General features: G+C 42.0%; 57 protein-coding genes and 1 tRNA gene (1 of these 58 running past the window's edge). 24 read left to right on the top strand and 34 right to left on the bottom strand.

The window, feature by feature from the left end; genetic code table 11:
- Positions 1-2: a 2-nt sliver of a hypothetical protein gene (locus EZV76_RS14415; RefSeq protein WP_136567273.1), read on the top strand. Its footprint begins 994 nt before the window's first position; just 2 of its 996 coding nucleotides fall inside the window; its start codon lies beyond the left edge, outside the window; its stop codon straddles the left edge of the window (only 2 of its three bases are visible, at positions 1-2).
- 3 nt (positions 3-5) lie between these two features.
- On the opposite strand, the gene EZV76_RS14410 is transcribed toward EZV76_RS14415, so the two are convergent.
- Entirely contained in the window at positions 6-2,069 is a 2,064-nt protein-coding gene (locus EZV76_RS14410) for a TonB-dependent receptor family protein (protein WP_136567272.1), read from the bottom strand.
- Positions 2,070-2,428: 359 nt separating this feature from the next.
- Between EZV76_RS14410 and EZV76_RS14405 the strand changes: the two genes are divergently transcribed.
- The 8 genes from EZV76_RS14405 to EZV76_RS14370 all read left to right on the top strand — a co-directional run bounded on the left by EZV76_RS14405 (position 2,429) and on the right by EZV76_RS14370 (position 11,930).
- Complete coding sequence (locus EZV76_RS14405; RefSeq protein WP_136567271.1) at positions 2,429-3,505, top strand: efflux RND transporter periplasmic adaptor subunit; 1,077 nt, start codon at positions 2,429-2,431, stop codon at positions 3,503-3,505.
- Positions 3,502-6,585, top strand: coding sequence for an efflux RND transporter permease subunit (locus tag EZV76_RS14400; RefSeq protein WP_136567270.1), 3,084 nt, complete (start codon positions 3,502-3,504; stop codon positions 6,583-6,585). The genes EZV76_RS14405 and EZV76_RS14400 overlap by 4 nt, the downstream gene beginning before the upstream one ends.
- A 1-nt stretch (position 6,586) precedes the next feature.
- Positions 6,587-7,897, top strand: coding sequence for a TolC family protein (locus EZV76_RS14395; RefSeq protein ID WP_136567269.1), 1,311 nt, complete (start codon positions 6,587-6,589; stop codon positions 7,895-7,897).
- Between the two features lie 113 nt (positions 7,898-8,010).
- Positions 8,011-8,094 (top strand) — tRNA-Leu (locus EZV76_RS14390).
- A 161-nt stretch (positions 8,095-8,255) separates the two neighbouring features.
- Positions 8,256-9,155: a MerR family transcriptional regulator gene (locus EZV76_RS14385; protein WP_136567268.1), complete on the top strand. Its 900-nt coding sequence runs from the start codon at positions 8,256-8,258 to the stop codon at positions 9,153-9,155.
- Between the two features lie 13 nt (positions 9,156-9,168).
- Positions 9,169-10,623 (top strand): bifunctional phytoene desaturase/3,4-desaturase, encoded by a 1,455-nt coding sequence (gene crtID, locus EZV76_RS14380; protein WP_136567267.1) that lies wholly within the window; start codon positions 9,169-9,171, stop codon positions 10,621-10,623.
- A 2-nt stretch (positions 10,624-10,625) separates the two neighbouring features.
- Positions 10,626-11,465 (top strand): phytoene/squalene synthase family protein, encoded by an 840-nt coding sequence (locus EZV76_RS14375; RefSeq protein WP_136567266.1) that lies wholly within the window; start codon positions 10,626-10,628, stop codon positions 11,463-11,465.
- Positions 11,466-11,930 carry a sterol desaturase family protein gene (locus EZV76_RS14370; RefSeq protein WP_136567265.1) on the top strand — a complete coding sequence of 155 codons (465 nt, stop codon included), beginning with the start codon at positions 11,466-11,468 and terminating at the stop codon, positions 11,928-11,930.
- Here the strand turns inward: EZV76_RS14370 and EZV76_RS14365 are convergent.
- The 6 genes from EZV76_RS14365 to EZV76_RS14340 all read right to left on the bottom strand — a co-directional run bounded on the left by EZV76_RS14365 (position 11,917) and on the right by EZV76_RS14340 (position 18,776).
- Positions 11,917-12,477, bottom strand: coding sequence for a TlpA family protein disulfide reductase (locus EZV76_RS14365; RefSeq protein WP_136567264.1), 561 nt, complete (start codon positions 12,475-12,477; stop codon positions 11,917-11,919). The two genes, EZV76_RS14370 and EZV76_RS14365, sit on opposite strands and share 14 nt — an antisense overlap.
- Positions 12,478-12,483: 6 nt before the next feature.
- The gene (locus EZV76_RS14360) at positions 12,484-13,044 is read right to left on the bottom strand and encodes a TlpA family protein disulfide reductase (protein ID WP_136567263.1); all 561 of its coding nucleotides are present in this window, start codon (positions 13,042-13,044) and stop codon (positions 12,484-12,486) included.
- 80 nt (positions 13,045-13,124) lie between these two features.
- Positions 13,125-15,392, bottom strand: coding sequence for an aconitate hydratase (locus EZV76_RS14355; RefSeq protein WP_136567262.1), 2,268 nt, complete (start codon positions 15,390-15,392; stop codon positions 13,125-13,127).
- 103 nt (positions 15,393-15,495) lie between these two features.
- Complete coding sequence (locus EZV76_RS14350; RefSeq protein ID WP_136567261.1) at positions 15,496-16,449, bottom strand: AAA family ATPase; 954 nt, start codon at positions 16,447-16,449, stop codon at positions 15,496-15,498.
- A 4-nt stretch (positions 16,450-16,453) separates the two neighbouring features.
- Positions 16,454-17,860, bottom strand: coding sequence for a peptidylprolyl isomerase (locus EZV76_RS14345; protein WP_136567260.1), 1,407 nt, complete (start codon positions 17,858-17,860; stop codon positions 16,454-16,456).
- Positions 17,853-18,776: a peptidyl-prolyl cis-trans isomerase gene (locus tag EZV76_RS14340; RefSeq protein WP_136567259.1), complete on the bottom strand. Its 924-nt coding sequence runs from the start codon at positions 18,774-18,776 to the stop codon at positions 17,853-17,855. The genes EZV76_RS14345 and EZV76_RS14340 overlap by 8 nt, the downstream gene beginning before the upstream one ends.
- A 63-nt stretch (positions 18,777-18,839) precedes the next feature.
- Between EZV76_RS14340 and EZV76_RS14335 the strand changes: the two genes are divergently transcribed.
- The 4 genes from EZV76_RS14335 to EZV76_RS14320 are packed head-to-tail and all read left to right on the top strand — an operon-like array spanning position 18,840 to position 21,224.
- On the top strand, positions 18,840-19,292 hold the full coding sequence (locus EZV76_RS14335) for an SRPBCC family protein (RefSeq protein WP_136567258.1): 453 nt from the start codon (positions 18,840-18,842) through the stop codon (positions 19,290-19,292).
- A 1-nt stretch (position 19,293) separates the two neighbouring features.
- Positions 19,294-19,548: a hypothetical protein gene (locus tag EZV76_RS14330; protein ID WP_136567257.1), complete on the top strand. Its 255-nt coding sequence runs from the start codon at positions 19,294-19,296 to the stop codon at positions 19,546-19,548.
- A 12-nt stretch (positions 19,549-19,560) separates the two neighbouring features.
- Positions 19,561-20,718: a serine hydrolase gene (locus tag EZV76_RS14325; RefSeq protein WP_136567256.1), complete on the top strand. Its 1,158-nt coding sequence runs from the start codon at positions 19,561-19,563 to the stop codon at positions 20,716-20,718.
- Positions 20,715-21,224, top strand: a complete 510-nt coding sequence (locus EZV76_RS14320) for an SRPBCC family protein (RefSeq protein WP_136567255.1) — start codon at positions 20,715-20,717, stop codon at positions 21,222-21,224. The genes EZV76_RS14325 and EZV76_RS14320 overlap by 4 nt, the downstream gene beginning before the upstream one ends.
- Here EZV76_RS14320 and rimO read toward each other — a convergent pair whose 3' ends face one another.
- The 3 genes from rimO to ftsY form a co-directional block, all read right to left on the bottom strand.
- Complete coding sequence (gene rimO / locus EZV76_RS14315; RefSeq protein WP_136567254.1) at positions 21,225-22,535, bottom strand: 30S ribosomal protein S12 methylthiotransferase RimO; 1,311 nt, start codon at positions 22,533-22,535, stop codon at positions 21,225-21,227.
- Positions 22,536-22,612: 77 nt separating this feature from the next.
- A complete protein-coding gene (locus EZV76_RS14310) occupies positions 22,613-23,491 on the bottom strand; it encodes a DUF2911 domain-containing protein (RefSeq protein ID WP_236640931.1) in 879 nt (292 codons plus the stop codon).
- 1 nt (position 23,492) lies between these two features.
- Positions 23,493-24,449, bottom strand: coding sequence for a signal recognition particle-docking protein FtsY (ftsY, locus tag EZV76_RS14305; protein ID WP_136567253.1), 957 nt, complete (start codon positions 24,447-24,449; stop codon positions 23,493-23,495).
- Positions 24,450-24,677: 228 nt separating this feature from the next.
- On the opposite strand from ftsY, the gene EZV76_RS14300 reads away from it, so the two are divergent.
- Positions 24,678-26,561 carry an immunoglobulin domain-containing protein gene (locus tag EZV76_RS14300; protein WP_136567252.1) on the top strand — a complete coding sequence of 628 codons (1,884 nt, stop codon included), beginning with the start codon at positions 24,678-24,680 and terminating at the stop codon, positions 26,559-26,561.
- 79 nt (positions 26,562-26,640) lie between these two features.
- Here EZV76_RS14300 and EZV76_RS14295 read toward each other — a convergent pair whose 3' ends face one another.
- The 10 genes from EZV76_RS14295 to recR form a co-directional block, all read right to left on the bottom strand.
- Complete coding sequence (locus EZV76_RS14295; protein ID WP_116219404.1) at positions 26,641-26,793, bottom strand: DUF4295 domain-containing protein; 153 nt, start codon at positions 26,791-26,793, stop codon at positions 26,641-26,643.
- 40 nt (positions 26,794-26,833) lie between these two features.
- Positions 26,834-27,016 carry a 50S ribosomal protein L33 gene (gene rpmG / locus EZV76_RS14290; RefSeq protein WP_031444791.1) on the bottom strand — a complete coding sequence of 61 codons (183 nt, stop codon included), beginning with the start codon at positions 27,014-27,016 and terminating at the stop codon, positions 26,834-26,836.
- A 27-nt stretch (positions 27,017-27,043) separates the two neighbouring features.
- Positions 27,044-27,271 carry a 50S ribosomal protein L28 gene (rpmB, locus tag EZV76_RS14285; RefSeq protein WP_116219403.1) on the bottom strand — a complete coding sequence of 76 codons (228 nt, stop codon included), beginning with the start codon at positions 27,269-27,271 and terminating at the stop codon, positions 27,044-27,046.
- 73 nt (positions 27,272-27,344) lie between these two features.
- Positions 27,345-28,592: a competence/damage-inducible protein A gene (locus EZV76_RS14280; RefSeq protein ID WP_136567251.1), complete on the bottom strand. Its 1,248-nt coding sequence runs from the start codon at positions 28,590-28,592 to the stop codon at positions 27,345-27,347.
- Positions 28,593-28,931: an Hpt domain-containing protein gene (locus tag EZV76_RS14275; RefSeq protein ID WP_136567250.1), complete on the bottom strand. Its 339-nt coding sequence runs from the start codon at positions 28,929-28,931 to the stop codon at positions 28,593-28,595. It lies immediately after the preceding gene.
- On the bottom strand, positions 28,931-29,542 hold the full coding sequence (locus EZV76_RS14270; RefSeq protein WP_136567249.1) for a fumarylacetoacetate hydrolase family protein: 612 nt from the start codon (positions 29,540-29,542) through the stop codon (positions 28,931-28,933). Before EZV76_RS14270 ends, EZV76_RS14275 begins: the two co-directional genes overlap by 1 nt.
- A 25-nt stretch (positions 29,543-29,567) precedes the next feature.
- Entirely contained in the window at positions 29,568-30,344 is a 777-nt protein-coding gene (locus EZV76_RS14265) for a 3'-5' exonuclease (RefSeq protein WP_136567248.1), read from the bottom strand.
- 9 nt (positions 30,345-30,353) lie between these two features.
- Positions 30,354-31,139 carry a carboxylesterase family protein gene (locus EZV76_RS14260; RefSeq protein WP_236640930.1) on the bottom strand — a complete coding sequence of 262 codons (786 nt, stop codon included), beginning with the start codon at positions 31,137-31,139 and terminating at the stop codon, positions 30,354-30,356.
- A 61-nt stretch (positions 31,140-31,200) separates the two neighbouring features.
- A complete protein-coding gene (locus tag EZV76_RS14255) occupies positions 31,201-32,562 on the bottom strand; it encodes a dihydrolipoamide acetyltransferase family protein (protein WP_136567247.1) in 1,362 nt (453 codons plus the stop codon).
- 93 nt (positions 32,563-32,655) lie between these two features.
- The gene (recR, locus tag EZV76_RS14250; RefSeq protein ID WP_136567246.1) at positions 32,656-33,276 is read right to left on the bottom strand and encodes a recombination mediator RecR; all 621 of its coding nucleotides are present in this window, start codon (positions 33,274-33,276) and stop codon (positions 32,656-32,658) included.
- A 76-nt stretch (positions 33,277-33,352) separates the two neighbouring features.
- Here recR and EZV76_RS14245 point away from each other — a divergent pair, with 76 nt between their 5' ends.
- Positions 33,353-34,834: a sodium:solute symporter gene (locus EZV76_RS14245; RefSeq protein ID WP_136567245.1), complete on the top strand. Its 1,482-nt coding sequence runs from the start codon at positions 33,353-33,355 to the stop codon at positions 34,832-34,834.
- Here EZV76_RS14245 and EZV76_RS14240 read toward each other — a convergent pair.
- Complete coding sequence (locus tag EZV76_RS14240; protein ID WP_136567244.1) at positions 34,818-35,177, bottom strand: CoA-binding protein; 360 nt, start codon at positions 35,175-35,177, stop codon at positions 34,818-34,820. The genes EZV76_RS14245 and EZV76_RS14240 overlap by 17 nt on opposite strands.
- A gap of 344 nt (positions 35,178-35,521) precedes the next feature.
- On the opposite strand from EZV76_RS14240, the gene EZV76_RS14235 reads away from it, so the two are divergent.
- On the top strand, positions 35,522-37,972 hold the full coding sequence (locus tag EZV76_RS14235) for a TonB-dependent receptor (protein WP_136567243.1): 2,451 nt from the start codon (positions 35,522-35,524) through the stop codon (positions 37,970-37,972).
- Between the two features lie 96 nt (positions 37,973-38,068).
- Here EZV76_RS14235 and EZV76_RS14230 read toward each other — a convergent pair whose 3' ends face one another.
- A complete protein-coding gene (locus EZV76_RS14230) occupies positions 38,069-38,608 on the bottom strand; it encodes a pyridoxamine 5'-phosphate oxidase family protein (RefSeq protein ID WP_136567242.1) in 540 nt (179 codons plus the stop codon).
- Position 38,609: 1 nt separating this feature from the next.
- Positions 38,610-39,623 carry a 3-oxoacyl-ACP synthase III family protein gene (locus tag EZV76_RS14225; RefSeq protein ID WP_136567241.1) on the bottom strand — a complete coding sequence of 338 codons (1,014 nt, stop codon included), beginning with the start codon at positions 39,621-39,623 and terminating at the stop codon, positions 38,610-38,612.
- 391 nt (positions 39,624-40,014) lie between these two features.
- Here EZV76_RS14225 and htpG point away from each other — a divergent pair, with 391 nt between their 5' ends.
- Entirely contained in the window at positions 40,015-41,904 is a 1,890-nt protein-coding gene (gene htpG / locus EZV76_RS14220; RefSeq protein WP_136567240.1) for a molecular chaperone HtpG, read from the top strand.
- A 132-nt stretch (positions 41,905-42,036) separates the two neighbouring features.
- Positions 42,037-42,396 carry a DoxX family protein gene (locus tag EZV76_RS14215; protein ID WP_136567239.1) on the top strand — a complete coding sequence of 120 codons (360 nt, stop codon included), beginning with the start codon at positions 42,037-42,039 and terminating at the stop codon, positions 42,394-42,396.
- On the opposite strand, the gene EZV76_RS14210 is transcribed toward EZV76_RS14215, so the two are convergent.
- Together EZV76_RS14210 and EZV76_RS14205 are read right to left on the bottom strand one after the other, a co-directional pair.
- Positions 42,388-42,804, bottom strand: a complete 417-nt coding sequence (locus EZV76_RS14210; RefSeq protein ID WP_136567238.1) for a hypothetical protein — start codon at positions 42,802-42,804, stop codon at positions 42,388-42,390. The two genes, EZV76_RS14215 and EZV76_RS14210, sit on opposite strands and share 9 nt — an antisense overlap.
- Complete coding sequence (locus EZV76_RS14205) at positions 42,797-43,372, bottom strand: RNA polymerase sigma factor (RefSeq protein ID WP_136567237.1); 576 nt, start codon at positions 43,370-43,372, stop codon at positions 42,797-42,799. The genes EZV76_RS14210 and EZV76_RS14205 overlap by 8 nt, the downstream gene beginning before the upstream one ends.
- Before the next feature lie 133 nt (positions 43,373-43,505).
- On the opposite strand from EZV76_RS14205, the gene EZV76_RS14200 reads away from it, so the two are divergent.
- Positions 43,506-43,853, top strand: coding sequence for a DUF6249 domain-containing protein (locus EZV76_RS14200; RefSeq protein ID WP_136567236.1), 348 nt, complete (start codon positions 43,506-43,508; stop codon positions 43,851-43,853).
- A gap of 68 nt (positions 43,854-43,921) precedes the next feature.
- The gene (locus EZV76_RS14195) at positions 43,922-44,554 is read left to right on the top strand and encodes an MOSC domain-containing protein (RefSeq protein WP_136567235.1); all 633 of its coding nucleotides are present in this window, start codon (positions 43,922-43,924) and stop codon (positions 44,552-44,554) included.
- A 48-nt stretch (positions 44,555-44,602) separates the two neighbouring features.
- On the opposite strand, the gene EZV76_RS14190 is transcribed toward EZV76_RS14195, so the two are convergent.
- Positions 44,603-44,956, bottom strand: coding sequence for a hypothetical protein (locus EZV76_RS14190; RefSeq protein ID WP_136567234.1), 354 nt, complete (start codon positions 44,954-44,956; stop codon positions 44,603-44,605).
- Between the two features lie 208 nt (positions 44,957-45,164).
- Between EZV76_RS14190 and EZV76_RS14185 the strand changes: the two genes are divergently transcribed.
- On the top strand, positions 45,165-46,034 hold the full coding sequence (locus EZV76_RS14185; RefSeq protein ID WP_136567233.1) for an AraC family transcriptional regulator: 870 nt from the start codon (positions 45,165-45,167) through the stop codon (positions 46,032-46,034).
- 9 nt (positions 46,035-46,043) lie between these two features.
- Here EZV76_RS14185 and EZV76_RS14180 read toward each other — a convergent pair whose 3' ends face one another.
- Complete coding sequence (locus tag EZV76_RS14180; protein WP_136567232.1) at positions 46,044-46,814, bottom strand: S1/P1 nuclease; 771 nt, start codon at positions 46,812-46,814, stop codon at positions 46,044-46,046.
- Positions 46,815-46,976: 162 nt separating this feature from the next.
- On the opposite strand from EZV76_RS14180, the gene EZV76_RS14175 reads away from it, so the two are divergent.
- The 3 genes from EZV76_RS14175 (at position 46,977) to EZV76_RS14165 (ending at position 51,257) form a co-directional block, all read left to right on the top strand.
- The gene (locus EZV76_RS14175; RefSeq protein ID WP_136567231.1) at positions 46,977-49,175 is read left to right on the top strand and encodes a DUF5916 domain-containing protein; all 2,199 of its coding nucleotides are present in this window, start codon (positions 46,977-46,979) and stop codon (positions 49,173-49,175) included.
- 74 nt (positions 49,176-49,249) lie between these two features.
- Positions 49,250-50,512: a DUF819 family protein gene (locus tag EZV76_RS14170; RefSeq protein ID WP_136567230.1), complete on the top strand. Its 1,263-nt coding sequence runs from the start codon at positions 49,250-49,252 to the stop codon at positions 50,510-50,512.
- A 46-nt stretch (positions 50,513-50,558) separates the two neighbouring features.
- A complete protein-coding gene (locus EZV76_RS14165; RefSeq protein WP_136567229.1) occupies positions 50,559-51,257 on the top strand; it encodes a DUF4369 domain-containing protein in 699 nt (232 codons plus the stop codon).
- Here the strand turns inward: EZV76_RS14165 and EZV76_RS14160 are convergent, their stop codons facing one another.
- From EZV76_RS14160 to EZV76_RS17090, 7 genes are all read right to left on the bottom strand, one after another.
- The gene (locus EZV76_RS14160) at positions 51,258-51,530 is read right to left on the bottom strand and encodes a hypothetical protein (RefSeq protein WP_136567228.1); all 273 of its coding nucleotides are present in this window, start codon (positions 51,528-51,530) and stop codon (positions 51,258-51,260) included. It lies immediately after the preceding gene.
- 25 nt (positions 51,531-51,555) lie between these two features.
- Positions 51,556-52,524 (bottom strand): type I phosphomannose isomerase catalytic subunit, encoded by a 969-nt coding sequence (locus EZV76_RS14155; protein ID WP_136567227.1) that lies wholly within the window; start codon positions 52,522-52,524, stop codon positions 51,556-51,558.
- Position 52,525: 1 nt separating this feature from the next.
- Positions 52,526-52,933, bottom strand: a complete 408-nt coding sequence (locus EZV76_RS14150) for a 6-pyruvoyl trahydropterin synthase family protein (protein WP_136567226.1) — start codon at positions 52,931-52,933, stop codon at positions 52,526-52,528.
- Positions 52,930-53,463, bottom strand: a complete 534-nt coding sequence (idi, locus tag EZV76_RS14145; protein ID WP_136567225.1) for an isopentenyl-diphosphate Delta-isomerase — start codon at positions 53,461-53,463, stop codon at positions 52,930-52,932. Before idi ends, EZV76_RS14150 begins: the two co-directional genes overlap by 4 nt.
- 56 nt (positions 53,464-53,519) lie before the next feature.
- On the bottom strand, positions 53,520-54,476 hold the full coding sequence (locus tag EZV76_RS14140) for a PorP/SprF family type IX secretion system membrane protein (protein ID WP_136567224.1): 957 nt from the start codon (positions 54,474-54,476) through the stop codon (positions 53,520-53,522).
- A gap of 2 nt (positions 54,477-54,478) precedes the next feature.
- A complete protein-coding gene (locus EZV76_RS14135; protein WP_136567303.1) occupies positions 54,479-56,440 on the bottom strand; it encodes a T9SS type B sorting domain-containing protein in 1,962 nt (653 codons plus the stop codon).
- Positions 56,441-56,523: 83 nt separating this feature from the next.
- On the bottom strand, positions 56,524-57,671 hold a 1,148-nt coding region (locus tag EZV76_RS17090; RefSeq protein ID WP_161594426.1), incomplete at its 5' end, for a hypothetical protein.

The raw sequence follows: 57,671 nt of genomic DNA, 5'->3' as shown, positions 1-57,671 counted from the left end.
AAAGTTTAAAAGGTGTAGGTAACTCCAATTTTTCCGTAATAATTTATACCGTTGGCAGGATAATAGTATCGCGGCAGATTGCCACCAAACCCAACTGCATTGATCAATACAGATCCGGCATAATTGGTATCGAATACGTTATTGACCCCGGCATTGAATCCCAGCTTTAGGTTCTTGTTCATGGCAAGGCTATATCTGGATGAAACATTGATCACATTATAGGACTCACTGGAAATTGTATTGGCATCTGTCAGAGGTATATCATCTACATACTGATGGGAAAGATTAAAAACAAATCCGCTATCATGTACTAGATCTAAACCAGAACTGATTCTGTTTTTTGGCACACCTGTAAGTGGGTTTCCACTGAAATTGGAATCATCGTCAACAAAATCCACAAAACTATGGTCGCTCAAGGTATAGCTCAAGTAAGGGGTCAATAAAAGTGCATTGGAAACCGAAATGGCATATCTGGCATCCATTTCCAAACCTTGATGACGAGTTTTCCCTGCGTTGGTTCCAATATATTGGTCTTCTCCGACCCGTTGGGCCACCAAAAGATCATTGATACGCATTCTATAAGCTGTGGCTGAAAGCTGCAGCGCTTCATTGAGCAACCTAAATTGTCCACCAAACTCGTAGTTTATACCCTTTTCCTGTGAAATGTCCGGGTTGATAACACCTTCCGGAGTTAATGTCTCCTCCAAACCGGGATTGGAGAATCCCCTGCTCACATTGGCATATAGGATACCATTTTTCAATCGGTATTGAAGTTCCAAGCTAGGTAATAGGATTGCATCAAAATCACGATGGGCAGAAGTATTCGCCTCGCCAGCGTTGAACAAATCCCTAAAATCATACTTCGTCTTATTAAGACTTAACCCTATTTGGGCTGTTAGGTTCTTTTCCAAAAGAAATTCAAAAGTGCCAAAAAGATTCAATTGTCTTCTAAACTCCATATTATTGCTCAATCTATCCCCCTGTACACTACCATTGCCCTCATTGTCCCTGAACAAATTTTGAAAAGTGCCCCAATGGTATTCATCCTTGTAAATTTCAGTTCCGAGGGTAAAATTGCCCATAAGAAACTTTCCATCGAAAACAGACCTAAGACCAAATCCGTTGGTAAATTCATCCAAAATGTTGAATGGACGAGGCTCATAATGGTCCAAGTAGGTATAAAAAATACTCGTCTTGTTTCTTAAAACCGAATTGAACTCATACGTATGGGTCACCCCGGCCAAAGTGTATTTGTTGGCCTCAAATCCTTCTGCTGCCAACCAATTTCCGTCCGCATTGGTAGGATTCTGTTCAAAATCAGTTTGATTGAGTGAGCTTGGGATTCCGGCGGTATAATCAATATAATTAAGTAAGAAATCCAACTTGCTCCTATTCCCCAAAACCACAGAAGACGAAAGCAAAAGACCATCCCTTTCAAATTGATTGTTCTGCCTGTAACCCTCCGTTTTCAAATGATTATAGCTAAGACTCAGGTTAAAATTCTTTTCGGAATGCCTAAAGGCCAAATTGTTCTTGAACATTTCATATGAACCTACGGTAAGGGAGTTCACTAAAAACGTTTTCCCTACTTCAGGGGCCTTTGTATTGAGTATGATGGCTCCTCCCAGATTCGACCCAAAGGAAGATCCCTTGGGCCCCTTTATGATTTCGACCGCTCCCACATTCTCAAGATCGTATGCTTCTATGGTAGAAAAACCGGTTCCGTTGGTCACAGGGATGTTGTTAAAATACAATCGAAGCTTATCGGTTCCATAGGGTGTACGCGCCCCAACGCCCCTAATGGTAATTCTGTTCGTGTTCAGTGCCCCGGAAAGTAAATACACCCCAGAAATTTGGTTCATTGAAGTGGCGATATCCAACGGACCAAACTTTTCAATATCCTTCAATCCAATGGAGCTGGATGGTGTTATACCCACCGCCCTTTTTTCTATGCCTTGTTCTATGAGCACAACTTCTTCCAAGGCGTTCAAGGAATCTTGTTGGGCATTCTGACCAAAGACCAAGGATAGGGAAACAACGTAAAAAGTTAAAAAAAGAGAGGTTTTCATTTTGGGTTCACCGTTACATTATCTGCTAAAACAAGTAAAATTATAAACTTTTTAGGGCAATCATTTTTTTTCGGGCAAAATAACAATTTGTGCATTTTTTGATACAATCCGAAGGAGCATAGATTCTACAGGGGTTTGTAAAGAAATGGAGAGATTATCGACCTACACCAAGCCATCCTTATAAATTCTTAAATTCGGTATTTAAGGGGAGGGTTATTGTCGTTGGCCCACGGTATTGGGACGTTTACAGAAAAGTATGACATTTCATCTTTTCACCAACCTATAGATTAGGGCATAAGGGCTATCTTTGAGCACGCCCAATTATGGGCTTTTGTGGTATTTGCTATTCATTAATACTCATGAAAACAAAACATATTTTTTACACCTTGTTGGTTATCGGATTGGGCGCTCTTATTGCCTACAGAATCAAGTCCAACAACGAAGTTAAAATTTCTGGTCCAACAGGCCCTGGAATCACTACCGTAAAAGGAATGATTTTAAAACCCAAGGCTTTCAAGGACAATATTTCCATTTCCGGTACTTTGGAAGCCAATGAACAGATCGATTTACGCAGCGAAATCTCCGGAGTGGTCGAAAGCATCAATTTTAGAGAAGGAAGCCGGGTCTCCCAAGGTCAGATTTTGTTCAAAGTGAACGATATTGAATTGCAAGCGCAGTTGTCCAAGGCCCTTACCGCAAAAAAATTGGCATCCGAAAATGAACGGAGAGCCAAGTTACTTCTGGAAAAGCAAGCCATAAGCCAAGAAGAATACGATATTGCCAGCGCCGATTTTCAATCTGCCAATGCAGAGTCTGAATTAATCGCCGCACAATTGTCCAAGACTACTGTCCGCGCACCTTTTTCAGGAACCATAGGTCTTCGTGCCATTTCCAAGGGAACTTATGTGACGCCTTCCACGGCCATTGCCAAATTGGTGAATACCGATGAGTTGAAAATAACTTTTTCAGTTCCGGAAAAATATGCCTCCCAAGTACGGGTGGGCACTGTACTTTCCTTTACCACATCGGACTCCAAAGAAGAATACAACGCCACCATTTACGCCATTGACCCTGAAGTGGATATCGCCACCAGAACGTTAAGGATGCGGGCTAAAATGGACAATAGGGACAAAAAACTCTATCCAGGGGCCTATGCCAACGTAAGTCTCCCTTTACAGACTTTGGATGATGCCCTGTTAGTCCCTTCAGAATCTTTGATTCCTGTTCAAAATGGGAAAAAAATCTTTGTACTTAAAGATGGAAAAGCTAGGGAAATAGATGTGGAAACTGGTTCCCGAACCGGAAAAGCTGTTCAGGTCCTATCCAATTTACATCCTGGCGACACTGTGTTGACCTATGGGGTAATGGCACTCAAAGACGGAGCCCCTGTTGAAGTTGTTTTGGAAGATTTTGAACCCTTGACTGCTGCACAATGAACCTTTCAACCATAAGCATAAAACGGCCCATTCTGACCATTGTGATGAACATTTCCATCATTCTGTTCGGGATAATCGGCTACACATTTTTGGGGGTTCGGGAATTCCCATCCATAGATCCCGCTATGGTTTCGGTACGGACCAGTTATTCAGGTGCCAATGCGGATATCATTGAATCGCAGATTACCGAACCCTTGGAAAAGGCAATCAATTCCATTGATGGCATTCGTAATATTACCTCCTCCAGTGTACAAGGTTCCAGCTCCATCAGTATTGAATTTGATTTGGACAAAAATCTGGAAGATGCCGCCAATGATGTGCGGGACAAAGTTTCGCAGGCGGTCCGTAGCCTTCCTGATGATTTGGACGCTCCCCCTGTAGTATCAAAGGCCGATGCCGATGCACAGCGTATCATTTCGATGACCGTGCAAAGCGATAACAAAAATATTCTGGAACTTTCCGATTTTGCCGAAAACGTTCTTGCCCAGCGCATAGAGACCATCCCAGGAGTAAGTAGTGTACAGATTTGGGGACAACGGAGGTATGCCATGCGGCTTTGGATAGATCCCTTAAAGCTTGCTTCATACGGACTTACCGTAGCCGATGTAAGAAGTGCGCTATTGGCCCAAAATCTGGAGCTTCCGTCCGGAAAACTGACCGGAAAAAACACAGAGTTGACCGTAAAGACTTTGGGGAACCTCAATACCGAAGAGGAATTCAACAATATCATCATCTTGGCCGATAGTGAAAAATTGGTACAACTCAAGGATATTGGAAAAGCAAGTCTCGAAGGAGAGAACATGGAGACCAAAATGAGCGATTCGGGACAACCGATGGTGGCCATCGCCGTGGTTCCACAACCCGGCACCAACTATCTTGAAATCGCAGATGCTTTTTATGAAGAATACGAAAGACTGAAAAAAGACCTTCCTGCAGATTTTAAGCTAAATGTGGTCATTGATGATACCGTATTCGTAAAAAAAGCGGTTACCGAAGTGGCCGAGACCATTTTGATATCCATTGTGTTGGTCATTCTGGTCATCTATCTATTTTTTAGGAACTGGTCCATGGCACTCCGACCCTTGTTGGATATTCCCGTTTCCTTGATCGCCACTTTCTTTTTTATGTGGTTGTTCGGTTTTTCCATTAATGTTTTGACCCTATTGGCCATTGTTCTGGCCACAGGACTTGTGGTGGACGATGGTATTGTAGTCACTGAAAACATCTACAAAAAAGTGGAAGAAGGGATGAATCCCATTGAAGCAGCAATAAAGGGATCCAAAGAAATCTTTTTTGCGGTGATTTCCATATCCATAACCTTGGCCGCAGTGTTTTTGCCTGTAATCTTTTTGGAAGGATTCGTAGGGCGCCTCTTCCGGGAATTTGGTGTAGTCCTTGGTGCAGCGGTAATGGTATCGGCCTTTGTGTCCTTGACCCTTACCCCTATGCTGAACGCCTATTTGACCAAACCCGGAAAACAAAGTAGATCCCGTTTCTATCAAGTCACAGAAAAATATTTTGTGGCCATGAACAAATCCTACGCCGATCTATTGGGTAAATTCATGAAACGAAAGTGGCTCAGTTTTCCCATCTTGTTTGGCTGTATTGGACTCATTGTCCTGTTCTATTCACTATTGCAGAAAGAAACCGCACCATATGATGACCGGAGCTTTGTTAGGCTTAGCGTAACAGCACCCGAGGGGTCTTCCTATGAATATATGGATCAATTAATGACCGGAATCACAGAACTCATAAACGATTCCATTCCGGAAAAGAAAGTGAGTTTGGTTCTCACCTCTCCCGGGTTTGGGACATCCTCGGTAAATAGTGGTCGTGCAAACGTGGCCCTTGTAGACCCCAGTGAGCGGGAACGTTCCCAAAAAGAAATTGCAGATGATCTAGGCAGATGGGCCAAGGCCTTTGTAGGTGGAAAAACCAACGCATCAGAACGACCAACCATTTCAGTAAACCGTCGCGGGGGACCTCCCATCCAGTTCATCATTCAAGCAAAGAACTTTGAAAAATTGGAAGAGAAGATACCCGAGTTCATGGCTGAAGTGGAAAAGGACCCTACATTTTCTTTTTCCGATGTCAACCTAAAATTCGACAAACCCGAGCTCTACGTATCCATAGATCGTGAAAAAGCAGAAAGCTTGGGGGTATCGGTCCGTGATGTGGCCCAAACGCTGCAATTATCGCTCAGTGGCCAACGATTTGGGTATTTTTTGATGAACGGGAAACAGTATCAAGTTATAGGGCAATTTGACAAATTGGATCGTGATGAACCCATGGACCTCACCTCAATTTTTGTGAAAAACAAGGATGGTCTTTTGATCCAGCTTGACAATTTGGTCACCACCGAAGAACACAGTAGCCCACCCCAATTATTTCACAACAATAGATACATGTCTGCCACCGTCTCCGCCAGTTTGGCCCCGGGCAAAAGTATTGGGGATGGGATAGACGCTATGAATGCCATTAAGGATCGTGTTTTGGATGAAACGTTCACCACCGACCTTGGTGGAGAGTCCCGGGACTTTGTGGAAAGTAGTTCCAACACCATTTTTGCCTTTGGTCTGGCATTTTTGTTGATTTTCCTGATTTTGGCAGCACAGTTTGAAAGTTTTATCGACCCATTCATCATTATCCTTACCGTTCCCATGGCCGTAGCGGGAGCCATGTTCTCACTTTGGCTTTTTGGGGAAACCTGGAATATTTTCAGTCAAATTGGAACCATCATGCTTATTGGATTGGTGACAAAGAATGGTATTCTCATTGTAGAATTCGCCAATCAACTACAAGAAGATGAGGAACTTACTAAAATGCAAGCGATTATGAGGGCTTCGGAATCACGTTTGCGCCCCATTCTAATGACCAGCTTGACCATTGCACTAGGAGCCTTGCCTATTGCACTTTCACTTGGTGCTGCATCGGCCAGTAGAACAGGTATGGGAGTTGTGATCATTGGCGGAACCATGTTCTCTTTGGTACTTACCCTATTTGTAATCCCTGCCCTGTATTTAATGTGGTCCAAGAAAAAAGTAATCCGACCAGAATTCAAAATCCTTGAAGCATCGTAGTATGGGGATTCATTTAAGATTTTATATCCTTTTATGTGGGTTGGGTGTTGGCTTCTTCGGAACGGCCCAAGAGCTTCTGACGGTTGATGAAGCAGTAAAGATTGCCTTGGAAAACAACTATCAGGTAAAAATGGCCCGAAACGATCTTAAGATGGACGAACTTTCGGTGAGTCCGGGACAAGCAGGAATGCTTCCAAAGGTCGATGCCAACGTTGCAGACAACAATAGTCGACAAAATTTGTCCCAGGTTCGTTCCGATGGTACCGAGGTGGAACTTGATAATGCCAAGAACAGAAACCTAAATTATGGGGTGGCATTGGAATGGACCATCTTTGATGGGTTTCGCATGTTTGCCAATCACGAACAGCTCAAAGAAAATCAAAAGTTAGGCGAAGCGGAATTAAAACAAGTTGTTCTTAACAAGGTTGGCGAGGTATTGGTCACTTACTACGATCTAGTACAGCAGCAACAACAATTGTCTGCGTTGGACAGTACCTTGATCATATCCGAACAACGAGTGGAACTGGCTCAAAACCGTTTTACCATTGGGAAAGCCTCAAAATTGGAAGTGCTCAATGCGCAAGTGGACCTGAACACCGACCAGACCCAAATGCAACGCCAGCAAGAACTATATAAAAACACCAAGATTCTATTGAACGAGCAATTGGCTCGGGACCTAAAAATGGATTTTGTGGTAGCGCCTGAAATTTTTGTAGATCAAGCCTTGATTCTTGAAGAGCTCGAAAACAAGGTGGCAGTAGAGAATCCCCAATTGCAGGCAGAGATTATCAATAAAAGGATTAGCGAACTACAACTGAAACAGATAAAAGCATCACGGTACCCTTCCGTTTTTGTATCTACAGGGTACAATTTTGGCCATACCGAATCTAGTTTGGGCTTTACCACGAGTTCAGATTCCAGAGGATTTAACTATGGCTTTGGGGCCACCTTGAACCTTTTTGATGGGTTTAACCAAAATCGCAATGAAAAGTTGGGGAAAATGGCTGTGGAAAATGCGGAAATTGCCATTGCACAGCAAAAGCAATCCCTTATTGCCATGGTGGGCACCACCTATCAAACTTACCTGACCAACATAAGCCTCATTGAACTGGAGGAAAAAAATGAAACCATTGCCAAGGAAAACCTGGACATCACGGTTGAGAAATACCGAATCGGTATTATTCCTACAATTGAATTTAGAACGGCTCAATTAAACTACATCAATGCCAGAGTAAGGCACAGTAATGCAAAATTTCAAGCCAAAGTATCCGAAATCATCTTAAAACAACTCGCCGGAAATCTGGACCTATAGCATTAAGGTATATTTTCCAAACGATAATGCAATTTGGTGCGGTGAGGTTTTTACAAAAGAATTATATTTGTGCCCCTCAACGATTACCCAATACAATCGTTGTTGAAAAGCCGGCCCACGTGGTGGAATTGGTAGACACGCTACCTTGAGGGGGTAGTGTTCGTAAGGACGTGCTGGTTCGACTCCAGTCGTGGGCACAAAGCCGCAACCATGTTGCGGTTTTTTTTATCCCATCTTTTCTCATTTATTTTTTACCCAAAACTATATCAACATTCAAACTTCTTCCTTAAATTTTATGGGTAAAAAATAGGTCAATTCGGTTAAAATTGTAAATTTGTTTAATGTTTTTACTTAAAAGATGAACAACGTAAAGAAATCTTTCAGTATTCGGGATATGGAAAACCTTTCAGGAATTAAAGCCCATACCATCCGTATTTGGGAGAAAAGATATAAGCTCTTCACGCCTGAACGTACTGATACCAACATTAGAACCTATAACATTGTAAGTCTTCAGAAACTGTTGAATGTAACGCTGTTATACAATCACGGATACAAAATTTCAAAGATTGCAAAACTGGAAGAATCCCAAATTCCGGATTTGGTCAAGGAGATTACGGTCAGGGATAGGGAAAATGACCATGTAATGAACCACCTGAAAATGGCCATGCTCAATTTTGATCAAACCCTTTTTCTGAAAACATATGACAGTTTGCTGTCTGAAAAATCGTTTAGTGACACATTCAATGAAGTCTTTATCCCATTCCTGAATGAATTGGGGCTACTTTGGCAAACAGACACCATTAGTCCGGCACACGAACATTTCATCAGCAATCTCATCAAACTAAAAATTTATAGCAACACGGAGGCCCTTCAAATGGAGAAAGTTTCAAGGGATGATCATGTTTATGCACTTTATCTCCCAGAAAATGAAATCCATGAACTTGGGTTGCTGTACGTCAATTACGAAATCATCAACAAAGGTTACAAATCCATTTACTTGGGCCAGAGTATGCCTTTGGAGAGCTTGATGGACTTGGTAAAGTATTATCACAAGATAGATTTTATCTCCTACTTTACGGTGGCTCCCACCAAAGACGAAATCTCCGATTATTTCAATCGGTTCAAAGAAATTATGAAACTTCCCTCAGACTCCAAGCTACATGTTCTGGGGCATCAGATACAGGAGCTATCGGAAGACGATCTTCCCAAAAACGTAAAAACGTATGGTTCCATTGCCCAATTAATGGAATCCATATAACGCTGCTTTACCCATGAAAAAGGCCATTGTCATAGGATCCGGTTTTTCCTCACTCTCAGCAGCATGCCATTTGGCCAAAGCAGGGCTGGATGTAAGCGTCTTTGAGAAAAACAGCACTATTGGCGGTAGGGCTAGACAACTGATAAAAGATGGGTTCACTTTTGATATTGGTCCTAGTTGGTACTGGATGCCGGATATATTTGAAAGGTTCTTTGCCGATTTCGGAAAGCAAACCTCCGATTACTACCAATTGGACCGCTTAGATCCAGCCTACAAAGTTTTTTTTGAGGAAGATACCCTATCCATTGGCGATAGTATGGAAAAGATATGTGAAGAATTTGAACGCATAGAATCCGGAAGCAGCCAACATTTAAGAAATTTTATTTCAGAGGCGCAAGAGAATTACAACATAGCCATAAACAAGGTGGTGCTTCGGCCTGGACTTTCACCAATGGAATTGGTTACCAAAGAGACGGTGCTCAGGGTAGATCAGTTTTTTAAGACCATCAGTCAAGAGGTTCGTAGACAATTTAAAAATCCAAAATTGGTTGCAACCCTAGAATTTCCTGTACTTTTTTTGGGTGCGAAGCCCAGCAAGACACCATCATTCTACAATTTCATGAATTTTGCTGATTTTGGTCTTGGTACATGGCATCCCAAAGGAGGTATGTATGAAATTATCAAGGCCATGAAAAGTTTGGCCGAAGAACTAGGAGTGAAAATACATACCGATAGTCCTGTGTCCAAAATTTTGGTATCGGATAAAGAAGTCATTGGAATACGTAGCAATGGCAAAAACCATATTTCGGACTATGTTGTTAGTGGAGCGGATTATCACCATTCCGAAACTTTGCTAGATCAGAGATACCGTCAATATTCAGAGGCCTATTGGGAAAAGAAAACCTATGCACCCTCTTCCCTACTCTTTTATATCGGTTTTCGAAAAAAATTGGACAATGTTGAACATCACAACCTTTTCTTTGATACCGACTTTGAAAAGCATGCCCAAGAGATTTACGATACCCCCCAATGGCCAAGTGAACCCTTGTTCTATGCCAATTTTCCATCCATTACCGATACCACAATGGCTCCCAAAAACTGTGAGACCGGTTTCTTTTTGGTTCCAATAGCCCCAGGGTTGGAAGATACCTCTGAGCTTCGCGAGCAATATTTTGATATTGTGATGGATAGATTTGAAAAACGCACCCAACAAGAAGTAAAAAATTCTATTATATTTAAGGAGAGTTTCTGTGTAAACGATTTTGTGGAGCAGTACAATTCCTATAAAGGAAATGCTTATGGTTTAGCCAACACCCTGCGGCAAACTGCATTTCTGCGACCCAACCTCAAAAGTAGCAAGGTGAAAAATTTATTTTTTACCGGTCAGCTTACTGTTCCGGGACCGGGAGTGCCCCCTTCCCTAATCTCTGGAAAATTGGTAGCTGATCTAATCACTAAAAAACTTTGATCATGAAGACTATTTTTGATGATGTATCGTACAACTGTAGCAAAATTGTTACACAATCTTACAGCACTTCTTTCTCTTTGGCTACCAAGATGTTGGCTCCATCCATTCGCTCAGACATCTATAACATTTATGGTTTTGTGCGTTTTGCCGATGAAATTGTGGATACCTTCCACGAGTACGATAAAGAAGCACTTTTTAACCGGTTTGAAAATGATATGAAGCATGCTATTACGGATAGAATCAGCCTAAATCCTATCCTGAATGCTTTTCAGTATACCTATCATAAGTACGATATTCCTTTTCATTTGGTGGAATCGTTCATGAACAGTATGCGGATGGACCTAACCAAAAAAACTTACGAAACTTTTGATGAATATCGGGAGTATATCTATGGATCGGCAGATGTAGTAGGTCTCATGTGTCTATGTGTTTTTGTACATGGCGACAAGGAAAAGTATGAAGAGTTAAAAGAATCTGCCATGGCCTTGGGCTCTGCTTTTCAGAAAATAAACTTTCTCAGGGACCTCAAAGCAGATTACGAACACTTGGATCGCACCTATTTCCCCAATACCAATTTGACAGAACTCGATGAAATCTCCAAAAAGAGAATCGTGAATGAGATTAAAGCAGATTTGGCAGTAGGATATTCAGGTATCATAAAATTACCGGAACAAGCCAAGTTTGGGGTTTATACAGCTTATCGGTACTACAAGAAATTGCTCCAAAAGTTACAAGGAACACCCTCGTTGGAAATCAAAAATACCCGGATTAGGGTTCCCAACTATCAAAAATTTGGACTTTTGGCACATTCGTACCTCAACTATAAATTACAATTGGTATAAATGAAACTAGCGCTTTGGATACTTGTATTCTTGTCCACATTCTGCTTTATGGAGTTTATGGCTTGGTTTACGCACAAATATGTGATGCATGGCTTTTTGTGGAGCCTTCATAAAGATCACCACAAAAAGGACCACGACTCTTGGTTTGAGCGTAACGATGCTTTCTTTATTTTCTATGCCGTGGTGAGCATGATACTCTTTTATCTGGGCAACTATACCTCGTTTTGGTATGGCTGGCCATTGGGTTTTGGAATTCTGGCCTACGGAATTGCTTACTTTTTGGTACACGATATTTTTATACACCAACGCTTCAAGTTATTCCGAAATGCCAATAATTGGTATGCCAAAGGGGTTCGAAGAGCTCATAAAATACATCACAAACACTTAGGCAAAGAAGAAGGGGAATGTTTTGGAATGCTTCTTGTGCCCTTCAAGTACTTCAAACGGCAAACTACTCCAAAATAAGCTGGTCCACCAAAGTCCTTGTTTTATCCGAATTCCAGTTGGCAGCTCCTTTCTCATCGACCACTATTTTTCCAGACTTACTAATGATGTATGTAGCAGGTATACTTTTGGACATCAATTCCTTGGGAATGGACGAAACCTGAAAATAGATTGGTAGTCGATATCCTTTCTTTTCGATGAATTGCTCCACCTTATCCTTGTCATCGTTGGCCACAAAAGCAAATACAACTTCATCTTTATAATCCTCGTAAAGCTCTGCAAAGCTGGGAAGCTCGGCAACACAAGGAGGACACCAAGTGGCCCAAATATTTACCACGACCACCTTACCTTCAAAAGATTTGAAATCAGTATGTTTTCCTTCAACATCAACCAATCGCCAATGGTAATCCGCCAATGTTTCTTGTTCTTCTACCGATACCACATCGGCACTAGCTGATATAAATTTGGTTACCCACACACGAAGGTGAAACCCAACCGGGGTAAAAAGTATCAAAGCAATGGCCAATAGCCATATGCCATTACTAATTTGCTCTTTGGAAACTTTCATTGGGTGTTATTCTGCTATCAATTCATCCAATAAGGTGTACACCTTTTTGTTGCTCCAATCTGCTATTCCTTTCTTATGGATTACAATATTTCCTGATTTATCGATCAAATAAGAAGAAGGAACCTCCTTGGAATCCACGGGCATTTTTTCCCCAATGATCAAGTACGTCAATGGAAACGTAAACTCGTGCTCTTCCATAAAAGCCTTTACTGGAGGTCTGTTTTCATTGGTGATGATGTAGAAGTCCATTTTACCCTTGTACTTGTTATAAAGTTCTTGTATGCTGGACAGTTCAGCTTCGGAAGGTAATCGCCATGAAGCCCAAAAGTTAATGAAAACCACATTCCCTTTGGATTTTTCAAAATTGAAAATGTTCCAATCTGCATCCTTAAGCTTCCAATCGTAATCGGTTATTTTTTCCCGCTCGGATTGTTCTATCACGGGAGGTGACATGGCCAGTAATTTGTTAAGCAAGATTTTGCCATAATACCCCAAAGGGGTAACAAAAAAGGAAAGCACAAACAGAATCAGTACAACATTAAGGACAGTCTTTTTACTGATTTTCATTCCGAGGGATTTGGTTAAAATTAAAAACTCCTGATATTTCAGCAATATCAGGAGTTTTCTTGAATTATCTTAAAAATAGTTTAAGCATTCTCCTTTTTGATCAGGTTCAGGGCAGACCCCTCATTGAACCATGCTATCTGTGCATTGTTGTAGGAGTGATTTACCTTGATGGTATCCTTGCTGCCATCTGCATGTACGATTTCCAAGGTCAAGGGTTTGTCTGGAGCAAACTGATCTATATCCAAGAAGTTGAAAGTATCATCTTCCTGAATAAGGTCATAATCGTTCTCATTGGCAAAAGTAAGTGCCAACATCCCTTGCTTTTTCAAGTTGGTCTCATGTATCCTGGCAAAGGATTTCACCAAAACTGCCGCAACACCCAAGTGACGTGGCTGCATGGCCGCATGCTCCCTTGAAGAACCTTCCCCATAGTTATGGTCTCCCACTACAATGGTCTTTATCCCTGCTTTCTTATACTCACGTTGGGTATCAGGTACGCCTCCGTACTCCCCAGTCAACTGGTTCTTGACAAAATTGGTTTTTTGGTTGTAAGCGTTTACCGCTCCAATCAAGGTGTTATTGGCAATATTGTCCAAATGTCCCCTATACCTTAGCCAAGGTCCGGCCATGGAGATATGATCGGTAGTACATTTCCCAAAGGCTTTGATCAACAGTTTCATGCCTTTCAAGCTTGCTGGAGTAATGGGCTCAAACGGCTCCAAAATTTGCAAACGTTCCGAGCCGGGTGCTACAATGACATTGACTCCGCTTCCATCTTCAAGTGGGTCTATATAACCGTTGTCCTTTACTTCAAAACCTTTTGGTGGCAATTCCCATCCTGTTGGCTCGTCCAACATAACTTCTTCTCCATCTTCATTGATCAATTTATCTGTCAATGGATTAAAATCCAAACGACCGGCAATGGCAATGGCTGCAGTCATTTCCGGTGATGCTACAAAAGCATGCGTATTGGGGTTTCCATCGGCACGCTTGGCAAAGTTACGGTTGAAGGAATGCACGATACTGTTCTTTGGAGCATTTTTGGGATCTTCATATCGTGCCCATTGACCGATACATGGTCCGCAGGCATTGGTGAAGATTTTAGCATCCAATTTTTCAAAAATCTCAAGAATCCCGTCTCGTTCTGTGGTATATCTAACCTGCTCCGAGCCTGGGTTGATACCAAACTCTGCCTTGGTTTTCAACTTTTTGTCCAATGCTTGTTGCGCAATGGATGATGCTCTTGACAAATCTTCATATGAAGAGTTGGTACAAGAACCTATCAATCCCCACTCCACTGCCAAAGGCCATCCGTTTTTCTCGGCCTTTTCGCGCATGGTTCCTACCTCAGTAGCCAAATCCGGGGTAAAAGGTCCGTTCAATAATGGCATCAATTCAGATAAATTGATTTCAATGACTTGGTCAAAGTACTGTTCGGGGTTGGCATATACCTCAGGATCTGCCGTTAAATGTTCTTTTACTTTATTGGCTTCATCAGCAACATCTTCCCTATCAGTTGCTCTTAGGTAACGCTCCATGGACTCATCATAACCAAATGTAGATGTAGTCGCTCCAATTTCTGCACCCATGTTACAGATGGTTCCCTTACCGGTACATGACATAGAAATTGCCCCTGGGCCAAAATATTCAACAATGGCTCCTGTTCCTCCTTTTACGGTAAGGATTTCAGCCACTTTAAGGATAACGTCTTTTGGTGCTGTCCAACCAGATAGCTTTCCGGTCAATTTTACACCAATCAACTTAGGAAACTTCAATTCCCAAGCCATTCCTGCCATAACATCCACGGCATCTGCACCACCTACACCAATGGCTACCATTCCCAAACCACCCGCGTTTACTGTATGGGAGTCTGTTCCAATCATCATACCCCCTGGGAATGCATAGTTTTCCAATACCACTTGGTGAATGATACCCGCACCAGGCTTCCAGAACCCAATACCGTATTTGTTGGATACCGAACCCAAAAAGTCGAATACCTCGCTACTGGTCTCGTTGGCGTGCTTCAAATCTGCCGCAGCACCTTGTTTAGCTTGAATCAAGTGATCACAGTGAACGGTAGTGGGCACTGCCACTTTATCTTTGCCTGCTTGCATAAACTGAAGCAAGGCCATTTGCGCCGTTGCATCTTGACAGGCTATTCTATCTGGAGCAAAATCAACATAATCTTTTCCTCTGGTAAACTTCTTGGTCGGGGTTCCTTCCCATAAATGCGAATACAATATCTTTTCAGCAAGGGTCAAAGGCCTTCCTACCAATTCCCGGGCCTTATCCACACGTTCCCCCATGGAAGCATAGACGCCCTTAATCATGTCAATATCAAATGCCATTCTACAATCGAGTTTTTAAGATTTTAGTAATTTGGTAAATTTACTAAAATACCTACGATTAAAGAATTAGAATTACCCTAAATAAATAGGGAAGATTTGATATTTATAACAATTTGGAGATAATTTTTTCCTCTGAAATGCCTTCTGCTTCGGCTTTGTAGTTTTTTAGAATTCTGTGACGAAGAATTCCCAAGGAAACAGCTTTTACATCCTCGATATCGGGTGAAAACTTGCCGTGTATGGCAGCATGGGCCTTGGCGGCCAACACCAAATTTTGTGACGCTCTTGGCCCGGCTCCCCAATCCACATAATTATTCACGAAATCCGAAGCTCCTTCGAGCCCCGGCCTTGTTCGGTTGACCAATCGTACCGTATAATCGATTACGTTGTCTGGAACAGGTATCCTCCTCACCAAATGCTGTACCTCAATAATTTCATCCGCACTGAAGAGGGTCTTTAGTTTTACTTCGTTGTCCGTTGTAGTGGTCTTGACCACTTGAATCTCTTCTTCTATGGATGGATATGTGAGTTCAATGGCAAACATAAAACGATCCAACTGTGCCTCTGGCAAAGGATAGGTCCCCTCTTGCTCTATCGGGTTTTGAGTAGCCAATACAAAATAAGGCCTGTTGAGTTTGTATTGTTTTCCTGCTATGGTCACAGCTCTTTCCTGCATAGCTTCCAAAAGTGCCGCTTGGGTTTTGGGAGGTGTTCTGTTGATCTCATCGGCCAGGATAATATTGCCAAAAATGGGGCCCATGATGAACCTAAAGTTCCGATTTTGGTCCAATACTTCGCTTCCCAAAATATCACTGGGCATTAGATCAGGGGTAAACTGGATTCGCTTAAAATCCAATCCCAAGGTTTGGGCAATGGTATTTACCATTAAGGTTTTTGCCAATCCTGGAACGCCTATCAACAACGAATGCCCCCCAGTATAAATGGAGAGCAATATCTGTTCGATTACCTTTTCTTGGCCCACAATGACCTTGGCAATCTCATTTTTTAAAGCCTGATGTTTTTTTACAAGATTTTCAACAGCTGTAACGTCCGACATGCATCTATTCCTTTACCCAGTTGTTTGCAAAATCGCAATCCTTATTCTCGGTGTTTACATGGATATAGGTGTCCTCGATATGCTCGTCCATCCATTCTTTTATGGCCTTGAACTGTTTTTCCCTGAGGGCCAACTCTTGTATTTTTAGATAGTCTTTTGCAAAATCCGCTTTGTGTTCATCATACCTATTGGATATTTTCATGATCTTGAACTTGGGCGCTCCCCCTCTTGGATCATCTTCCCTAATGGGTCTTGAAATTTCTCCATCTTTAATATCCCTAACCTGATTGTAAAGGGTGGGGTCCATTTTGGTCAACTCAAAACGGGAATCAAAATTGATGGGGTTTCTCAAAAGACCACCATCAAACTTGGTCTCCTTTTCATCTGAAAAATTCAAGGCAGCATCGGCAAAGGTATACTTGCCATCCAAAATTTGTTGTCGAATGGTATCGAGTTCCTTTACAGCAGCATCAATTGCACTTTGGGGTATTTCGGGAATCAATAGAATATGTCTCAAATCCAGTTCCTGCCCTCTGATTTTTTCTATATAAATGATGTGATATCCAAAATCAGTCTCAAATGGTTCAGAAATCTCTCCTTCTTGAAGACTAAAGGCTACATCCTTGAATTCTTTCACAAAAGGAGTTTCTCTGGTCATACTATAAAATCCACCTTTGGATTTGGAACCTGGGTCTTGGGAGTAAAGGATGGCCTTTACATTAAAACTGGCATCGTTTTCCTCAACATCTTGTTTTATTTGCTTTAGCCTATCTATCACCTTCTGCTTTTCTTCCTCGGATGCCGTGGGCTGCTTAACAATCTGTGCAATCTCAAGTTCGGCACCAAACACAGGTCTTTCATCCTCAGGGATTTTATAGAAAAACTGGCGGACTTCCTCCGGAGTCACCTCAATTTCCTCAACTATCTTGCCCTGCATTTTCTCGGACAACATATTAAGCTTGTTGATTTCGAATAGTTCCTGTCTAAAGCTTTCGATATCCGTTTTCTTATAAAACTTCAACACCTTCTCCATAGAACCTACCTGGGCCACCAATTGCTGAATCTGTCTGTCACTTTGCGCATTGACCTGATCATCGGAAACCAACAAACTGTCCTGAACGGCCTGATGGGCATACAATCTGTCCTCCATAAGTTTTCCCAAAAGACTGCAACGGGTAATATCTTGCGTTGAAGCTCCTTGGCTCTTCAGATCTATCAATGTTTTGTCGATATCAGATTCAAGAATTACATAATCCCCAATTACAGCGGCAATTCCATCTAACTTTACTTTGTTGGAAGTGCTTGTGGTATCTCGTTTAGTGCCGAGGGCCTCATCCGTATCCTGCGCATTTGCAATCCCGAATGCGGCAAAAAATGCCAAGGTGCAAATAACATTAATCTTTTTATTCATAAACCTCAAATTCTTTCTTCTTAATGGCTTCATCTATGATTTCGGTTTCCAGTTTTTTTATGTAATTCAATCGCCGTCTGTTCAAAATCAATTGGCGTATATCAGGCTCAATATAATCAAATGGAGCTGTATCATTGACTTCCAGAACGTTGGTCACCATTCCCAAATATACTTCTAAGGAGTCTTGTAGCTCAAAAAATTGTGATTTTTTTAAGTATGATCCTTCATTTGATGGGGTCATCGGGGGGATTTCCTCCACCACCCGGGATGCACTTACCCAAATGGAATCGTTAAAGTGTATTTTCTTGAACTGAACGGCAATAGAGTCCAAATATCTTTTATCGGATTCTTTCCAGTTCCGAATCTTGGTCCTAACCCCATCAATATCCAAAAATTGACTGGGCATACCCACGAACCTAAGCTGTACAAGCTTTTCATTGAGCTTAAAATTTTCCTTTTCCTGTTCGTAATAGTTCATTAACTGTGTACGGGTGATAGCGGTATCCTTGGATTGCAGCACCAATGCCTCAATATAGGCTCTAGTGTATAAATCCGTACGATAGTCGGAAACCAAACGATTAAACTCGGCCAATTTCTCTTCAGGAAGATTTATTTTTGATTTGGTCAGCAATAATTGTTTGGACGCCCAATTGTTAATGTAATTGGTCACGAACAAGGTACTGTCCTCTGGAGACATATCATCTTGGATCAGAGTGGCTATATCTTCTTTGTACAAGAAAGTGTCACCTACTCGAGCCAAAGGTTCTTTTTCTTCCTGTTCCTTAAAAAAAGAGCTGCAAGCAGAAAATGAAACCACAGCCAAACAGCAAAGCAGGATCAGAATATTTTTTTGGAGCGAATGCATTTCGCAAAAATAACAATTACTAAATCCCTCACAAGCAGGTTGCTTTCCCATTAACAGATTTTTAGTAAGAGGCAAAGAAAGGATAATTTAGTATATTGGCGCAAACCAGATGGAATGAAGTATACAACAGAAGTTACTGTGGACCTCCCCCGTGATGAATTCATTAAAAAGCTGGATGATCCAGAAAATATGAAGCATTGGCAAAAAGGTCTTGTGAACTATGAACATCTTTCGGGAAACCCGGGTTTGGAAGGGGCCCAAATGAGCCTCAGCTACAAAATGGGAAAACGCGAGCTGGAAATGGTGGAAACCATTATAAAACGCAACTTGCCCGAAGAACTTCATACCATTTATGACGCAAAAGGGGTTCACAATATTCAAAAGAACTACTTTCAAGAAATGGATGGCAAAACCAAATGGATTTCGCAAAGCGAATTTCAATTCTCTGGGCTGGGCATGAAAATTATGGGTTTTTTAATGCCTGGTGCCTTTAAAAAACAGTCTTTAAAATATATGGAAGATTTTAAGGCCTTCGCCGAAAAAGGAATCTCTGTTCTTGACTCATAAGATGGAAAAAGCATTGAATACAAAAATAAAGGCCATCTGGGATTTTAGAGGTCCCAACGCCGCCCATACCGCCGAACATTTCAGAAAACACTTGGAAGAATTTGCCCTTGCTGAACAAGTGACCTTCCATAAAATGGGAGTTGAACATTATAGCCCATCGCACAGTATTGTCTTTATGGTGGTCTCTGAAGACCATGTAAAAAAAGTACGCAGCCTTCTTAGGCCCAATCGCGGAGAGAGATACTCGGAAACTTAGTAAAATTAAGGCATGAAGAATTTACCTTTTTTCCCATATAAAGCGCATCTAGGGATTTGTCTATTGGTATTTGCACTTACTGCCTGTAACCATTCCGATTCCACCAACCCGCTAAATCAAATACTGGGTTCCGAAAATCCACTCATAAAAAGGGTGATGGATGAGTTGGACACCCATGAGGTACAGATACGATATACCCAAATAAATCGGCGTAACGACAGCATTCTTTTTACCGATTACGATTTTCAAGTTGACAAGGGCAATTATTTTTATCCTGCCAGCACCGTTAAGTTTCCTGCGGCGGTAGCTGCACTTGAAAAACTTAATGAGACTGATACACTTTCCTTATATACCCGTTTCTATATTGAGGGTGATTCGGTTGAAACCACTTTTGCAAAAGCAGTTTCGGAGATTTTTGCAGTTTCCGATAATGCGGCCAACAACCGATTGCTGGAATTTTTAGGGCAAGATGACCTTAATGGACGGATGAAAAAGAGAGGGGTTGACCCGATTCGGATTTCACATAGACTATCCACTTCAAATGCTGACGATGTGACCACCAAACCCTTGGTAATTTATCTCAATGATTCCACAACCTCGATAAGCAAATCCATTATAAACAGAACGGCAAAACCACTACAATTAAACCATATCAAAAAAGGAAAAGGATACTATGCTGATGATTCCCTGCAAACCGAGCCTTTTGATTTTTCCCTAAAAAACTACTTCCCCATACAATCTCAAAGCGATTTGTTAAAGCGGATAATCTTTCCTGACACCTTTCCAGAAGAAGAACGGTTCAACTTAAGTTTGGAACAGCGTGAATTTCTTTTGGAGACCATGCATACGCTCCCAGGCAAATTGGGCTACGATCCTCAAGAATATTACGACAGTTATGTGAAATTCTTCATGTTTGGTGATAATCCGGACCCCATGCCAGAACATATCAAAATCTATAACAAAGTTGGATATGCTTATGGCACACTAACCGATTGCTCCTATATAAAAGACACAAAAAACAATATCGACTTTATGATCACTGCTACTATTCTGGTAAATAGTGATGGCATTTTTAATGATGATGCCTATGAGTATGATGAAGTGGGAATACCTTTCTTGGCGGAGTTGGGAAGAGAACTGTATCAATATGAACTAAACCGAAAGCGATGAACAAGCTCACTTTTGACAGTTTCAACAAAAAGATATTTATCAAAGCCCCCATGGAAAAACTGTATTGGTGCTGGGGAACTTCCAAAGGAATAACTTCATGGTTTTTGAGGGAAGCCACGTATGCTTCAGATGGAAAACAGCGCTTGTCTGAAGATTTTATACAACCGGGCGATGATTATGTTTGGAAATGGCACAATTGGGATGAACAGGAAACCGGAAAAGTACTTCAAGCCAACGGAAAAGATTTTTTGGAGTATACATTTACGGGCTGTAAGGTTTCGGTAAGCTTGGAAGACCACAAAAATGCAGTCCTTTTGACCTTACGGCAGTTTGAAATCCCGACCGATGAGGAAAATAAACTCAACATACATCATGGTTGCAGCAATGGTTGGACCTTCTGGTTGGCCAATTTAAAGGCCTATTTGGAACATGGCATCCTGCTCAATGAAACTGAGTTTGACTTAAGGGACATCCCTTTGTCCGGTTTCGAATTTGTAAATATGTAGTTATTTGGAGGTTACAGGAGCCCCGTATAGATCAAAATCGGAGGCATCTGTAATTTCAACATCAACAAACTCGCCTACTTTCACATAATATTTAGTGGCATCGATAAGGACTTCATTATCTACGTCTGGGGAATCATGTTCCGTTCGTCCCACAAAATAATTGCCTTCCTTTCGATCAATAATGCAACGGAATGTTTCCTCAATCTTTTCTTGATTAAGTTCCCACGAAATTTGTGATTGGATTTCCATAATCTCATTGGCCCGTTGTTGTTTTATTTCTTCGGGAACATCATCCTCCAAAGTATAGGCATGGGTATTTTCCTCATGGCTGTAGGTAAAACATCCCAAACGTTCAAATCGCATCTCCTTGACCCAATTCTTCAAGGTTTCAAAATCTGCTTCGGTCTCTCCAGGATATCCAACAATCAAAGTGGTACGTATGGTCATTCCTGGTACGGCCTCCCTAAAGTCCTGCAGTAATTTTGTGGTCTTGGCCTGGGTGGTTCCCCTTCGCATACTTTTTAAGACGCTGTCAGATATATGCTGAAGTGGAATATCTATATAATTGCAAATCTTGGGTTCATTGCGCATTACCTCCAACACATCCATGGGAAATCCAGTGGGAAAGGCATAGTGCAGACGTATCCATTCAATTCCCTCTACTTCTACCAGCGCCCGTAACAGCTCCGCTAAATTGCGTTTTTTATATAGATCCAATCCATAATAGGTAAGGTCTTGAGCTATCAAGATAAGCTCCTTGACCCCGTTGGCCGCCAGCTTTTCTGCTTCGGTCACCAACGCTTCAATAGGTGTGCTTTTGTGCTTTCCACGCATCAAGGGAATGGCACAAAAAGAGCAAGGGCGATCACAACCTTCGGCAATTTTTAGATAGGCATAGTTCTTGGGTGTAGTGGTCAAGCGTTCTCCCAACAACTCATGCTTATAATCTGCCCCCAAAGCCTTTAATAAATTGGGCAAATCGCTGGTCCCAAAATATTCATCCACATTGGGTATTTCCTTCTCCAAATCGGGTTTATAGCGCTCACTTAAACATCCTGTAACAAAAACCTTGTCCACAGCACCTGCCTCCTTCTTTTGCACATATTCCAAAATGGTGTTCACGCTCTCCTCCTTGGCATTGGCAATAAATCCGCAGGTATTGATTACCACAACATTGCCTTCCTCTTCGTGTACAACCTCCTTGTTATTGGCTCGTAGCTGCCCCATCAACACTTCGGAATCGTAGACATTTTTGCTACATCCGAGCGTTACTACATTGATTTTGTTCTTTTTGAGCGATTTAGTGCGCATAGGTATTTAAAATAAAATGCAAAAATAAGGGAAAGTTTATTCCCAGAGGGTTTTATAAGAAGATTACAAAATTAGGGCTAAGGCTCTCGCACCAAAGTGCTCCATTCTTTTATATTGGCTTCATTCATCCGAACAAATTCATCCTTTTCCAATTCACTGGAGATTTTCAACGATTTTTCAGCAGATTGAATAGCAGAAGCATAATCTCCCATTTTAGCCAGTACCAACGATTTCACCCTATGAAAATAATAGGTGTCCCCGCCCAATTCCAAGGCCTTGTTAAGATAATCCAATGCTCGCGGATAATCCTTCCCTTGTTCCTGCAAATACCGAGCTGCTTCGTAGTACGTTTGTGCAGTTGGGTTTTTAGCCAATTGCTCTCGAATTTCAGTTTCCATTTGTGCATGGGTATCCACCTTAAAAGGAATTACCAATTGCGTATTGGCCCAACGGAGTCGCATATTGGCTTTATTGTGCGTAATAGAATCGAAATCAATTAAAAAATTTTCTTGATGATACCGTACTTCTTTGGCTCTTATTGCTATCCGAAATAAATCTTCTTGAGGGTCGTATTCCTTTCGGCCATCTCCCCAGTGACCTGTATTCGTGTGAAATGCAATTTCCCAAGCATCCAATTCGGGAAAAGCATAAACTGCATAAGTTCCTTTGGGCAATAGATTCCCCATGACTTCCATGTCTGTACTGACCGTAATTTTGGTGGATTCATTGGCCCCAACCCTCCAAATACGTCCATAAGGCACCAAATGACCAAAAATTTGTCTACCCCGAACTGCTGGACGGGAATATTCAACCGTAATTTTAGATAACCCTACCTCCTGCACCACTAAAGAAAAAGGACTGGCCTTGGGGTAAGTAATCTGCGCATGGGAAGCAATCACAACACACCAAATTGACAATTTGATCACCAATTTCAATTTGCTTGCCATTGTCGCCATGCTACATATTAAAAAACGAATCCACAAACTCGTACTTGTTAAAGACTTGAAGATCTTCAATACCTTCACCCACTCCGATGTATTTTACAGGAATCTGGAACTGGTCTGAAATTCCAATGACCACCCCACCCTTTGCTGTACCGTCCAACTTGGTCACGGCCAAACTGGTCACTTCTGTGGCTTTGGTAAACTGTTTGGCCTGCTCAAAGGCGTTTTGCCCGGTAGAACCATCCAACACCAATAAAACTTCATGCGGAGCATCGGGGACCACCTTTTGCATTACCCGTTTCACCTTGGAAAGCTCGTTCATGAGGTTGACCTTGTTATGAAGTCGGCCCGCTGTGTCCACCAAGACCACATCGGCATTCTCTGCCACAGCAGAATTCAAGGTGTCAAATGCCACAGATGCGGGGTCACTTCCCATCTTTTGTTTAATAATGGGGACATCCACACGCTTGGCCCATACTTCCAGCTGGTCAATGGCAGCAGCCCTAAAGGTATCTGCAGCACCCAAAACCACTTTTAATCCTCGGTTTTTAAACTGATGGGCCAGTTTACCAATGGTAGTGGTCTTTCCTACCCCATTTACGCCTACCACCATGATCACGTACGGTTTTTTATCCGAAGGAATGGAGAATTCAGTCTCCTCCCCCACATGGGTTTCCGATAGAAGACCGGCTATTTCTTCTCTCAAAATGGTATTGAGCTCGTCTGTACCCATATATTTATCACGGGAAACACGCTCCTCAATACGGTCAATGATCTTTAGGGTAGTGTTCACTCCTACATCCGAAGTAACCAAGACTTCCTCAAGACTGTCCAACACCTCATCATCTACTTTGGATTTTCCGGCCACAGCCTTACCCAACTTGCCAAAGAAGCTGGTTTTGGACTTTTCAAGGCCTTTGTCAAGGGTTTCTTTCTTTTCTTTTGAAAATATTTTTTTGAATAAACTCATTAGATATACATCATTCCAAGCCCCAAAGATAGGAAAGTACGGCCATTTTTGTTAAAAGAAAATGGCTTTTGCCCCATCACCGAATTCCAGAAAACAACCTCCTACACATGCTGGTAAACCTCATGCACCCTAGGTTTTACCGATGAAATGCACGGCTACACAACAAATTTTAGAACACCTCCATCAACTCTACTACTTTTATAGTGGTTTAGTTTCTCAACTTTTACCATGAAAAAACCTCACAACAAACTATATTTGGTAGTAGTGGCGCTGTTTTCTCTAACAGTTTCCGCCCAAGATACTTTTTCCGACACTTTTAGTTCGGTGTCTTATTCCAATAATAATGGCTCTCAAAACTGGGCTACAAATTGGATTGAGTCTGGTGATGACAACTCCGCTTCGAGTGGTTACATACGGATAACCGGAGATGAACTAAGGTTTAGCTATATATGGAGCGAAAACATTAGAAGAAGGGCCGACTTGAGCGGATATACTGCGGCAACCCTCACTTTTGATTGGCAAACTTCCAGTCTTGAATCAGGAGAGACCTTGGCGGTTCAAATTTCCAGTGATGGTTCTTCATACACCACTTTAGATACATTTGCAGGCTCCACAAGCGGTTCTTTTAGTCAAGACATAACGAGCTACATATCCAGCAATACCACTATACGATTTTTAAAAGGAGGGGCTGATTGGAGTCAAAGCAACGACCGTGCTTATATTGACAATGTTGAAATTTCAGCTACCTCAATCCCGGTCATTGATACGGACAACGATGGTATCAGTGACGCTGTGGACTTGGATGATGACAACGATGGCATTACGGATGAGGAGGAATACTGCACTTCGATCAGTGCTTCATTTTTAACGTCGGCCGATGTGGGTGAACGGTCGGTAGTCATCAATCATACCGATACAGGATATCTACGGCTCGATTTTTCTTCCATGGACAACTCTTTTCAGTTGGACATCAATGGAACCACCGTACACCCTTCCGTACTTGAATTTGAAAATGGTGCCCTTGGTGGCGGTGAGGAATACTTTGTATTCCAATCTGACGGCAGCTTTATCAGCTCTCCATGGGTAGCCAATTCCAACGGTTTGCCAAGGCTTCGATTGATCATAGACGAGTTTGGTCAAGCCAACTTATATGGGACTAGAAGTACATCATCCACTTCATTGGAATTGATGCAGGCCCAAGGTGGCACCCCCTTTAATACCATAACATGGGTTCCTGGCAATAACAACACCTTTACCGTAACCAACCAAGCCGGACCTGGACCTGAAGGGTTTACCGGTGAACTTTTTGCCAGTGCCATTTGTGATACCGACGGTGATGGTATCAGCAATGAGTTGGATTTGGATTCTGATAATGATGGAATATTGGATATTGTCGAGTCTGGAATATTGAACTTGGGAGGGGTTTCCGATAGTAATAATGATGGAATCATCGACGGGGCCAGCTCTGGCTCTGGAAGCAATGGATTATACAATGGCATTGAAGATAATGATACGGTATATGCCATTCCAATCTATTCTGTATTGGATTCGGATGCTGACGGCACCTATGACCCATACTCTACTGATTCTGATGGTGATGGCTGTAATGATGTGGTAGAATCTGGCTTTACGGATGATAATGATGACGGCTATTTAGGCCCCTTACCTGTTACTGTAGATGCCAATGGTGTGGTCACTAGTGGCTCGGACGGCTATACCACTCCAGCAGACAACGATTCCAACACCACATTCGATTATAGAGAGGCAGGTACTGCTCCCAGTATTTCCTCACAACCTGCCAATGTAACTACCTGTCCTGGCTGTTCAACCAGCTTATCGGTAACCTCGGCGGGAGATCAGTTTCAATGGCAAGTTTTCAGTGGTGGGTCTTGGAACGATCTTTCGGACAGCGGGATTTATTCTGGAGCAACCACCAGCACATTATCCATTACCAACCCAACACCCACCGAGCACAACAACCAATACCGGGTTGTAGTGACCAATGATGGTTACATCTGCGGAAACACATTATCCAATACAGCTACACTAACGCTTCAGGTGGACACTATGATTACCAACAGAAGAATTACCTATCGAGCAAACAAAGATTAATTACCGATAATAAAAACGCACAAAAAAACCGCCTTAAAGGCGGTTTTTAATTTTGTTCAAGAAACGTGAAAAACGATTCTTATTGCTTGTTCAACCAATCGTTGACCATTTCTGGAGCCATAACTGATTCTACAAAAGTATATGCTCCTGATTTTGGAGATTTAACCATTTTAATGGCCTTGGTCAATCTTTTTGATGATGATTGAAGGGTTGCTACTGTTTTCTTTGCCATGGCTTATATTATTTATTAGGTCTTACTTTTAAAGAACCTATTATTTAATTTCTTTATGAACGGTCATGCGCTTAAGGATAGGATTGAATTTTTTGATTTCCATCCTGTCCGGCGTATTCTTTTTGTTCTTGGTGGTAATGTACCTTGAAGTACCTGGCATACCAGACTCTTTGTGTTCTGTACACTCCAAAATTACCTGAATCCTATTTCCTTTCTTTGCCATTGTATCGTACTTAAGATCTTAGACTACTTATTTTTTGGAATTGATTTCCTTCAACACGGCAGAGATTCCTCTCTTGTTGATGATTTTCAATCCTCTGGACGAAACGTTCAAGGTTACCCAGCGGTCTTCTTCCGGAATGTAAAATTTCTTTTTGGAAATATTTACATCGAATCTTCTCTTGGTTTTATTGATGGAGAAGGAAACGTTGTTCCCGAACATCACTTTCTTCCCTGTAACTTCACAAACTTTAGACATCTCCCGAACTTTTGAGTGATTTTATTGAGGCTGCAAATTTATACCATTTTAATGGGACGTACAAAATTCTTTTTCAGAAATTTAAAATTTCTTTCAATAATAGTTCAAAAGCCTTGTTCACAGACTTCTCCACCACACGTTCCCTATGGTTTCCCATACTGAATTTCTCCGCAAAAGTACGCTCTGGTGTGCTAATGGCAATAAAAACAGTTCCCACCTCCGCATCTGAATCTCCCTTGGTAGGGCCTGCATTCCCGGTGGTGGCAATGGCAAAATCCGTATTTAAAATAGTTTTGGCGTTCTTGGCCATGGCCACTGCAACCTCCTCGCTTACTACAGAATACTGTTGGATCAGTTCTTCTGGAACGCCCAACAACTTAATTTTTGTTTCCGTGGCATAACTTACCACACTTCCCTTAAAGTATTGGGATGCACCAGGAATTGAGGTGATTCCTTCAGCTATCCTACCTCCTGTAAAACTTTCTGCCGTAGCCAAGGTCAACTGCTTTTCGGTCAACAGGGATGCTATTTGAGCTTCCACGGAAGCATCTTCCTCTTCTCCATAGATGATATCACCAATTAGGGGATAAAGTTTTTTAATTTCTGCATCCATGGTAGATTTAAGGACATCGTTGTCACTTCCTTTTGCAGAAAGTCGAAGTCTTACCTTACCTAAATTGGGCAGATACGCCAATTTGATGAATTCAGGAAGATTGTCCTCCCAATCCTCTATCTTTTCAGCAAGGGCGCTTTCGCCAAGACCATACGTTAAAATGGTCCTGTGCAAGATAAAAGGACGGTCAAACTCCTCAATGATCATAGGCAGAACCGAGCTTGTCATCAAATTTTTCATTTCCATGGGAACGCCCGGAAGGGATACATAGACCACCTTATCCTTTTTCATCCATAGCCCCGGAGCTGTTCCATAGGCATTGTGCAATACAGTGGCCTGCGATGGTACCAAAGCTTGCTTTCTATTTAAATCGGATATTGGTGTGGAAATATACTTTTTGAACAATACTTCAATATGGTGCAAGACTTTTTCGTCTTGAACCAACTCATCCCCAAAAAAATCGCAAAGGGTATGCTTGGTAATATCATCCTTGGTTGGTCCCAATCCACCCGTGATGATAATAACTGAAGACCGCTCACCCGCTTCTTTCAAGGCGGTTAAGATATGGTCCCTATCATCTTGTATAGAGGTAATCTGATAAACGGAAACACCTATCTTGTTAAGCTCCTTGGCTATGAAAGCGGAGTTGGAATCAATAACTTGCCCAATAAGGATTTCATCCCCAATGGTGATGATCTCTGCTTGCATTTATAGGTTAAAATCGTTCTTGAGTTCGGATACTACTTGAAGTACATCTTTTTTCAGCAAGGGAAATTTTTCCTCTATTTCGTCAAAATTTCCAGTATTCTTACCCAAGGTCTCAATTTCCAATGCTCTAGCCCTTGTCTGCTCCATACCCAAAATGTCCACGTTGGGCTTTATCTTGTGCGCCAATTTGTATACATTTTCATAATCCCTGTCTTTTATGGCTTTTTCCAAACCATCTAAATCTTCAGGAACTTCTTCCAAAAAAACAGAAATAACAGAGGTGATGAAATCTTGGTCTCCTTCTGCCATTTCATTTATTTTATCGAGGCTGTAAATCATTATCTTACATTAATTTCAAATAGTTGTTCACCTTCAAGCATCCCTGAAAGGTAGTCATTTGGACTTACTTTACCAACACCTGCCGGTGTGCCTGTAAACAAAATATCACCTTTCTTCAGCATAAAATATGTAGAAACGTGGGCAATCAATTCATCTATCTTCCACAGCATCAACGAGGTGTTTCCCTGCTGTACTTTTTCACCATTCTTGGATAAGGAGAATGTTAAATTATCTACATTCTGGAACTTGGACTTTGGCAACCAACTTCCAACTACTGCAGAGCCATCAAACCCCTTTGCTTTTTCCCATGGTAGTCCCTTCTCCTTTAATTTGGATTGAAGGTCCCTAGCCGTAAAATCTATTCCCAGGCCAATCTCATCATAATATTTATGGGCGAACTGAGGTGCAATGTGCTTTCCCACCTTTTTAATCTTTACCAATACTTCCACCTCATGGTGCACATCATTGGAAAACTCTGGAATGTAAAAATCCTGTTCTTTGGGCAGTATGGCCGAATCTGGCTTAATGAAGACCACGGGTTCAGTGGGCCGTTCATTCTTGAGTTCATCAATATGGGCAGCGTAGTTCCTGCCTATACATATCAGTTTCATAGGGTGTATTTTTTGAGGTCTACTTTTAGGAAAGCTTGTTATTGAGCTTGCTCAATTTAATCTGTGTAAGCACTTTTTTGGTGTATAGGGGAAAATCCGCGTTCAACAACCAACCAAAATAACCAGGTTCTTTTTCCATGATTTCATCCACCGTTTTTCCCTTGTGTTTTCCGAAGGCAAAAATAGGCTGATCATCTTCATTGACACCAATAAATCCTGCAAAATCCAACGACTGTTTTCTGGTGGTGAACTCTGACAGTTTCTTTACGTTATTTTCCAATTCCGGATATCTATCCAACTGCGCCAACAATACTTCATAGGTTGCCATGGTATCTGCTTCGGCACTATGCGCATCATCCAGATTTTTGTCACAGTAAAACTTATAGGCTGCTTCCAAGGTACGTTTCTCCATTTTATGGAAAATAGTCTGCACATCCACCGAAACCATACTTTTCATATCAAAATCCACCTCGGCACGCAACATTTCTTCGGCCAGTAATGGAATATCGAACCGATCAGAGTTATATCCCGCCAGGTCGCTATCCTTTATCATCTTGTAAATTTCTTTGGATAGCTGCTTGAAGGTAGGTTCATTGGCCACTTTTTCATTGGATATGCCATGAATTGCCGTAGCTTCCGCCGGAATGGGCATTTCTGGGTTCACCAACCAGGTCTTACTCTCTTTATTGCCATTGGGAAAAACTTTAAAGATGGCTATTTCAACAATTCTATCCTTGGCCACATTGGTTCCTGTAGTTTCTAGGTCGAAGAAACAAATGGGCTTGGTCAATTTTAAATCCATGTACTTTTTTTATCTTGATTTAGAAAATAGCCACGATAATAACTCGGGCTCTGCAAAGGCATTGTCCCAACTGTTATGCCCTACTCCGGGATAAACGGAATATTTTACATTAATACCTTTTTGTTTCATGGCCTCCACCATTTGAGCTGAATATTTTTCAGGAACGCTTTTGTCATCTGAACCGTGGAACACCCACCAATCGAGCTTTTTAAGGCGCTTGCTGATTTCTGGGTTGGCTCCACCGCAAATGGGAAAAGCAGCCGCGAACATTCTAGGATTGCGCCGTACCAGTTCAAAGGTTCCCATGCCACCCATGGATAAGCCTCCCACATAGAGTTGGTCCCGTTTTAATCTGTAGTCTTTTTTGAGATGCTTTATGAGCCCTTCCAATAAGAGCATGTCTTTGGTAGGCTCAGACTTTTTGTAAAACACAAATTCCCGGTTCGGAAATTCTCCTTCTACCCCGATTCTGGCCCAAGAACTATTGGCCCTGCATTGTGGAAACACAACTATTGACTGATATGCATCCCTATTCTGATTTTCCAAGAATAGACTTGCGCCATGCATAAGCTGCGCTTTATTATCATTGCCACGCTCTCCCGAACCATGTAAAAAAATGAGTAGGGGGTAGCTTTTTGATGCATCGTAATCTTTTGGCAATAGTATTCGATAAGGCAGACTATCACCTTTTTTTATGAAATAATCCTGTTGATATGCGGCGTATTCTTGCGCAAGAATTGTATTGCAAAATAGCGCAATGGCCATAGCACAGATAATGGGGGTGTAAATTTTCATGCTAGTTGAAATGATTGAACCCCTAAAGTAAGAATCTTAGAGGAAAATGCTTCCTTTTGGATTAGATTTCCCGATTTATATCCCAAGCTTCCAAATAATCGGCCACCGTTTTCACGAACATTCCTCCTAGAGCTCCATTGACCACTCGGTGATCATAACTGTGGGACAGGTACATTTTACTTCGGATGCCGATGTATTCTCCTTGGTCAGTCTCAATTACGGATGGAATCTTACGAATAGCCCCCAGAGCCAATATCCCAACTTGTGGCTGATTGATGATAGGCGTTCCAAAAACGCTTCCAAATGACCCCACATTGGTTACTGTATAGGTTCCATCTTTGATTTCATCCGGTTTTAACTGATTGTTGCGCGCTCTATTGGCTAAATCGTTCACGGTCTTGGCCATGCCCACTAAATTAAGTTGGTCGGCATTTTTTATTACGGGTACGATCAAGTTTCCATCAGGAAGGGCTGCTGCCATTCCAAGGTTGATGTTTTTCTTTTTAATGACCTTGTCCCCATCCAATGAAATGTTCATTAAAGGATATTTTTTCAAGGCAACTGCCACAGCTTCCATAAAAATTGGGGTAAAGGTGAGTTTTTCGCCTTCGCGTTCCTCAAAACTCTTTTTTACCTTGTTTCTCCAATTCACCACATTGGTAACATCCACTTCAACAAAACTTTGCACATGGGCAGATGTGGCTACACTATCCACCATATGTTGTGCTATAAGTTTACCCATTCGGGTCAAGGGAATAATCTCATCACCGGCACCAGCTTGCACTGGAGTTGGCTTTGGTTTTTCTGCAACACTTTTATCCACTTTGGGAGGTGCTTCCACTGTTTTGGTTGGTTCGGCTGCAGGTGCTTGTTCAGTTTTGGGGCCACCATTGTTGGAACGGTTCTCTAAAAAGGCCTTGATGTCATTCTTGGTCACCCGTCCTTCTTTCCCGGTTCCTATAATGGACTCCAATTCTTCCATGGAAACTCCTTCTTCTTTGGCTATGTTTTTTACCAAGGGCGAATAAAATCGGTCTGAACTTGAAAAAACGGGAGCTGGGGAAGACACGGCCTCTTTTACTTGGGCCATTTGACTTTCCAAGGCAATCGCAGGTTCTGCTGTTTCAACCTTTTCAGTTTTTTCTTCCGGGTTTGCAGTATCCAAACTATCTTCTGCTTCTCCTTCTATTTGAATTACGGCAACAACTTCGCCTACTTTTATAACGTCATCTACTTCAAATCTTTTTTCCAACAACACACCTTCCACCTCACTCGGCACTTCTGAATCTACCTTATCAGTGGCAATTTCAAATACGGCTTCGTCCATTTCTATGGTATCGCCCACCTCCTTGAGCCAAGTGGTCAATGTTGCTTCTGCAACACTTTCTCCCATCTGCGGTAATTTCAATTCAAATTTTGACATATTCTTATTTAACGAAGTGATATTGACTTATATTTTGCAAAAATACTAAAGAAATCGACTCTTTATTGATTTAACCATATAAATTAATCGAATCTAAGTGGTCTTCATGGAACTTTCAAATGGAACCCGGTTTAAAATACTTCTTCCCAAAGTTACCTCATCTGCATATTCCAATTCATCCCCAACCGAAATTCCCCGAGCTATAGTGGAGGTAGTCACTTCCAAACCTTCCAACTGTCGGTAGATATAAAAATTGGTAGTATCACCTTCCATGGTGGAACTCAATGCAAAAATGAGCTCTTTCACGGTGCCTTCTTTTACCCGATTCACCAACGATACAATGTTCAGGTCTTGGGGGCCAATACCTTCCATAGGCGAAATTTTACCTCCCAAAACATGGTACAGTCCGTTGTATTGCGATGTATTTTCAATGGCCATTACGTCCCTAATGTCCTCCACCACACATACCAAGGACTCATCCCTCTTGGGATTGGCGCATATCTCGCAAAGTTCTGTGTCCGAAATATTATGGCATTGCTTGCAAAAATTCACCTCACCCTTGAGTTTTAAAAGGGCATTGGACAAGTGTTCCGTTCTTTCCAGAGGTTGTTTCAACAGGTGCAAAACCAAACGCAATGCCGTTCGTTTGCCAATACCAGGCAATTGCGACACTTCGTAAACTGCATTTTCCAATAGCTTTGATGAAAATTCCATAGCCTTAAATGTCCAACAAAATTACGATTTTAGCGTTACCAATTAACTTTTGTACTTTGCAAATCAAAATACCTTTATGACAGCCACACAAATTCTCCTTCTTATTGGTGCCTATTTCTTGGTGCTGATTCTAATCTCTTATTTTACCGGTAAAAATGACTCCAACGCAGATTTCTTCAAGGCAGGGAAACAATCCCCTTGGTATGTGGTTGCTTTTGGCATGGTTGGGGCTTCGTTGTCTGGAGTAACTTTTATTTCGGTTCCCGGTTGGGTGGCGGATACCCAGTTTAGCTATTTACAGGTAGTTATTGGGTACATTTTCGGGTATTTGGTGGTGGCTTTTCTTTTGTTACCCCTCTATTACAAGCTTAATCTAACTTCCATTTATGAGTATTTATTGGAGCGTTTTGGTACCGTAAGCCATAAAACGGGAGCTTTTTTCTTTTTTATCTCCAGGGTTTTGGGAGCTTCTTTCCGATTGTACCTAGTGGCCATAGTATTGCAACAATTTGTTTTTGATGACCTTGGGGTGCGGTTTGAGTTTACCGTTGCCATTTCAATTCTATTGATTTGGCTATACACCAACCGTGGCGGTATTAAAACCATTGTTTGGACCGATACATTACAAACACTTTTTATGATCACGGCCGTTGTCCTCTCCATAGTGCTGATCAATGATGCCCTTGGCTGGAGCTTTGGTGAATTTTTGGCATCCAATGAGCTTAAAGATTATAGCAACATTCTAATAATGGATGATTTTCTGGACCGCAACCATTTCATCAAATCGTTTTTAGGCGGCATGTTCGTGACCATTTGCATGACCGGATTGGATCAAGATATGATGCAGAAGAACCTTACCTGTAAATCCTTGAAAGATGCCCAGAAGAATATGGTATCCTTCACCTTTGTTTTGGTTGGTGCCAAGATTCTGTTCTTGCTTCTTGGGGCCCTTCTTTTTATTTATGCCCAACGGGAGTCCATTTCCATACCGCTTATGGACGGTACACCAAAAACGGATTTGTTGTTTCCTGAAATCGCACTGAACGGCGGGTTGGGCCTTGCCCTTGCGGTTACCTTTATGCTGGGACTTATTGCCGCCGCCTACAGTAGTGCCGATAGTGCGCTTACCTCGCTGACCACTTCCTTTTGTGTTGATTTTTTAAATGTTGAGAAAAAAACCGAGGCCGAACAAAAGAAAGTCAGGAAACAAACCCATATTGCCATGAGCATTTTGTTGGTACTGGTGATCATTGCCTTTAAGTACATCTTGAGCAGCAATGTCATTGATAGCCTTTTGACTGTTGCGGGATATACCTACGGGCCTCTATTGGGCCTCTTTGCCTTTGGCATTTTCACCAAACACAAGGTAAAAGATGCCTATGTGTGGATTGTCGCCTTACTTTCAGTGACCATTATTGTACTTGTGGCCAACATCCCTGCCGACTATTTGGGCGGATACATCGTTGGTTATGAGTTGTTGCCTCTGAACGGACTTTTGACATTTATTGGGCTATGGTTGATCAGAACAAGAGAAACCATACCTAATACTGCCCAGTAGCAAGAAGTACCAAAGTACAAGCTACCTCAACTTCAATGCCGGCCTGGGTCAAGATTTCTTGAAATTCAGGATTTTCTGTACCTGGATTAAATATGACCCGCTTAGGTTTGATGTCCAAAATTTTTTGGTAGTACTCTTTTTGCCTTTTAGGGTTTAAATACAAGGTTATGGTGTCAACATTTTGAAAATCACTCAAGTTATCCTTAATTTGTACTCCTGATACAGTTCCCCCATTGATTCCAAATGCGGTTGTTTCCACCTTGTTCTCAACCAATCTACGAATTGCTATATTGCTGTATCTTCCTGGGTTTGTAGAAGCCCCCATGACAAGTGTTTGGCCCATTTGTTAATTTATGTGTTAAACTGCGTTAAATATTGAAACTTTTTACAAAAAAACACGTCTATTGTATAGATAAAATCTTTCATTGGTAAGACTGTATTTTTTATAGTTAATGGTTAGTGTTTAGTATAGCTTATCAATGTTAAAACCCTGGCAGTCAACTTCGGTTGAAATTGTCAGGGTTTCTTTTTTTCAGCATCATGTTAGTCTAACTCAAAGACCTTCACTTACATTGAGCCCATTTACATTTTGTTAAATAATGTTAAAATTATTTCTACATGTAACATTCCCATCTACAATACGTCTTGTAGGTATCATCGTCAATCTAATCAAAAAACGAACAGCTCATGAAAAAAGTAGTCTTACTTTTTGCATTGCTTATATGCAGTGCACACTCAACCAAACTATTTGCAAACCCTTTAGAAGACGCATTAGGTTCCATATCGGGAACTGTCATTGACAATGCACTTCAACAACCTGTGGCCTATGCCGCAGTAGTTATAAAATCCGAGGATGGTTCTGAAACAATCACCGGGGGTATCACCAACGATGATGGTACCTTTGAAATAAAAAAACTGCCTGATGGCTCTTTTTTACTGGAAGTACAGTTTATAGGATACAAGACCCACTCCGAAACCTTGGTCATCAACAAAAACAACCGAAACCTGAACTTGGGCACCATTACCCTAATGGAGAACACCCAAGAATTGGATGAAGTAGAGTTGGTTGGAGAACGAACCACCATTGAACAACGTGTGGACAGAAAGGTCATTAATGTGGGAAAAGACTTGACTACGGCCGGTGCCACAGCTTCAGACATTATGAACAACATTCCATCTGTAAACGTAGATGCACAGACTGGAGATATTACCCTTCGTGGCAACTCCAATGTTCGGGTAATGGTAGATGGAAAACTATCCAACGTCCCTGTTGCGCAATTGCTGCGTCAAATCCCATCAACCTCCATTAAGTCCATTGAATTGATCACCAATCCATCGGCCAAGTACAATCCCGAGGGCATGAGTGGCATCATCAATATTGTGCTTCACGGAAACGCCAATATTGGGTTCAATGGAAATGTTAACTTGGGGCTTACCAAAGGAATTGAAGCCAAATTCAACAGTTCTGTTGATTTGAACTACAGAAACGGGAAGTTTAACTTTTATGGAAATTATGGCAACAACATAGGCAAGTATGTGAACAATGGAAATATCTTCAGATTGGAAGAAAACTCATTGCAAGATTTCGATTTCTTCAACAACAACAAGTCCCACTTGTATAAATTGGGGGTCGATTTCTACCTTAATGAAAAAAATACCATTTCCGTTTTCACCAACCAAAACATTTTTGAAGGTGATGGAAGGGGCATCACCGAGGTAACCTATAACACGGATGCATCCCGCAATGTAACCCAATTTTTCAACGATGTTTCGGACAACCGAAGCGAACAGTACAACTTTAATTACAAATTGGATTTTGCCAAAGAAGGACATAATATTGAACTGGAAGTGGACCATAACCGCTTTGAAAATAACCAAGACGCCAATTTTAGATCAGTGGGCGCCTCACTATATCCAAACTACATGGATTTTGTGGATACCAAAAGGGACCAGACCATAGCCAACTTGGACTATGTAAATCCGCTGGACAGTATCTCAAAATTGGAAATTGGCTTAGAGGCCAGAAACTTTGAAACTGATGTGGACTATGCTTCAACAGGTTCTTCCTTTAACTCAAACGGTGTTTTGGTACCAACCCCCAATACCAACTTTGTGTATGGAATGGATATCTACTCGGCCTATGCCACTTTCGGTCAGAATTACAAGAAGTGGTCGTATCAAATGGGCGTACGTATAGAAGATGTGGAGGTTCAGGCAGATACCAATAGTGTAAGAGCCTTTACCGATAAGTATACCGAAATATACCCCTCTGCCTTTTTAACATTTACTCCCAATGAAAAGGACCAGTTACAGGTAAGCTATAGCAGACGTGTAGATCGTCCTGGGTTGCAGCAAGTAAATCCCATCAGAGAGTTTGCCACTCCGTTGATCTCTTCTTTTGGTAACCCGAATTTGGTGCCTCAGTTCACCAGTTCCTATGAAGCAAATTATACCCGGCGTATCAAAAATGGTAGCATAACAGGGGGTGTATTTTACCGTAGCATCAAGGATGAAATCAACAGAGCAGTTTTTGTGGACCGACTGGACTTCAACAAAATCATACTCACTTTCGATAATTTTGATGAAACTTCCGCATATGGATTTGAGTTTTCAACCAACTATAGGCCTACAAAATGGTGGAACATCAATGGTAGTTTCGATATTTTCTCCCAAACCAATCGAGGTATCACGGAGAGCATTCCAGGTAACATTGCCGATCCATCCGAAGACGATATCGTAGTTGAAGATGTGGAAGTGGACAACACCGCCTGGAACCTACGAATGAACAACAGCTTTACCGTGACCAAAAAACTTACCCTACAAGCCTTTGGATTTTATCGCGGTAAAAACAGAAACATCCAATTTAAGGTAGAACCCATGTACTTTGTAAATCTTGGAGCACGATATAGCTTTGATGAGGGCAAGGGTACCATAAGTGTAAACTACAACGACATTTTCAACACCATGCGTTTTGCTTTTGATGGGGAACGCCCATATTTACAAGAAGGAGGATTCAATTGGGAAAGCAACAACGTATATGTAGGCTTGTCCTATCGTTTTGGAAGTGGAAAAAACCGCGCCAAACAGCGTAAAAGAAGAGACGACCGAACCAAAGAAACTGGTGGAGGCATTCTATAATTGAAAATTGATATACTCGGCAAAAAAGTGTTGGTTGGTTAATATTGCCAGAGGTATCAATAAAAAACCCCGGTCTGGAAAGATCGGGGTTTTTATTTAGTCAAACTTATGCGGGAGACCATCCAAACTGACGGTGTTTTTCTTCTCCCAATATTTTTTCAGACCACTTTCTCCCTGCTTTTGTGCCCAATCCACCAGTTCTTTCCGTTGGTGTTGGTATTCCATAATGGGAATTCCCATACCGCATGAGGTCTGCACTTTTTCAATATGTACATCAACCAACTGCCTACCCCCAGCCATCTCAGGGAATAATCCAATATGCTCTTCCCACTCAGTACTTTTATAGGAATAGACCTTTGCTGTTCCATACAATCGTAAAATCAAAGGGTCACCCTCGAAGGCACAGAACATTAGGGTAATTCGGTTTTTGTGCTCCAAATGGATGGCTGTTTCATTGCCACTTCCGGTAAGGTTGAGCCAAATGACCCGTTGGGAATTGATCACTCTCAATGAATCCAATCCTTTTGGGGACAGGTTCACGGAACCCTCATCCATGGCCGTGGCCACAAAGAACATTTTTTGATTATTGATGAATTCTATCAGCGGCGGGGTCAGCTCCGGGATCTGTCTTCCCATTTTACCATCTAATAATTACGCTTCCCCAGGTAAAGCCACTCCCAAATGCGGCCAAGACCACCAAATCACCTTCTTTGACCTTCCCTTGTTCCCAAGCTTCAGTCAATGCAATGGGAATAGAAGCTGCCGTTGTGTTCCCATAGCTCATAATATTGTTGAATACCTGATCATCAGATAGTCCAAATTTCTTTTGAATGAATTGTGAAATGCGCAAATTGGCTTGGTGGGGAATCAGCATATCAATATCCTGAGGCCCCAAATTGTTCGCTCCCAACCCTTCCATAATCACTTCACTAAAACGAACCACAGCATTTTTGAAGACAAATTGTCCGTTCATGTACGGAAAATAAGAGGTATCCTCTTCCCCTGAGTCAACATCTTCCAGAATATCGGTTACCCAACGTTTTCCCATCCCCGGGGCAATCAGTGAAAGCTCCTCAGCATGCTGTCCTTCAGAATGTAGGTGCGATGATAAAATTCCTTTGGTTGTTTCTTCCTCCCGGGTGAGCACCGCTGCTCCGGCACCATCCCCAAATATTACGGAGACTCCCCTCCCCCTTGTGGTCATGTCCAGCCCATGGGAATGCAGTTCGGAACCAATGACCAACACATTCTTGTACATGCCGCTTTTAATATATTGGTCCGCCACAGAAATGCCATACACGAATCCAGAGCATTGGTTTCTAATATCCAAAGCTCCCACGGTTTTGATATCCAAATCACGTTGTACCAAAACCCCTGGACCTGGAAAATAGTAATCAGGGCTCAAGGTGGCGAAAATGATAAAATCAATATCATTCTTATCTATTCCTGCCCTTTCAATGGCTTTTTGCGCCGCCTTTACTCCCATGGATGTGGTGGTATCCGTGCCCTTTACCACATGTCTGCGTTCTCTTATACCGGTACGTTCTTGAATCCATTCATCATTGGTGTCCATTACTTTGGACAAATCATCATTGGTGACCACATTTTCAGGTACATAGAATCCCAGTCCTGATATTCTTGAATTATACATTGTCCTACGTTTATAAATAAATTATCAAAAAAACGGGGCTATTAAACCGAAAAGTAAAAAATATATCCATAGAACCGCATAAATATTGATAAAATAAAAGTTTAGACGGTTTTGGAGCTTTATCACAAAACGAAAATGCACCTCCGAGCGAAGATGCATTTCCAACAACCTAACCAATAAATAAAAGTACGTTATGGATAAACCTATTTCATAGCAATCTTTCCAATAACAATCTAAAGATACATATTTTGTTTAATTTTTTTAAAAAAAAGATAAACAAAATTATGTTAAATTTTTATCTGGGTCCTATGTCAAGGGTCAATGTCAGTTTGTCACCTTTATCAGTCTGGTATTTTTTTTGTCCTAATGGCGTAAAGAAAATGTAAAAACAATGGCAACAGGTAAAATCAATGTTTCAGTAGAGAACATCTTTCCCTTGATCAAGAAGTTTCTGTACAGTGATCATGAAATCTTCTTAAGGGAACTTATTTCAAATGCAACGGATGCAACCCTAAAGCTAAAGCACTTGACCTCCATTGGCGAGGCCAAGGTGGAATATGGAAATCCCATCATCGAGGTCAAAGTGGACAAGGACAAAAAACGCATCCACATTTTGGACCAAGGGGTCGGTATGACCGAGGATGAAGTGAAAAAGTACATCAACGAGGTGGCTTTTTCAGGAGCGGAGGAGTTTTTGGACAAATATAAAGATGCCGGTAAGGATACGGGAATCATAGGTCATTTTGGACTTGGTTTCTATTCGGCCTTTATGGTGGCGGAAAAGGTAGAGATCATCACCAAGAGCTTCAAGGATGAGCCCGCAGTACATTGGGTCTGTGATGGCTCCCCTGAATTTACCCTGGAAGAAGCTAAGAAAAAAGACAGGGGTACGGAAATCATCCTTCATATTGCGGAGGATTCCACCGAATTTTTGGAAGATGCCAAAATCCGTGAACTGCTGACCAAGTACAACAAGTTCATGCCCATTCCGATTAAATTTGGAACCCGTACGGAAACACTTCCCAAGCCAGAAGGGGCCAAAGAGGACGAGCCAGCTCCAACAGAAGAGGTGGACGATATCATCAACAACCCTGCTCCGGCATGGACCAAGCAGCCCACCGACCTTAAGGACGAGGATTACAAGAATTTTTACAGGGGGCTTTATCCCATGCAGTTCGAGGAGCCTTTGTTCCACATCCATCTGAATGTGGACTATCCCTTTAACCTGACCGGGATTCTGTATTTTCCCAAATTGACGAATGACCTCAATATCCAGAAAGACAGGATTCAATTGTACCAGAACCAAGTGTTCGTTACGGATAATGTGGAAGGTATTGTTCCTGAATTCCTGACCATGTTGCGTGGGGTCATTGATTCCCCTGACATTCCCTTGAACGTATCACGATCTTATCTGCAGGCCGATGGTGCCGTGAAGAAAATCTCTTCTTACATCACTAGAAAGGTGGCCGATAAGTTGAGTTCCCTATTCAAGAACAACCGGGAGGATTTTGAACAAAAGTGGAACGACATCAAAATCGTGATTGAATACGGCATGCTTTCCGAAGAAAAATTCTTTGAAAAAGCCGATAAGTTTGCCCTTTACCCTACCGTGGATGGCACGTTTTACACTTTTGAGGAACTGGAGGCCAAAATCAAGGACAACCAGACCGATAAGGATAATAAATTGGTAGTTCTCTATGCTTCGGATATGGAAGCGCAGCACAGCTACATTGAAGCCGCCAAGGCAAAAGGCTATGAAATTTTGTTGATGGACTCCCCTATTGTTTCGCATTTGATGCAGAAACTGGAGGGCTCCAAGGAAAATCTATCCTTTGTCCGCGTGGATGCCGACCATATAGACAACTTGGTCAAAAAAGAGGATACGGCCATTTCCAAATTATCCGATGAAGAAAAAGACCGCTTAAAGGAAAATTTGGAGAAAGTCATCAGCGCCGATAAAGGATACACTATTCAATTGGAGGCCATGGACAGTAACGCTTCCCCCTTCATCATCACTGAACCTGAGTTCATGCGCCGCATGAAGGAAATGCAACGAACCGGAGGTGGTGGAATTTTTGGAATGGGCAACATGCCCGATATGTACAACCTTATCGTGAACACCAACCATGAATTGGTCAGCGAGATATTGAACACCAAAACAGACAAAAAGAGGGAACGTTTGATCAATCAATCCCTGGATTTGGCCCGATTGAGCAAAGGATTGCTGAAAGGTGAAGAACTCACTAAGTTCATTAGCCGCAGCTATGATATGATCAAATAAACATCTATCTACAAAAATACTGTCACATCGAGCGCAGTCGAGATGCAAGTCCTCTATATCCTAAATAAGAGTTCTCGACTTCGCTCGAACTGACAATTTCCCTTTTGGTATCCGTTTTCTTATTTTTAAGATATGGAAAATCCTTGGCATCTTTATGCAATGGCCGTACTGTACATAATTGCAGGCTTGGCCCATTTTATATTTCCCAAGATGTATTTGCGCATTATGCCCCGCTATCTCCCTCATCACAAATTTTTAGTATTATTGAGTGGTGCGGCCGAGATGGTCCTAGGCTTGGGACTATGTTTTCAAGTGTCCCGAAACCTGAGTGCCTATGGAATCATTGCCATGTTGACTGTATTTCTAACCGTGCACTTTTACATGCTTTCCAGTAAAAAAGCCGCTGCAGGAATCCCCAAATGGATATTGGTTCTCAGGATTCCATTACAATTTATATTGATGTATTGGGCTTATGGATACATTTTACCCTAAGGTTCCGTGTTGATCCAAATAGCGTTTCAACCAGGGTATTTGCACAAAAAACAACACTCCGAAGAGCAAGACGGCATATAGGGTTGCCTTGGAAGCAGTATATCCTTCCATCCAACTCCATGTTTTGGAGAAATCATAATTCCACTGTATATTTTTAAACCATCCTTGACTGGAATCAAGGCCATAGGTCATCAGCAAATAAATAAATCCTGCCACAAAGGCCAGAAACAGAAATGTGAGAAGCTTTTTCGGCAAAAGAGGGTGGGCTACGAACACTTGCTTTTGGGATTGTGTCTCAATCTTTGCCATAAGCTTTTCGGTAAAATCCGGTGAGGGCGACTCCAAGGAAGTTTCTCCCATGACCTTGTCTATGAACGCTTCAAGTTCTTTATTTTGTTGCTCATCCATTGTTTTGAAGTATTTCTGGTTTTAAATGGCCTTCCAATACCGCTGCCAACTTCTTCCTTGCCCGGAACAATTGTACTTTCAGCGAATTTACCGGAACATTCAATATATTCTCAATTTCCAAAAGACTTTTCTCCTCAAAATAAAACAAGGTCAAAAGCCCTGCATCCTCACTGGGCAACTTTGCCAGACATTGCCCCACAAGCCTCCCCCGTTCTTCCCTGACCATTTTGTCCAAGGCCGTATCCATCTCCGTAAAGATAAAATCTTGCATTTCACCAACATCCAAGAATTTTCTGCTCTTTCGTAACCGTATCCGGTCCAAACAGGTATTATATGCAATCCTGTAGACCCATGTCGATATTTTTGAATCGCCCTTAAAATGTTCCAACGAGTTAAATACCTTAATAAAGGTGTCCTGCGAAACCTCTTCGGCCTCTTCCCTATTTCCCAACATACGAAGGGTTAAGGTGTAGACCAAATCTTTATATGTATTGACCAATTCAGAAAATGCACGGGTATTCCCCTTGCGAATGCTCTGTATCAATTTTCTTTCCTTGGTGGTCAACATTGCAGATTGGACGTTAAACCTATTGTTTTGGTTACATAAATTTCACTTTTTTATGGAACTCTGTAACCTGATCCATAAAAATCCCGTCATAGGCTAAAAACCAAAGAAGTATAATCATTAAAAACGAACAATCATGGGATCTGAAGTAATCATCTTACCCGTAATTTTTGGAGCAGTCTTTGCGATTGCCTATCTGTATTATTCAACCCGGAACAAAGAACGCATGGCCTTGATAGAGAAAGGGGCCGATGCCAGCATCTTTTTTCAGGGGAAACGTGAAGGTAAAGTTCCTTTTTGGAAAATCATCCTTATCAATGTTGCCCTTCTTTTTATCGGTATTGGCATAGCCATTTTTATGGCAGCCTTTATGGTCTACAACTTAGGGGTGAATGAGGATGTAGCCTATCCCGGAACCATTTTCTTTATGGCAGGGGTTGGGTTGTTGGCAGGATTTGCCGTAGCCAAGCGTTTGGAAAAATAGTATCGGTCCAATGAAAACATGATAAAAAAACCATCGCAGATTGCGATGGTTTTTTTTACCTTGGTGGCATGCAAATTATCTCCACCAACTTAGGAAAACCCACAGAGGTTTCTTGGAACGATACACTGATCACCACAGGAATTTATAAATCCCCGGTGAACACTCCCTTACTATTGGAAGCCGAAAGCGTATCAGGGGATACCATTGGAGACCGTAAGGTGCATGGAGGTATCTATAAGGCCTGTTATTTGTTTTCGGTTGAACAATATCCGTACTGGAAGGAAAAATATCCCCATCTGGATTGGAATTGGGGCATGTTTGGTGAAAACCTTACCGTTGAAGGACTGGATGAATCCCAAATCAGGGTGGGTAGCATATACAGATTGGGTACTGCACTGGTTCAGATTACCCAACCTAGGGAACCCTGTTTTAAGCTTGGGCTAAGGTTTGGAACCCAAGAAATCCTAAAACAATTTATAAACCATGGATGGCCGGGCACTTATGTCCGCATTCTGGAAGTGGGCAAAGTAAACTCTGGCGACACCATGGAACTGGTAGAGGAGTCCAGCAATCCATTGACCACCCAGCAATTCTACAGGCTTTTATATGCCAAAGAAAAAGATCAAACCATCTTAAAATTGGCCATATCCAATGATTCTTTACCCCTTCACAAAAGAGAACGCCTTAAAAAGTTTCTATAAAAAAGGGGCCTAAAAGGCCCCCATGCACATAAAAATTAACTAAACAAACTATCTTACCACCACAGTTTCCTTGTATGTTCCTTTCTTATCGGAAACAACTACGGTGTATTCATCTTCAAAGGCTTTCTCAAAGTTGAAGGATTTTTCTACCACAACTTGCCCATCTATAGTCTCATTGTAAACCAGTCTTTTTTGACTGTCATACACTTTAACTGTAACAGCTCCTTCTGATAGGTTCAAAAGGTTCATCATCAATTTTCCCCCTTTTTTAACAAATACGGGGTCAAGGTCAACATTGATCAACTTTCTTTCAACCTCACTTTTTGCTGGCCCATTGGCAACTCCTATTGCTGTTGCAAAAAGAAACGCCATTGCCACGGTATACTTAACAACTGATTTCATAACATTCTGTTTTTAGATTACAGTACAAAGCTAGGGTTGAAGATTGAACAGAAACACCACCATTTTTTCCAGTATATGTACAATTTTAACCTTCCGGAATGGTTAATAATTAGTTAATGTTAAAATACCATATATTTTGGTTAATTTTGTGGAGACGCTATTTTAGCTATGACCATAATTTTACAGTACGAAAAAGAAAATGGCCAAAATGATTCAAAAACCTGCTTTTGAGGCAATTGCACCCAGTTTTGGACACTCATTCCTGTATCAGAAATTCAGTGAGCGGCATGAGAACAAGAACATTGGTTGGCATTACCACCCCGAGTTGGAGTTGGTCTATATTAACGGAGGTTCTGGCAAGAGGCAAATAGGTAGCCATGTTTCCTATTTTAGAAATGGGGATCTGATTCTTATTGGCTCTAACTTGCCCCACTGTGGTTTTACAGATAAACTAACGGGCAACAAAAGTGAAACACTCATTCAGATGAAAGCTGATTTTCTGGGCAGTGATTTTTTTAACATCCCAGAAATGAAGAACATCCAAAAACTGTTCGAAGTAGCCAAGGGCGGTATTGCATTTTCCGGAAAGACGAAGACCAAAGTGGGTGAAAAAATGGAGATCTTGGAATATCAGACCGATTTTCAGCGCTTGCTTTCCATTTTAAACATTCTGAATGTATTGGCCACCTCGGATGAAATAAAAGTACTCAATGGAGAAGGGTTTGCAATGGAAACCGAGGTAAAGGACAATGACCGCATCAATATTGTCTTCAACCATGTGAAGACCAATTTTAAGGAAGACATCGGCCTAAATGAAATTGCGGATTTAGTAAGTATGACTGTACCCTCATTTTGTCGTTACTTCAAAAAAATTACCAATAAGACCTTTACCCAGTTCGTGAACGAATATCGTTTGGTACATGCATCCAAACTACTTGCCGAACAACCAATCAGCATTACACAGGTGTGCTATGACAGCGGTTTCAACAACTTTTCGCATTTCAACAAGTCGTTCAAGGCCTTTACCGGACAAAATCCATCCGAATACAGAAACCAGCTCAAGACCGTTCTGCAATAGATTGCTGGCTTAACTAAAGAGGTCGTTCAAGACCTTGGCCAGCCGCAATCCCCCTTTTTGAAGCTGTTCAAATAAAAGGTCGTTGTAATCATAGGTATACCGGTATCCCAGTTTTTCACCAACCTCAACAGATTCGTAGAGGGTACCACAGATTTCGTGGGATTCATCCACCCAATCATAAATGCTTCCCTCCTGTATTTTCTTGCACTCTTTTCTAGAAACGCCTCTATCCAACTCATTGGCCAATTCCGTATAGGTCATTCCGTAGGATACGATCAAATTCTTATCCCACACCCTGTGAAGGTTACTTCCCTGTCCGAACCACTGTACTTGGATATCATTCCCTCCCTTATCCTCTGCCCTACTGGCATGCATGGGCTGGTGTAGGTCTCCAATAAAGTGAACCAACATTTTTAGGTAAAAAACCCGATCTGCTCGACTACTATCCTTGTTCTTAACCACCCTGATACACTCCTCAATGGCAGTGACAATATCACCATATTCGCTCTTTTCAGAATCTTCATAGCGCATGCCCAAGGGATAGTTTACATAATGCCATGCCGAGAATTTGGAATAGGAACGATCTGCCTTGATCTCATCGGCATAGGTAGAGACAAAAGCCAGGCTATGGCCATCCAAGAGGTCGTTCAAAATCCTCTTGGCCTTTCCCGTTAAATGGTTTTGTGCAATATGACCCGTTACCCGGTGGCCTGTTTCTCCCCAAAAATTACCAAAAGAACATAGGGGCAAAAGCAAAGCAAGAAGTATAACTTTTTTCATTATCCAAGGTTTTTTCAAAAATAGGGAACTCTAAAATCAAAAGTAAAAACAAGTGGACAACAATTTTCATAATCTTTTATCAATGAACATCCTCATAAAAAATTTTGGGATTTTTTTAACGACCCTAAGCCTTAAATTTGAGCACCGACTAGACTCAAAACAATGCTTAGATTACGTCTTGTACTTGTTACAACACTTCTTCCTTTTCTATTTTTTGCCCAGTCCCAACCCAAAAGCTTTACGGTTAAATTTACCAATGAGCCTATTTTGGTGGATGGCATTTTAGATGAAACTATTTGGAAAACTGCCGAAAGTGCCAACAATTTTCAGCAATATTTCCCCTCAGACTCAACCTTGGCAGCACAACAGACCGATATTAAAATGCTGTACAATGCCACAACGCTCTACATTGGAATTAAACTGAACACTGAGGGCGACAATTATGTAATTCCATCTTTGGAAAGGGACTACAGAGCTGGGGGAAACGACAATATCAGTTTGCTGTTTGACACCTTCAACGATGGTACCAATGCATTTCTTTTTGGAATGAATCCCTATGGCGTACGTAGAGAGGCCCTAATTTCCAACGGAGGGTCTGGCCCAAGTGGCTTCACTACTTCTTGGGACGTTAAATGGCAGGGGGAAACCCGCCTTTACGATGGGTACTATGTGTGCGAATTGGCCATTCCCTTGACCTCGTTCAAGTTTAAACAAGGAGAGACCAAATGGCGCTTTAACAGCTACCGCTTTGATATGCAATCCAACGAAACCAGTACTTGGATGGAAATTCCCCAAAACCAGTTGATCTATAGTTTGGCTTTTATGGGTGATATGGTATTTGAAAAGCCTTTGGGAAAATCAAGGACCCCCATGGCTTTGATTCCGTATGTGAATGGGATTGCAGGCAAAGACTACGAAAACGATAATGACCTCAGCGCTTTAAATTTTGGTGGGGATGCCAAGGTTTCCATTGGCAACGGAATGAACCTTGACATTACGGTAAATCCAGATTTTTCAAATGTTGAGGTAGACAACTTTGTGACCAATCTTACCCGTTTTGAAATCTCACTCCCGGAAAGAAGACAATTTTTTATTGATAACAGTGATCTTTTCGGGTCATTTGGTAGCGAAGATGATACAAACCCCTTCTTTTCAAGAAGAATAGGTATTGCAGAGGATTTGGATGGGGAAACCATAGAAAATGGAATCATTGGTGGAGTAAGGCTCAGTGGAAAACTAAATGAGAACCTACGTTTGGGGTTTTTAACCATCCAAACTGAAGAAGATGAGGCCAACCATATTGCCGGTAACAACAATACGGTTTTGGCCCTTCAGCAGAGAATGTTCTCCCGTTCCAATCTTAGTTTCATTTTAGTGAACCGCCAGACTTTTAAGGATTATGATTTTTTAGAGGAAACAGAGAGGTACAACCGGGTTTTGGGATTGGATTACAATTTAGCTTCGGCAGACAATACGTGGACTGGAAAATTCTTCTACCATAAATCCTTTGCCCATGAAATTGGGTCAAGGGATGATGCTGGGGGTATTACCCTAAACTACAATTCACGCTACCTAAATTTTGGCCTTGTCGGTAATTTTGTGGGTGAGGATTTTCGTTCTGATTTAGGGTTCATCCGAAGGGAGGACGTTGTATCGGCCAAGCCATTTGCAGAACTAAATTTTTGGCCCAAAAAGGGACGTCTAAACTTTCATGGATTTACATTCAACCCCAATTTTGAATGGAAACCTACCTTGGACTATAGAAACACTGATTATTTTATTTTTTCTGGTTGGCAAGCGCAGTTTAAAACCCAGGAAGAGCTATCTGCACGCCTTTTTAACCGATTTACATTCCTCACGGAGCCTTTTGACCCTACCGGAACAGATGGTGGGGTGGAACTTCCTGCTGATCAAGGGTATTACTACACCAGCTATGAAGTGGAATTCCAGAGTGATCAACGAAAGGTTTTTTCCTATTCACTGGAACCTGGATATGGCGATTTTTTTAATGGTACGCGATTTTCATTTGAAGGGGACATGAGCCTCCGCCTACAACCTAAGGTCTTCCTTTCGCTAGGATTGAACTACGATAGCATAAAACTACCTGAGCCTTATGAAAGTGCAGATATATGGCTGATAAGCCCCCGAATCAACATCACCTTCAACAAATCCATTTTCTGGTCCACCTTGATTCAATATAGCAACCAAAGGGACAATCTGGGCTTTAATTCCCGTTTACAATGGCGCTTTGCCCCATTATCCGATCTATTTTTAGTGTACAACGACAATTATTTTGTAAACTCTTTTACACCTAGGAGTAGGTCCATCAATTTAAAATTGACCTATTGGCTGAACATTTGATCAAGGTAAGGATAAGGTTTGCCCACGACCATTTTTGATTTTCCTATATTTGGGGCTATCGCTATTTTAATTCTATGGATCAACTACCCTTGACCGAAGACACGGTCATCTTTGGACTACTCTGTCTCTGCCTCGGTTTTGTCTTTTACACCTCATCCTTGAATACTGGTTTTTGGAAGAAATTCTACTCCATTGTACCCACAGTACTTATGTGCTATTTACTCCCTGCCATTCTGGCAAGTTTGGGTATCGTGGATGAATCCTCTTCCCAGACTTACTATGTGGCCAGTAGGTATTTATTGCCTGCTGCCTTAATATTGATGACTTTGAGCATAGATCTTAAAGCAATTGCCAATTTGGGTTCCAAAGCATTGATTATGTTTCTTACAGGTACTGCAGGCATTATCCTTGGTGGACCTGTGGCTATTCTTATTGTTTCCATATTTTCTCCCGAAACGGTTGGTGGAAGTGGCTTTGACGCTGTTTGGCGAGGTCTTGCCACCATTGCTGGGAGTTGGATCGGTGGTGGTGCCAATCAAGCGGCCATGCTGGAAGTATTCAATTACAACCAGGAGAACTATGGCGGTATGGTGTTGATTGATATTGTAGTAGCCAATTTATGGATGGCGATTCTTCTCTTGGGCATTGGTAAAACCAAACAAATAGATCGTTGGCTCAAGGCAGACAGTTCGTCCATTGAAGAACTTAAGAAAAAAGTATCAACTTATACTGATAAAATTGCACGTGTTACAACACTTCCGGATTTTATAATGATGCTATTCTTCGCCTTCACCGGAGTTGGAATTGCCCATTTTCTAGGAACCCATTTTGCAGGATTCTTACAAGATAATTTTGAAGTCATCCGAAACAAACAAAAAATTCTCTCTTCCTTAGGTTCCGAGTTCCTGTGGATGGTAGTGTTTGCAACCGCCATTGGCATTGGACTGTCTTTTACCAAGGCCAAGACCTATGAAGGTGCCGGAGCCAGCAAGATTGGGGGAATGTTCATTTACATATTGGTGGCCACCATTGGTATGAAAATGGATTTGGGCAAAGTTTTGGAAAACCCAGGACTCATTGCCATTGGGTTGATCTGGATGGCCATTCATGCAAGTCTTCTAATTTTAGTGGCCAAACTCATCAAGGCCCCCTACTTTTTCCTTGCAGTGGGAAGTCAGGCGAATGTTGGAGGAGCGGCTTCAGCGCCAGTTGTTGCGGCAGAGTTCCATCCTTCACTTACTTCTGTGGGGATTCTTTTGGCCGTTTTTGGGTATGTAGTGGGTACCGCAGGGGCTTATTTATGTGCTTTGTTGATGGAAGTCGCCTCCAAAGTTTAAATATTTCAGAAGATTATTTGATATTTGCCCTGCAAAATTTTTATCCATGAAGAGGTTACTATTTGTATTGTCATTGGGAATGTTGGTGCTGTCCTGTGAAAAAAACACAGAAAGCACCATGACGATTTCTGGAAATGTAAAAGGATTGAAAAAAGGGACCCTTTACCTACAACAGTTCAAGGATTCAACGCTTGTGGCATTGGATTCCTTGGAAATTGAGGGTGATGGGGCATTCACTTTTTCGGAGGAATTGGAAAGTCCCGACATTTTTTACCTCTACTTGAAAAAACAAGACAATAACGATATCAATGACCGAATCACCTTTTTTGGTGAACCAGGTCAGATTACCATAAATACCACATGGAAGACATTTGATACCGACCCAAAGATTTCTGGTTCTGCATCGCATGATAAGTTTTCGGAATTCAATGAGATGATATCCAAATTCAACATCAGGGACATTGCACTGGCCCAGCAGGCTTCGTTACCTGAGTTTCAAGGAGATTCAACAGCCTTGGATTCGCTTCAAAAACTAGCGGACATTAATTTGGTAAGACGATACAGATACGCACTAAACTTTGGTTTGAACAATGGAGACTCCTATGCCACTCCATATATTATGATGGCAGAGGCAAGCGATGCCAACCCTAAATATTTGGATTCTGTATATAACGCCCTTACGCCCGAAGTAGCCACATCCAAATACGGAAAGGTGTTCCAGGACTTTCTAAGCAAGCAGGATTAACTAACTGGCAAGACTGTTCAAATCATTGACCAACTGTGTGGCCTTTTCCTCGAGTTGGGCCCGCACACTCCTAAAATGTGCTTTTTGGTCCTCAACATTTTTTTGGTTGATTTTGTCCATGAGCTCATCAAAAGCTTCAATGGCCTTGTCAATAATGACCGTTCCCTCTTCGGATTCCTTGTTATCCGAGCCTGCCTCCCAAATGTAGACTGCTTCTATGATGTCTCCCAAGACAAAGTTGACATCCTTTTTTAAATCACGTATACTTGGCATACCGCTGTTTTTTATAAAGGTACTATTAAATGGTAACTTCCAAAAGTTTAGCCCCTTTGGTATCTATATTTATGTTGCTACTGGAAGCACCAATCAAGACCGTCTCCCCCTTTTTAATGTCAGTGGTGCCCCAGTCGTTGGAAATCTTTGCTTCCCCGCCAACACACATGTAAATGATGAACGAATCTCTTTGCGACACATCTAGCCCAATGTTTTTGGACAAGTCTAAAAAGTTCGTCTTAAAATAAGGGCAGTCCACCATGGCATTGGTTACATCCTTATACTTTTGATAATTAACCTTAAAATCGTTTTTCTGTTCATAATCAATAGCATCTATGGCCAAACTAGTGTGCAGTTCCCTTAGATTACCATCCTTGTCCCTTCGGTCAAAATCATAGACCCGATAGGTAATGTCAGAAGTTTGCTGAATCTCAGCCAACAACACCCCTGCTCCTATAGCATGTATTTTTCCGGTATTGATGAAAAAGGTGTCGCCTTCATTGACCTCTTCATAATTCATCAAATTCAAAAGGTTGCCAGACTCAAGGCTTTCAATATATTCCGTTTTCTCAACATCTTTATTGAAACCCACGATCAATTGGGAACCGGGATTGGCATCCATTATGTACCACATCTCTGTTTTTCCAAAGGAATTATGTCTTCTCTTGGCCAATGCATCATTGGGATGCAATTGAATGGATAGGTCTTGCTTGGCGTCTATGAATTTTATCAAAATGGGGAATTCATTCCTAAACCGTTCCACCACACTTTTTCCCAAGAGGCTTTCACCGTGAAGCGTTATCAATTCCTGAAGTGAGGTTCCCTGCAAAGTCCCATTGGCCACTTCGGAAATATCCCCACTAACCCCAGAAAGTTCCCAACTTTCCCCAGTAATATCACTCTCTATGGGTTTGTTGAGTACGTCTCTGAGTTTTGTTCCTCCCCAAAGACGTTCCTTGAGAATGGGCTTGAACTTTAAAGGGTATAAATCCATGTTATCCTGAATAGGTTACAAAATTACGCGGCGTTTCATAGAGTACCACTTCCAATTCATTGGCCTGGTCTATGTAGGGCCTGAGTTTATTCCAAATAACCACGGCAATATTCTCCGCAGTTGGGTTGAGTTCCTTGAACTCAGGAACATCAGCATTTAGGTTTTTGTGGTCCAAAGCCTCTTCCACATGCTCCTTGATCAAATCTTTGAGCACTTTTAAATCCATTACAAAACCAGTTTCCTGATCAATCTCCCCCGTAATACTTACAATAAGGTCATAATTATGCCCATGATAACGGGGATTGTTGCATTTTCCAAAAATTGCTTGGTTCTTCTGCTCATCCCAATCAGGTCTGTGCAATCGGTGGGCCGCATTAAAATTAGCCTTTCTGCTTACCTTGACTTTCATTTTGTCTGGGGATTTTTCATCAAATGGTCATAGAAACGTTCAAAAATAATCTTGAACCATGCGGTATACTGCTCTGGCTGTACTGCTATATCTTTTTTGATATCTGATGGCCGCATCCATTTCCAATCGGCCACTTCCTCTGGGTTGATATTGGGAGAATCGTTGTAGGAACCCATCATCACATGATCAAATTCATGTTCGGTAAGTCCATTATCAAAAGGGGCTTTGTAGACAAAGGAAAACAGTTCTTTTAACTCCGTTTGAAACCCCATTTCTTCCATAAGTCTGCGTTTACCGGCCTCAATATTACTCTCACCGTCACGTTGGTGACTACAGCAGGTATTTGTCCACAGCAAAGGGGAATGGTACTTGTCTTTGGCACGTTGTTGGAGCATGGTTTCTCCCTTATCATTCATCACGAAAACTGAAAAAGCCCTATGTAGCAATGCTTTTTCATGCGCTTCCATTTTGGGCATAAGGCCAATAGGTTCATCCGCCTCATTTACCAAAATCACTTTTTCCTCTTCCATGAGGTAAAAATATGACCTTTGTAGGAATTTATGGGGCTAAGGGTTCTAAATTGTTCCTAAAAGAAGCGTGGGGATTTTAGATTCCCAATGTTTCTTCGGAAGTCGTACCGAAGAATAACCTCAAAAGAACCATCGTTAAATGTAGCTGCACCCAATTCGGTAATCTCACGATCATAGGCGAGTCCTATCATCAACTGATCGGAAACCATAAAACCAAACAGTCCGCTGAAAGCAGCATCCCACCTATAGGCAACCCCTCCAATGAACCGCTCATTCAGCATAAAATTGGCGGAAAGGTCTAGCTGTAAGGGTGCACCTTGAACCACCTTGGTCAAAAGAGTGGGTTTAAACTTTAAGAAAGGGTTTAAGTCCCAGACATAACCTGTGATGGCATATAGGTTGATTTGCTCCTTGGCCGTAGATACCGAGGATTCATCAAAGTGGGTGGTTTCCAAAATCCTTGGAGCCGAAAGACCTGCATAAAACCTGTCCGTATGGTAATATACGCCAGCTCCAATATTTGGAGAAAATTTGTTTTGAATATCCTGCTGGGACTGCAGCTGTGGGTCTATTTCAAACTCATCCAATTCTGAATAGCGAATGTCCAACATGTGTGCACTGGCCTTAAGACCAAAACTCAACTTACCCTCAAAAGAGGTTTGGATCGTATAGGAAAAGTCCACATCAAAATAGGTTTCCGAAGTGGGTCCAATTTTATCGTTCACAACAGAGATTCCCAATCCAACTCCTCGGTAACCCATAGGTGTATGAATGTTGAGGGTCTGTGTTTCAGGAGCTCCATCAAGCCCTAACCATTGGTTCCTATATAGTGCCGCGATGCTCAAATGCCCCCGCGAACCTGCATAAGCCGGGTTAACACTTACCGTATTGTACATGTACTGGGTATACTGTGCATCTTGCTGCGCATGGACCGTTCCCACAACAACCAGAAAAAGTAGGGTCGATAGTTTCTGTACGTTCCTTAGAATATGTTTTATCTCCACAGTAACCATGTTTATCTGTTAATGTATATGTATCCTGAGAGTTGCTTCATGTTTCCACCTTGATCCTGATAATCAATGACGTAGAAATAGGTACCCACAGGAAGCTTGTTGTCTTGATCGACCGTTACCCTACCTTGGGAAGTACCGTCAAAAACATTTCCAGTAGTATTATAGGACTTGGTCTGGAAGACCATTACCCCCCATCGGTTATAGATCCTGACCGTGTTGTTTGGATAATCTTCAATACCGTTAATGGCCAATACGTCGTGTACTCCATCCCCATTGGGAGTGATAACGTTGATCACATCAATGGCTTCGGCAGTTGTTTCACCCAAATCAGCATCCAAATAGTTGGGTATTCCGTCTTCATCGGAATCGTCATTGGCATAGTTGCCATCCAAATCCAAATCCTCATCAATGGTTTCAATACCATCATCATCATCATCAGAATCCCTAAAATCTGGGATACCATCAGAATCCGTATCCAAAAGATCTGAGCTAGGGTCATCAATTTCATCATTGACATCCAAATCGATGACCGTACTGCCTTCAAAGGCATCGTCAAGACCGTCATTGTCTTTATCGGAACCTATGAGTGTTATATCGGCAATGCCGTCTTGGTTCATATCGTGGCCCTCAATAATATCTGGAACATTGTCATCATCACTATCTGTATCCACATAATCTGGAATACCGTCATTATCGGAATCTTGAGGAATCAAACCAATATTCCCATCATTTTCATAGGCATCGTCCAATCCATTTCCATTGACATCAACCGAGCTTGGTGGAATATACCCCAATGCAGGTTGTGCCTCAATATTATCTGGGATACCATCATTATCACTATCTATATCCAAGTAATCTGGAATACCATCCTCATCGGTATCTGTTGGGTTGGTAGATGGATCATTGTCGTTATCAGCATTGAGGTCCTCAAAACTATCCACAATACCATCCCCATCGCTATCCAAATCAACTCCAGAAGAGTTTACAATCACTGTGATTGTGGCCGTATCACAATGTCCATTGTCATCGCAAACGGTGTATTCGAAAGAATCTGTCCCTATATAACCCGGATTGGGTATGTAGGTAATATTGTCATCCGATGGATTGTTCGTGGTGCCATTATCATTTAGTTGGATAGATCCATTGGATGGATCAGTAGCAGTAATAGTTCCTATAGTTGGAATGTCATTATCATTTCCTCTCCATGAAATAGCCACATCAACTCCTTGATCTGTTGAAACCGAGTCATCATTGGTATCCACAATTGGAAGCACATCAACAGTCACCGTAGCAGTACTACAATCTCCTAAGGTGTTACAGATGGTGTAATCAAAACTATCACTTCCATTAAAGTCAGGATTAGGAATATATGTTACATTATCATCTGATGGGTCATTGGGTGTGCCATTATCATCAATGTTGACAGTACCGTTTGTAGGGTTCGTTGTGGTAAGGGTACCTGTAGATGGCAAATCAGAATCATTGTCAAAAATGGGCGCTTGAATAGATTCATCTTCATTGACTACGATTAAGTCATCAACCAATGTAGCCGCCTGACTCATACAAACCACCGTAAACCGTGGTAACTCACTACTGTTTCCTACTTTAGTAATGGTAGCCGTATACCGTATCACACTTTGGGTACTTGTAACTGTTGGTCGGGTTTGATCTCCACTCAGTGATGGACTCCAACTCACTGTAGCTCCTGAAGGCACACTGGCAGAAATATCCAAGGTAACTTCATTGTTTGGCGCTTCACATTCTGTTAAAATAAAATATCCCGTGGCATTAGATCCACAAAGAGTACCATCGTACGTTGCAAAATAAACACCGGGTTGGGTTGCTTCGTAAAAAGAATTTGTTCCAAGAACTGTACCCAAATCGGAAGCTTCAAACCATTGGTAGTTATTTTCATCACCCGTATTGGGAGCTTGAAGCAAAAACTGGGCGTTTGCAAAGTTCATCCCCAAAAACAGGATGAACAATCCAATAAATAAAGACCTATGTAAGTTTTTTGAGTTCAAATCGATCAGTCTTTATCTCATTCTTATTTTACAACGAAAACCACATTAATCAATGCATTATAGTCTGATGGCTGACCAATGATATCATAGGTAAGCTCACCACTTGCATCAATACTCATATTATCAAAGACTGCTGGGTCTGCATAGGTCACATAATAGTATAGATCCGTTGCACCATAGGTTGGTATTGCCGCTGGGGCTCCTAAACTTGCAACTGCAGGGGTGCCAAATTGTGCCACATACTGATCATATAGGTTTAATGTTAGACCAACTCCATTTGTTGAGGCATCAACAGCGATAGAGGGTGGATAAAAAATCCGAGCCGCTTTGGAGACAATCGGCGACATGGCCTGAATTGCCCCTTCAACAGTTGTTTCCGAACTACCATCTCCATCTGAATCAACCGATGTATCCAAATCAACATCTGAAGCAGTTTGATCAATATTGATGTCAGCCAAAGCTACCTGAAGGGTACCGTTGCTGTCCTCTATCTCTAGGTTGGCCCCACTCACCTCGAAGCGGGTATTGATCTCATTGGTCACGCTACCGTCCACCTCGGTGAAGGTGCTGTTCACGATATAGGGGTCGCCAGTGGTGCCTGTGCCGCTCACACTGATGTCCGTACCGGCGTTGACGATGGTCTCAGATCCATCGGCCGCGTTGGCCGTGATCTGCGTGTCCACGTAGTTCTTCGTGGCCGCGTCCTGCGCATTGGTCGGGTCCGTCACGTTCGTTATGGATGTGCCCGCGCTGTTGCCCTCGGAGAGTACTTCCGACAAGGTCTGGTCGTCGCTGCCCAAGTTGGCCAAAGGTACCTGTAACGTACCGTTGCTGTCCTCTATCTCTAGGTTCGCCCCACTCACCTCGAAGCGGGTATTGATCTCATTGGTCACGCTTCCGTCCACTTCGGTGAAGGTGCTGTTCACAACGTAGGGGTCGCCAGTGGTGCCTGTGCCGCTCACACTGATGTCCGTACCGGCGTTCACGATGGTCTCCGAGCCATCGGCCGCGTTCGCCGTGATCTGCGTGTCAACATAGTTCTTCGTGGCGGCGTCCTGCGCATTGGTCGGGTCAGTAACGTTCGTAATGGATGTGCCCGCGCTGTTGCCCTCTCCCAGCACGCTCGCCAAATTTTGTATCTCGTTGGTGATGCTTCCGTCCACCTCCGTGA

Source organism: Flagellimonas alvinocaridis (assembly GCF_004916895.1).
GTDB classification, from domain to species: domain Bacteria; phylum Bacteroidota; class Bacteroidia; order Flavobacteriales; family Flavobacteriaceae; genus Flagellimonas; species Flagellimonas alvinocaridis.
This window is presented reverse-complemented; position numbering and strand designations above follow the sequence as displayed.

Excerpts from the sequence above, each read along its gene's own strand:
- EZV76_RS14375 (WP_136567266.1), top strand. The coding sequence starts at position 10,626 with ATGAAGACTATTTTTGATGATGTATCGTACAACTGTAGCAAAATTGTT.
- EZV76_RS14385 (WP_136567268.1), top strand. The coding sequence starts at position 8,256 with ATGAACAACGTAAAGAAATCTTTCAGTATTCGGGATATGGAAAACCTT.
- EZV76_RS14135 (WP_136567303.1), bottom strand. The coding sequence starts at position 56,440 with ATGAACTTTGCAAACGCCCAGTTTTTGCTTCAAGCTCCCAATACGGGT.
- EZV76_RS14325 (WP_136567256.1), top strand. The coding sequence starts at position 19,561 with ATGAAGAATTTACCTTTTTTCCCATATAAAGCGCATCTAGGGATTTGT.
- EZV76_RS14185 (WP_136567233.1), top strand. The coding sequence starts at position 45,165 with ATGATTCAAAAACCTGCTTTTGAGGCAATTGCACCCAGTTTTGGACAC.
- EZV76_RS14260 (WP_236640930.1), bottom strand. The coding sequence starts at position 31,139 with ATGAAAATTTACACCCCCATTATCTGTGCTATGGCCATTGCGCTATTT.
- EZV76_RS14155 (WP_136567227.1), bottom strand. The coding sequence starts at position 52,524 with ATGGATTTATACCCTTTAAAGTTCAAGCCCATTCTCAAGGAACGTCTT.
- EZV76_RS14280 (WP_136567251.1), bottom strand. The coding sequence starts at position 28,592 with ATGCAAGCAGAGATCATCACCATTGGGGATGAAATCCTTATTGGGCAA.
- EZV76_RS14365 (WP_136567264.1), bottom strand. The coding sequence starts at position 12,477 with ATGAAAGTTTCCAAAGAGCAAATTAGTAATGGCATATGGCTATTGGCC.
- rpmG (WP_031444791.1), bottom strand. The coding sequence starts at position 27,016 with ATGGCAAAGAAAGGAAATAGGATTCAGGTAATTTTGGAGTGTACAGAA.
- EZV76_RS14235 (WP_136567243.1), top strand. The coding sequence starts at position 35,522 with ATGAAAAAAGTAGTCTTACTTTTTGCATTGCTTATATGCAGTGCACAC.
- EZV76_RS14345 (WP_136567260.1), bottom strand. The coding sequence starts at position 17,860 with ATGAATAAAAAGATTAATGTTATTTGCACCTTGGCATTTTTTGCCGCA.
- EZV76_RS14160 (WP_136567228.1), bottom strand. The coding sequence starts at position 51,530 with ATGCCAAGTATACGTGATTTAAAAAAGGATGTCAACTTTGTCTTGGGA.
- EZV76_RS14225 (WP_136567241.1), bottom strand. The coding sequence starts at position 39,623 with ATGTATAATTCAAGAATATCAGGACTGGGATTCTATGTACCTGAAAAT.
- EZV76_RS14165 (WP_136567229.1), top strand. The coding sequence starts at position 50,559 with ATGAAGAGGTTACTATTTGTATTGTCATTGGGAATGTTGGTGCTGTCC.
- EZV76_RS14350 (WP_136567261.1), bottom strand. The coding sequence starts at position 16,449 with ATGTCGGACGTTACAGCTGTTGAAAATCTTGTAAAAAAACATCAGGCT.
- EZV76_RS14355 (WP_136567262.1), bottom strand. The coding sequence starts at position 15,392 with ATGGCATTTGATATTGACATGATTAAGGGCGTCTATGCTTCCATGGGG.
- EZV76_RS14210 (WP_136567238.1), bottom strand. The coding sequence starts at position 42,804 with ATGGATGAGCAACAAAATAAAGAACTTGAAGCGTTCATAGACAAGGTC.
- EZV76_RS14170 (WP_136567230.1), top strand. The coding sequence starts at position 49,250 with ATGGATCAACTACCCTTGACCGAAGACACGGTCATCTTTGGACTACTC.
- rpmB (WP_116219403.1), bottom strand. The coding sequence starts at position 27,271 with ATGTCTAAAGTTTGTGAAGTTACAGGGAAGAAAGTGATGTTCGGGAAC.
- EZV76_RS14180 (WP_136567232.1), bottom strand. The coding sequence starts at position 46,814 with ATGAAAAAAGTTATACTTCTTGCTTTGCTTTTGCCCCTATGTTCTTTT.
- htpG (WP_136567240.1), top strand. The coding sequence starts at position 40,015 with ATGGCAACAGGTAAAATCAATGTTTCAGTAGAGAACATCTTTCCCTTG.
- EZV76_RS14295 (WP_116219404.1), bottom strand. The coding sequence starts at position 26,793 with ATGGCAAAGAAAACAGTAGCAACCCTTCAATCATCATCAAAAAGATTG.
- EZV76_RS14200 (WP_136567236.1), top strand. The coding sequence starts at position 43,506 with ATGGGATCTGAAGTAATCATCTTACCCGTAATTTTTGGAGCAGTCTTT.
- EZV76_RS14270 (WP_136567249.1), bottom strand. The coding sequence starts at position 29,542 with ATGAAACTGATATGTATAGGCAGGAACTACGCTGCCCATATTGATGAA.
- recR (WP_136567246.1), bottom strand. The coding sequence starts at position 33,276 with ATGGAATTTTCATCAAAGCTATTGGAAAATGCAGTTTACGAAGTGTCG.
- EZV76_RS14150 (WP_136567226.1), bottom strand. The coding sequence starts at position 52,933 with ATGAAAGTCAAGGTAAGCAGAAAGGCTAATTTTAATGCGGCCCACCGA.
- EZV76_RS14255 (WP_136567247.1), bottom strand. The coding sequence starts at position 32,562 with ATGTCAAAATTTGAATTGAAATTACCGCAGATGGGAGAAAGTGTTGCA.
- EZV76_RS14335 (WP_136567258.1), top strand. The coding sequence starts at position 18,840 with ATGAAGTATACAACAGAAGTTACTGTGGACCTCCCCCGTGATGAATTC.
- EZV76_RS14320 (WP_136567255.1), top strand. The coding sequence starts at position 20,715 with ATGAACAAGCTCACTTTTGACAGTTTCAACAAAAAGATATTTATCAAA.
- crtID (WP_136567267.1), top strand. The coding sequence starts at position 9,169 with ATGAAAAAGGCCATTGTCATAGGATCCGGTTTTTCCTCACTCTCAGCA.
- EZV76_RS14400 (WP_136567270.1), top strand. The coding sequence starts at position 3,502 with ATGAACCTTTCAACCATAAGCATAAAACGGCCCATTCTGACCATTGTG.
- EZV76_RS14275 (WP_136567250.1), bottom strand. The coding sequence starts at position 28,931 with ATGATTTACAGCCTCGATAAAATAAATGAAATGGCAGAAGGAGACCAA.
- EZV76_RS14370 (WP_136567265.1), top strand. The coding sequence starts at position 11,466 with ATGAAACTAGCGCTTTGGATACTTGTATTCTTGTCCACATTCTGCTTT.
- rimO (WP_136567254.1), bottom strand. The coding sequence starts at position 22,535 with ATGCGCACTAAATCGCTCAAAAAGAACAAAATCAATGTAGTAACGCTC.
- EZV76_RS14140 (WP_136567224.1), bottom strand. The coding sequence starts at position 54,476 with ATGGTTACTGTGGAGATAAAACATATTCTAAGGAACGTACAGAAACTA.
- EZV76_RS14205 (WP_136567237.1), bottom strand. The coding sequence starts at position 43,372 with ATGTTGACCACCAAGGAAAGAAAATTGATACAGAGCATTCGCAAGGGG.
- EZV76_RS14330 (WP_136567257.1), top strand. The coding sequence starts at position 19,294 with ATGGAAAAAGCATTGAATACAAAAATAAAGGCCATCTGGGATTTTAGA.
- EZV76_RS14360 (WP_136567263.1), bottom strand. The coding sequence starts at position 13,044 with ATGAAAATCAGTAAAAAGACTGTCCTTAATGTTGTACTGATTCTGTTT.
- EZV76_RS14405 (WP_136567271.1), top strand. The coding sequence starts at position 2,429 with ATGAAAACAAAACATATTTTTTACACCTTGTTGGTTATCGGATTGGGC.
- EZV76_RS14410 (WP_136567272.1), bottom strand. The coding sequence starts at position 2,069 with ATGAAAACCTCTCTTTTTTTAACTTTTTACGTTGTTTCCCTATCCTTG.
- idi (WP_136567225.1), bottom strand. The coding sequence starts at position 53,463 with ATGGAAGAGGAAAAAGTGATTTTGGTAAATGAGGCGGATGAACCTATT.
- EZV76_RS14265 (WP_136567248.1), bottom strand. The coding sequence starts at position 30,344 with ATGGATTTAAAATTGACCAAGCCCATTTGTTTCTTCGACCTAGAAACT.
- EZV76_RS14215 (WP_136567239.1), top strand. The coding sequence starts at position 42,037 with ATGGAAAATCCTTGGCATCTTTATGCAATGGCCGTACTGTACATAATT.
- EZV76_RS14195 (WP_136567235.1), top strand. The coding sequence starts at position 43,922 with ATGCAAATTATCTCCACCAACTTAGGAAAACCCACAGAGGTTTCTTGG.
- EZV76_RS14230 (WP_136567242.1), bottom strand. The coding sequence starts at position 38,608 with ATGGGAAGACAGATCCCGGAGCTGACCCCGCCGCTGATAGAATTCATC.
- ftsY (WP_136567253.1), bottom strand. The coding sequence starts at position 24,449 with ATGAGTTTATTCAAAAAAATATTTTCAAAAGAAAAGAAAGAAACCCTT.
- EZV76_RS14175 (WP_136567231.1), top strand. The coding sequence starts at position 46,977 with ATGCTTAGATTACGTCTTGTACTTGTTACAACACTTCTTCCTTTTCTA.
- EZV76_RS14240 (WP_136567244.1), bottom strand. The coding sequence starts at position 35,177 with ATGGGCCAAACACTTGTCATGGGGGCTTCTACAAACCCAGGAAGATAC.
- EZV76_RS14310 (WP_236640931.1), bottom strand. The coding sequence starts at position 23,491 with ATGGCGACAATGGCAAGCAAATTGAAATTGGTGATCAAATTGTCAATT.
- EZV76_RS14395 (WP_136567269.1), top strand. The coding sequence starts at position 6,587 with ATGGGGATTCATTTAAGATTTTATATCCTTTTATGTGGGTTGGGTGTT.
- EZV76_RS14300 (WP_136567252.1), top strand. The coding sequence starts at position 24,678 with ATGAAAAAACCTCACAACAAACTATATTTGGTAGTAGTGGCGCTGTTT.
- EZV76_RS14340 (WP_136567259.1), bottom strand. The coding sequence starts at position 18,776 with ATGGGAAAGCAACCTGCTTGTGAGGGATTTAGTAATTGTTATTTTTGC.
- EZV76_RS14190 (WP_136567234.1), bottom strand. The coding sequence starts at position 44,956 with ATGAAATCAGTTGTTAAGTATACCGTGGCAATGGCGTTTCTTTTTGCA.
- EZV76_RS14245 (WP_136567245.1), top strand. The coding sequence starts at position 33,353 with ATGACAGCCACACAAATTCTCCTTCTTATTGGTGCCTATTTCTTGGTG.